Source organism: Vibrio sp. Vb1729 (assembly GCF_033338655.1).
GTDB lineage: Bacteria > Pseudomonadota > Gammaproteobacteria > Enterobacterales > Vibrionaceae > Vibrio > Vibrio alginolyticus.
Genome location: NZ_JAWOTB010000002.1, coordinates 57,672 through 115,342 on the forward strand (window position 1 = coordinate 57,672; position 57,671 = coordinate 115,342).

Annotated in this window: 50 protein-coding genes and 2 pseudogenes (2 of these 52 cut by a window edge); 9 read left to right on the forward strand and 43 right to left on the reverse strand. The window is 45.0% G+C overall.

Going from position 1 to position 57,671, the window contains the following annotated elements:
* Positions 1-1,289, forward strand: the 3' portion of a protein-coding gene (locus tag R7E29_RS00985; protein WP_005381681.1) for an alanine/glycine:cation symporter family protein. The gene continues 259 nt to the left of window position 1, outside the view; the window shows 1,289 of its 1,548 coding nt (coding positions 260-1,548); its start codon lies off the left edge, out of view; its stop codon occupies positions 1,287-1,289.
* Positions 1,290-1,389: 100 nt separating this feature from the next.
* On the opposite strand, the gene R7E29_RS00990 is transcribed toward R7E29_RS00985, so the two are convergent.
* The 5 genes from R7E29_RS00990 to guaB all read right to left on the reverse strand — a co-directional run bounded on the left by R7E29_RS00990 (position 1,390) and on the right by guaB (position 8,887).
* Complete coding sequence (locus tag R7E29_RS00990) at positions 1,390-1,980, reverse strand: acetate uptake transporter (RefSeq protein WP_005381682.1); 591 nt, start codon at positions 1,978-1,980, stop codon at positions 1,390-1,392.
* A 182-nt stretch (positions 1,981-2,162) separates the two neighbouring features.
* A complete protein-coding gene (locus R7E29_RS00995) occupies positions 2,163-3,866 on the reverse strand; it encodes a chitinase (RefSeq protein ID WP_042521182.1) in 1,704 nt (567 codons plus the stop codon).
* Between the two features lie 212 nt (positions 3,867-4,078).
* Positions 4,079-5,602, reverse strand: coding sequence for a Na+/H+ antiporter NhaC family protein (locus R7E29_RS01000; RefSeq protein WP_017635710.1), 1,524 nt, complete (start codon positions 5,600-5,602; stop codon positions 4,079-4,081).
* A 165-nt stretch (positions 5,603-5,767) separates the two neighbouring features.
* Positions 5,768-7,321: a glutamine-hydrolyzing GMP synthase gene (gene guaA / locus R7E29_RS01005; protein WP_005383721.1), complete on the reverse strand. Its 1,554-nt coding sequence runs from the start codon at positions 7,319-7,321 to the stop codon at positions 5,768-5,770.
* Between the two features lie 99 nt (positions 7,322-7,420).
* Positions 7,421-8,887, reverse strand: a complete 1,467-nt coding sequence (guaB, locus tag R7E29_RS01010; protein WP_054576942.1) for an IMP dehydrogenase — start codon at positions 8,885-8,887, stop codon at positions 7,421-7,423.
* A 231-nt stretch (positions 8,888-9,118) separates the two neighbouring features.
* Between guaB and xseA the strand changes: the two genes are divergently transcribed.
* Positions 9,119-10,450, forward strand: coding sequence for an exodeoxyribonuclease VII large subunit (gene xseA / locus R7E29_RS01015; protein ID WP_017633909.1), 1,332 nt, complete (start codon positions 9,119-9,121; stop codon positions 10,448-10,450).
* Positions 10,451-10,463: 13 nt separating this feature from the next.
* On the opposite strand, the gene R7E29_RS01020 is transcribed toward xseA, so the two are convergent.
* The 20 genes from R7E29_RS01020 to trmJ all read right to left on the reverse strand — a co-directional run bounded on the left by R7E29_RS01020 (position 10,464) and on the right by trmJ (position 29,246).
* Entirely contained in the window at positions 10,464-10,688 is a 225-nt protein-coding gene (locus tag R7E29_RS01020; RefSeq protein WP_005381691.1) for a zinc ribbon domain-containing protein, read from the reverse strand.
* Positions 10,689-10,997: 309 nt separating this feature from the next.
* Entirely contained in the window at positions 10,998-11,873 is an 876-nt protein-coding gene (locus tag R7E29_RS01025; protein ID WP_318082377.1) for an alanyl-tRNA editing protein, read from the reverse strand.
* A gap of 59 nt (positions 11,874-11,932) precedes the next feature.
* The gene (gene der, locus R7E29_RS01030; RefSeq protein WP_017820569.1) at positions 11,933-13,429 is read right to left on the reverse strand and encodes a ribosome biogenesis GTPase Der; all 1,497 of its coding nucleotides are present in this window, start codon (positions 13,427-13,429) and stop codon (positions 11,933-11,935) included.
* A 167-nt stretch (positions 13,430-13,596) separates the two neighbouring features.
* Complete coding sequence (bamB, locus tag R7E29_RS01035) at positions 13,597-14,757, reverse strand: outer membrane protein assembly factor BamB (RefSeq protein WP_054576943.1); 1,161 nt, start codon at positions 14,755-14,757, stop codon at positions 13,597-13,599.
* Positions 14,758-14,769: 12 nt separating this feature from the next.
* Positions 14,770-15,384 (reverse strand): YfgM family protein, encoded by a 615-nt coding sequence (locus tag R7E29_RS01040; protein WP_005381697.1) that lies wholly within the window; start codon positions 15,382-15,384, stop codon positions 14,770-14,772.
* 126 nt (positions 15,385-15,510) lie between these two features.
* Entirely contained in the window at positions 15,511-16,779 is a 1,269-nt protein-coding gene (gene hisS, locus R7E29_RS01045) for a histidine--tRNA ligase (RefSeq protein ID WP_017633912.1), read from the reverse strand.
* Positions 16,780-16,805: 26 nt separating this feature from the next.
* Entirely contained in the window at positions 16,806-17,924 is a 1,119-nt protein-coding gene (gene ispG / locus R7E29_RS01050; RefSeq protein ID WP_005381699.1) for a flavodoxin-dependent (E)-4-hydroxy-3-methylbut-2-enyl-diphosphate synthase, read from the reverse strand.
* Positions 17,925-17,930: 6 nt separating this feature from the next.
* Positions 17,931-18,881, reverse strand: coding sequence for a cytoskeleton protein RodZ (rodZ, locus tag R7E29_RS01055; RefSeq protein WP_005383707.1), 951 nt, complete (start codon positions 18,879-18,881; stop codon positions 17,931-17,933).
* A gap of 435 nt (positions 18,882-19,316) precedes the next feature.
* Positions 19,317-20,444 (reverse strand): bifunctional tRNA (adenosine(37)-C2)-methyltransferase TrmG/ribosomal RNA large subunit methyltransferase RlmN, encoded by a 1,128-nt coding sequence (locus R7E29_RS01060; protein ID WP_213906724.1) that lies wholly within the window; start codon positions 20,442-20,444, stop codon positions 19,317-19,319.
* Positions 20,445-20,817: 373 nt separating this feature from the next.
* Positions 20,818-21,243, reverse strand: a complete 426-nt coding sequence (gene ndk / locus R7E29_RS01065) for a nucleoside-diphosphate kinase (RefSeq protein WP_017633914.1) — start codon at positions 21,241-21,243, stop codon at positions 20,818-20,820.
* A gap of 95 nt (positions 21,244-21,338) precedes the next feature.
* A complete protein-coding gene (gene pepB / locus R7E29_RS01070; RefSeq protein WP_017633915.1) occupies positions 21,339-22,637 on the reverse strand; it encodes an aminopeptidase PepB in 1,299 nt (432 codons plus the stop codon).
* Positions 22,638-22,798: 161 nt separating this feature from the next.
* Entirely contained in the window at positions 22,799-22,993 is a 195-nt protein-coding gene (gene iscX, locus R7E29_RS01075; RefSeq protein WP_005381711.1) for a Fe-S cluster assembly protein IscX, read from the reverse strand.
* A gap of 44 nt (positions 22,994-23,037) precedes the next feature.
* Positions 23,038-23,376, reverse strand: coding sequence for an ISC system 2Fe-2S type ferredoxin (gene fdx / locus R7E29_RS01080; protein ID WP_005381713.1), 339 nt, complete (start codon positions 23,374-23,376; stop codon positions 23,038-23,040).
* Positions 23,377-23,389: 13 nt separating this feature from the next.
* Positions 23,390-25,243 carry a Fe-S protein assembly chaperone HscA gene (gene hscA, locus R7E29_RS01085; RefSeq protein WP_054576944.1) on the reverse strand — a complete coding sequence of 618 codons (1,854 nt, stop codon included), beginning with the start codon at positions 25,241-25,243 and terminating at the stop codon, positions 23,390-23,392.
* Between the two features lie 21 nt (positions 25,244-25,264).
* Positions 25,265-25,780, reverse strand: a complete 516-nt coding sequence (hscB, locus tag R7E29_RS01090; RefSeq protein WP_005381716.1) for a co-chaperone HscB — start codon at positions 25,778-25,780, stop codon at positions 25,265-25,267.
* Positions 25,781-25,835: 55 nt separating this feature from the next.
* Positions 25,836-26,159 (reverse strand): iron-sulfur cluster assembly protein IscA, encoded by a 324-nt coding sequence (gene iscA / locus R7E29_RS01095; RefSeq protein ID WP_005381717.1) that lies wholly within the window; start codon positions 26,157-26,159, stop codon positions 25,836-25,838.
* 70 nt (positions 26,160-26,229) lie between these two features.
* Positions 26,230-26,613, reverse strand: a complete 384-nt coding sequence (gene iscU / locus R7E29_RS01100; RefSeq protein WP_005381718.1) for a Fe-S cluster assembly scaffold IscU — start codon at positions 26,611-26,613, stop codon at positions 26,230-26,232.
* Positions 26,614-26,651: 38 nt separating this feature from the next.
* Complete coding sequence (locus R7E29_RS01105; RefSeq protein ID WP_005381719.1) at positions 26,652-27,866, reverse strand: IscS subfamily cysteine desulfurase; 1,215 nt, start codon at positions 27,864-27,866, stop codon at positions 26,652-26,654.
* A 28-nt stretch (positions 27,867-27,894) separates the two neighbouring features.
* Positions 27,895-28,401: a Fe-S cluster assembly transcriptional regulator IscR gene (iscR, locus tag R7E29_RS01110; RefSeq protein WP_005381720.1), complete on the reverse strand. Its 507-nt coding sequence runs from the start codon at positions 28,399-28,401 to the stop codon at positions 27,895-27,897.
* A 125-nt stretch (positions 28,402-28,526) separates the two neighbouring features.
* Positions 28,527-29,246: a tRNA (cytosine(32)/uridine(32)-2'-O)-methyltransferase TrmJ gene (gene trmJ, locus R7E29_RS01115; RefSeq protein ID WP_005383693.1), complete on the reverse strand. Its 720-nt coding sequence runs from the start codon at positions 29,244-29,246 to the stop codon at positions 28,527-28,529.
* Between the two features lie 231 nt (positions 29,247-29,477).
* Between trmJ and suhB the strand changes: the two genes are divergently transcribed.
* Complete coding sequence (suhB, locus tag R7E29_RS01120) at positions 29,478-30,281, forward strand: inositol-1-monophosphatase (RefSeq protein ID WP_005381722.1); 804 nt, start codon at positions 29,478-29,480, stop codon at positions 30,279-30,281.
* Positions 30,282-30,351: 70 nt separating this feature from the next.
* On the opposite strand, the gene R7E29_RS01125 is transcribed toward suhB, so the two are convergent.
* The 8 genes from R7E29_RS01125 to R7E29_RS01160 all read right to left on the reverse strand — a co-directional run bounded on the left by R7E29_RS01125 (position 30,352) and on the right by R7E29_RS01160 (position 38,504).
* A complete protein-coding gene (locus R7E29_RS01125) occupies positions 30,352-30,663 on the reverse strand; it encodes a hypothetical protein (protein ID WP_017633920.1) in 312 nt (103 codons plus the stop codon).
* A gap of 141 nt (positions 30,664-30,804) precedes the next feature.
* Complete coding sequence (locus tag R7E29_RS01130) at positions 30,805-31,221, reverse strand: hypothetical protein (protein WP_017633921.1); 417 nt, start codon at positions 31,219-31,221, stop codon at positions 30,805-30,807.
* 164 nt (positions 31,222-31,385) lie between these two features.
* Complete coding sequence (gene secF / locus R7E29_RS01135; RefSeq protein WP_005383689.1) at positions 31,386-32,333, reverse strand: protein translocase subunit SecF; 948 nt, start codon at positions 32,331-32,333, stop codon at positions 31,386-31,388.
* 14 nt (positions 32,334-32,347) lie between these two features.
* Positions 32,348-34,204 (reverse strand): protein translocase subunit SecD, encoded by a 1,857-nt coding sequence (secD, locus tag R7E29_RS01140; protein WP_005381724.1) that lies wholly within the window; start codon positions 34,202-34,204, stop codon positions 32,348-32,350.
* A 21-nt stretch (positions 34,205-34,225) separates the two neighbouring features.
* On the reverse strand, positions 34,226-34,555 hold the full coding sequence (yajC, locus tag R7E29_RS01145) for a preprotein translocase subunit YajC (RefSeq protein WP_005381725.1): 330 nt from the start codon (positions 34,553-34,555) through the stop codon (positions 34,226-34,228).
* Positions 34,556-34,732: 177 nt separating this feature from the next.
* Positions 34,733-35,869, reverse strand: coding sequence for a tRNA guanosine(34) transglycosylase Tgt (tgt, locus tag R7E29_RS01150; RefSeq protein WP_005381727.1), 1,137 nt, complete (start codon positions 35,867-35,869; stop codon positions 34,733-34,735).
* Between the two features lie 147 nt (positions 35,870-36,016).
* The gene (gene queA / locus R7E29_RS01155; RefSeq protein WP_213906723.1) at positions 36,017-37,069 is read right to left on the reverse strand and encodes a tRNA preQ1(34) S-adenosylmethionine ribosyltransferase-isomerase QueA; all 1,053 of its coding nucleotides are present in this window, start codon (positions 37,067-37,069) and stop codon (positions 36,017-36,019) included.
* Positions 37,070-37,337: 268 nt separating this feature from the next.
* Positions 37,338-38,504 (reverse strand): trypsin-like serine protease, encoded by a 1,167-nt coding sequence (locus R7E29_RS01160; protein WP_054576945.1) that lies wholly within the window; start codon positions 38,502-38,504, stop codon positions 37,338-37,340.
* A 312-nt stretch (positions 38,505-38,816) separates the two neighbouring features.
* Here R7E29_RS01160 and R7E29_RS01165 point away from each other — a divergent pair, with 312 nt between their 5' ends.
* Positions 38,817-39,266: a CBS domain-containing protein gene (locus R7E29_RS01165; RefSeq protein WP_017820562.1), complete on the forward strand. Its 450-nt coding sequence runs from the start codon at positions 38,817-38,819 to the stop codon at positions 39,264-39,266.
* A 123-nt stretch (positions 39,267-39,389) separates the two neighbouring features.
* Here R7E29_RS01165 and aceA read toward each other — a convergent pair whose 3' ends face one another.
* The 3 genes from aceA to R7E29_RS01180 all read right to left on the reverse strand — a co-directional run bounded on the left by aceA (position 39,390) and on the right by R7E29_RS01180 (position 43,964).
* Positions 39,390-40,703, reverse strand: a complete 1,314-nt coding sequence (aceA, locus tag R7E29_RS01170) for an isocitrate lyase (RefSeq protein WP_005381733.1) — start codon at positions 40,701-40,703, stop codon at positions 39,390-39,392.
* Positions 40,704-40,823: 120 nt separating this feature from the next.
* The gene (aceB, locus tag R7E29_RS01175; protein WP_017820561.1) at positions 40,824-42,452 is read right to left on the reverse strand and encodes a malate synthase A; all 1,629 of its coding nucleotides are present in this window, start codon (positions 42,450-42,452) and stop codon (positions 40,824-40,826) included.
* 606 nt (positions 42,453-43,058) lie between these two features.
* Positions 43,059-43,964: a hydrogen peroxide-inducible genes activator gene (locus R7E29_RS01180; RefSeq protein WP_005383681.1), complete on the reverse strand. Its 906-nt coding sequence runs from the start codon at positions 43,962-43,964 to the stop codon at positions 43,059-43,061.
* Between the two features lie 199 nt (positions 43,965-44,163).
* Here R7E29_RS01180 and R7E29_RS01185 point away from each other — a divergent pair, with 199 nt between their 5' ends.
* The 3 genes from R7E29_RS01185 (at position 44,164) to ppk2 (ending at position 46,649) form a co-directional block, all read left to right on the forward strand.
* Complete coding sequence (locus R7E29_RS01185; RefSeq protein WP_005381738.1) at positions 44,164-44,775, forward strand: peroxiredoxin C; 612 nt, start codon at positions 44,164-44,166, stop codon at positions 44,773-44,775.
* 283 nt (positions 44,776-45,058) lie between these two features.
* The gene (locus R7E29_RS01190) at positions 45,059-45,802 is read left to right on the forward strand and encodes a copper homeostasis protein CutC (protein ID WP_155489448.1); all 744 of its coding nucleotides are present in this window, start codon (positions 45,059-45,061) and stop codon (positions 45,800-45,802) included.
* Positions 45,803-45,872: 70 nt separating this feature from the next.
* Positions 45,873-46,649: a polyphosphate kinase 2 gene (ppk2, locus tag R7E29_RS01195; protein ID WP_086046544.1), complete on the forward strand. Its 777-nt coding sequence runs from the start codon at positions 45,873-45,875 to the stop codon at positions 46,647-46,649.
* 62 nt (positions 46,650-46,711) lie between these two features.
* On the opposite strand, the gene phoU is transcribed toward ppk2, so the two are convergent.
* The 5 genes and pseudogenes from phoU to R7E29_RS01215 form a co-directional block, all read right to left on the reverse strand.
* Positions 46,712-47,410, reverse strand: coding sequence for a phosphate signaling complex protein PhoU (gene phoU / locus R7E29_RS01200; protein ID WP_054729189.1), 699 nt, complete (start codon positions 47,408-47,410; stop codon positions 46,712-46,714).
* Between the two features lie 30 nt (positions 47,411-47,440).
* Positions 47,441-48,259 (reverse strand): phosphate ABC transporter ATP-binding protein PstB, encoded by an 819-nt coding sequence (gene pstB / locus R7E29_RS01205; RefSeq protein ID WP_005381745.1) that lies wholly within the window; start codon positions 48,257-48,259, stop codon positions 47,441-47,443.
* A 2-nt stretch (positions 48,260-48,261) separates the two neighbouring features.
* Positions 48,262-49,638 (reverse strand): annotated as a pseudogene (pstA, locus tag R7E29_RS01210) (phosphate ABC transporter permease PstA); the annotation flags it as partial.
* Between the two features lie 65 nt (positions 49,639-49,703).
* Positions 49,704-49,935 (reverse strand): annotated as a pseudogene (locus tag R7E29_RS23045) (phosphate ABC transporter, permease protein PstA); the annotation flags it as partial.
* A 30-nt stretch (positions 49,936-49,965) separates the two neighbouring features.
* A complete protein-coding gene (locus R7E29_RS01215; protein WP_054576949.1) occupies positions 49,966-52,170 on the reverse strand; it encodes an ABC transporter permease subunit in 2,205 nt (734 codons plus the stop codon).
* A gap of 207 nt (positions 52,171-52,377) precedes the next feature.
* Here R7E29_RS01215 and ppk1 point away from each other — a divergent pair, with 207 nt between their 5' ends.
* The gene (gene ppk1, locus R7E29_RS01220; protein WP_005381748.1) at positions 52,378-54,468 is read left to right on the forward strand and encodes a polyphosphate kinase 1; all 2,091 of its coding nucleotides are present in this window, start codon (positions 52,378-52,380) and stop codon (positions 54,466-54,468) included.
* Complete coding sequence (ppx, locus tag R7E29_RS01225) at positions 54,452-55,957, forward strand: exopolyphosphatase (RefSeq protein WP_054576950.1); 1,506 nt, start codon at positions 54,452-54,454, stop codon at positions 55,955-55,957. Before ppk1 ends, ppx begins: the two co-directional genes overlap by 17 nt.
* A gap of 34 nt (positions 55,958-55,991) precedes the next feature.
* Here the strand turns inward: ppx and R7E29_RS01230 are convergent, their stop codons facing one another.
* Both R7E29_RS01230 and phoR read right to left on the reverse strand, forming a co-directional pair.
* Positions 55,992-56,951, reverse strand: coding sequence for a PstS family phosphate ABC transporter substrate-binding protein (locus R7E29_RS01230; RefSeq protein WP_005381750.1), 960 nt, complete (start codon positions 56,949-56,951; stop codon positions 55,992-55,994).
* A protein-coding gene (gene phoR, locus R7E29_RS01235; RefSeq protein ID WP_005383667.1) for a phosphate regulon sensor histidine kinase PhoR crosses the window boundary here: on the reverse strand, positions 56,951-57,671 show its 3' portion. The gene runs 578 nt beyond the window's last position; the window shows 721 of its 1,299 coding nt (coding positions 579-1,299); its start codon lies off the right edge, out of view; the stop codon is at positions 56,951-56,953. The genes R7E29_RS01230 and phoR overlap by 1 nt, the downstream gene beginning before the upstream one ends.

The following is a 57,671-nucleotide window of genomic DNA, read 5'->3' on the forward strand; positions in this document are numbered from 1 at the left end:
GCCCAGGCGCCGTATTCTGGATGTGGGTCGTAGCCTTCTTTGGCGCTGCAACCGCATACGCAGAATCAACACTTGCACAAATTTATAAAGAAGAAGACGAAGGCGAGTTCCGTGGTGGCCCTGCTTACTATATTGAGAAAGCAATGGGACAAAAATGGTACGCTTGGATCTTTGCTATCGCGACCATCTTTGCTTGTGGTGTTCTACTTCCTGGCGTTCAATCGAACAGTATCGGTAACGCAGTAGAAGCCGCATTTGGCTCAGGTGACATGATTGAAACCGCTATTGGTACCTTCAGTTTTGCTAAAATTTTCACTGGTACGGTTGTTTGTGTCATTTTGGCTTTCATCATTTTTGGTGGCGTAAAGCGTATCGCGAACTTTACCCAAGTCGTTGTGCCATTTATGGCGTTAGCTTACATCATTACTGCGTTTGTCATCATCCTTCTAAACATTGGTGAGGTTCCACGCATTTTCGGCATGATCATTGGTGACGCGTTCACACCAATGGCAGGCGTTGGTGCGGCAATCGGCTGGGGTGTAAAACGTGGTGTCTACTCCAACGAAGCAGGTCAAGGTACTGGTCCTCACGCAGCAGCAGCAGCGAGTGTTGATCACCCAGCTCAGCAAGGTCTTGTTCAATCTTTCTCTATTTACATCGATACACTACTTGTGTGTTCAGCAACCGCGTTCATGATTCTTATCACTGGCGCGTACAACGTAAATGGTGCGATTGAAGGTACATTCCTGGTTCAAAACCTACCAGCGGATATTGGTGCAAATGGTCCTGTGTTTACACAGATGGCGATCGAAAGCGCACTACCTGGCGTGGGTAAACCATTCATCGCAATCGCTCTATTCTTCTTCGCGTTTACGACCATTCTGGCTTACTACTACATTGCAGAAACGAACATTGCTTACATTCGTCGTACGTTCAAAGTAAATGGACTGATGTTTATTCTGAAAGTCATCATTATTTCATCCGTGTTCTACGGAACCGTGAAAACCGCCAACTTAGCATGGGCGATGGGTGATGTAGGCGTAGGACTGATGGCGTGGCTAAACATCATCGGTATTTTGATCATCTTCTTTATGTCGAAGCCTGCACTCAAAGCACTGAACGACTACGAAGAGCAACAAAAACGTGGTGTGACCGATTTTACATTTAACCCTGTTGCACTGGGCATTAAAGGCGCAGATTACTGGGAAGATAAGTACCGACGTAAAACGGGTAAAGCACCAACGGCAGACAGCAATAGCGCAGAAACTGTTGAGCAACCATCAACATAGCGTTATCACATAAATAAGAAAAAGCAGTGGTCCGATTGAGGACATAAAAAAGGGGGATTAACCAATGGTTAATCCCCCTTTCTTCATTATGAGTAGCAGCTTAGGCGATAACCGCTTCAACTTTACGAGCGATTTTTGCTTTACCTACAGGTAACACTTCACGACCAAATTCGTTGTTCAGTACTTGTGCCATTGCGAAGTAAATTGCACTTGCGCCACAGAAGATACCCTCGAAGCCAGCGATAGCACCGATCACTTCGCTACCAGTGAAATCACGAGCAGCAAGCAAGAAGAACAGGATAGTTAGAGAACCAAATACCACTTGCTTCGCTGTTGGGTAACATAGAGAACCAATGAACATGAAACCAGTGAAGATGCCCCAAAGCGCTAGGTACCAACCCATAAAGCTTGCAGGGCTTGCAGGAAGCCCCATGTGAGGCATTACGATTAGACCAACCAATGTTAGCCAAAATAGACCGTAAGAAGTAAACGCAGTTGTGCCGAACGTATCACCGCGTTTAAAACACATGATGCCAACGATTACTTGGCTAAGGCCACCGTAAAAGATGCCCATCGCTAGAATCATAGAGTCAATTGGGAAAAATCCTGCATTATGAATATTGAGCAGAATAGTGGTCATACCGAAACCCATTAGACCTAGCGGTGCTGGGTTAGCCAGTTTTGTCGACATGTACAAATACCTTTTTTCAAAAATGTTGATAAAAAATGCGCGCGAATTTTAATGGGCTCCAGAACAAAAGAGAAAAGCTGTTATTGAAAACTTAGATTCCATAAATAAACCACTACATATATAAAAAAAGACCCTGCAAAAAAGCAGAGTCTTTATAGATGGTTAGGTTGTTTTTTACTCGATCACTGACAAGAAATCTCGTCCCAGAACCAGTTGCTTTGCGTTGGGCTTTCCCACACTCCTGGGCCATTTTTCGCAACAAAACATTTGTTTTGGTACGTCACTTTATCGCCGTTAGCGACTTGCGTTACACCCGGCTCCCACTGAATAAAATTGCCTGTCACTGGTGGTTCTGGCTCGGTTACTGGCGGCTCAGGTTCTGTGACGGGCGGCTCTGGCTCAGTCACCGGTGGTTCAGGTTCCGTTGTAGGCGGCTCCGTAGGAGTGCCTGAAACCAGCTTCCACGGGTCTCCTTTCGTTGGCTCATTACCTTGTGACCACCATTTCGCTTCGTAAACAGCACCTTGGTAAGAAACTTGATCACCCGTGTTATATACTTTGCCAGAATCCCAAGCTGCCACACCACCTACAGGCGGATCGACCGGATCCACTGGGTCTAACTTGTCAACTACACGAACTTCTGGCCAACCCGCATGAGATTGGTAGAAGTTAGTTACACATTTCTCATAGTCACCCGCAACTAGCGCAGAGTAAGCCGTTTGGAAACCAACAAGTTCACATTCAAAAGAGTGGCCTCCCGGACGATCTGAGTAGTATTTCCAGTTCCCATCCCAGTTGGTGTACAACACGTCTGTCGCACCATTCAGATTTAAGCTGCCGTAAGGCGTCTGCTGCCAACAGGTATTGGTCTCATCGGCTTCAATTGGAATTTGATAATGAGCGGCAAGTCCTTCCCAATAGCGAATACGGTTAACAGGTTGACCTTTATCTTTGTTTTGCTCTCCACACTCAATACCACCATTGATCACGTTGATGGTGGTACCAAAGCCGTAACCAATGCCAGCATCAAGCTCACGCTGTGAAGGCACCCAAGTACGGTCAATCACATGTAGCATTGCAGGTTTCGGTGCTTGTGGGGTTAGGAAGAACCAGATAGCCGATGCTAAGTTCAGCCACGAATCCGCAACCAAGCCTGGATTTTTCAGCAATACAGATGCATCGCCATCAAACATCACTTCAGAGAACGCGCCATAGTTAAAATGGTAAGAAAGCTGCTTTGCACCACGTCCAAAGTAACCTTGTCCAGACTCACATGGCCAGCGTTTGTTTTGCCAGTCATTTTGACCACAACCTGTTGTGTAACCTTCTTGCCCTTCAGACCATCCCATTTCTCGCACATGAACCAAAGCTTGCTGCCACTCTTCCAACCCTAGCGGATTATCCGATACGTTATCAATCGAAATATGGCCACCGGTTTCTTGTGCAAAGTGAGCAAACGCTGTCACGATCGATTTTTTACAAATTGCATCCGAATCACGACCGTCTGTGTACTCTCCACAGAATGCAGGGAACTTACCAATTGCACGTAGGAAACGCGTGTAAGTGTATTCAGGTGCCGCCATTTGAGTCAGGAAGTCCCACTCACTTTCGGGGAATACACGCTCTACACGCTTCACGTTTTCTGGGTTGGTTGTCGCCCCTGGAACAATCGCTTCAACCACTGAGTTCGGGCGTGTCTCTAATGCTTGTGACCAAATGGCATACATAGGATCAGAAGTTTTGCTTTGCTCTACGGCTTGAACGTCACCACGAGCAATAACATAACCATTCGGATTTTGCGGATCGGGCTGAATATTCATACTCGCATTCACTTGTGCTGCTAAGACACAACTCAATGCAAGAGGAAGATGTTTGAGTGCAAACATGTCTAGTCTCCGGATTTCAACAATACAATATACGAGGAATAACTAGACATATAGTGGATCATATATACGAAACACCGAGCCAAGTACGTTGATTCTGCGAGACAAAATGAATAAATAGGTCCTCACACACATTTTGTCACAAGAAAAATGTTACCTTGACTCAAAAGAAAAGCGGAGACCCTGTGAGCCTCCGCTTTGTGATGTTTCTCTCTTTATTGTTCTGCCGAAACCACCTCTAGCTTCGCGGTTGACTTTTGTTTAGACAGCACAAAATAAACCACACACTGAGAAATAATTGCGGCAAGCACAATCACTGGTGAGGCGTTGATTCCAGCTAAAAGAAAACACCCCAATGCGATCATTCCATTGAGTAATGCGTAAGGCAATTGTGTACGGAAGTGCTCATACTGTTCACACCCCGCTCCTGTCGACGACAAAATCGTAGTTTCAGAGATGGGAGAACAGTGATCACCAAACAAGCCACCAGATAATACCGCACCAATACAAACCAACAGTGGCGCATCAATCGCGACGGCAGTTGGGATCACTAATGGCATCATGATGGCAAACGTCCCCCAAGATGATCCCGTAGCGAATGAGATAACACCAGCAAGCAAAAAGGCGACTGCTGGCAATAACCAGTAAGGGAAACCGGCTTGAGCTTGTTCAGCGATGTATGCAGCTGCACCTAATTCTTTCCCAACCGAGCTAAGCGTCCAAGCCAATACCAGAATCACCGCCACTGACATCATGTTTGACATCCCTTTCAGATAAACCTGAATACCATCCGAAAGCTTTCTTACGCCATAAAACGCCATCAGCGCAATTAAAGTGAAGGCCGCGAAGAAATATGCAGAAGAAAGTGCAGCCCTAAACGTTGATCCTGCCACTTTTTGAAATGGAAAACCGTGTGGCACGAGGATGGTACATAGAACCACCAGCATAACGAGCAAAGGCGCCCATACAAAACTGGATTTTGCATTTTTATGCATAAACACATTCATAGACTCCTGTACTTTCCCAAAGTCGGAGCCCTGTTCTGCTAACTGCTCAGCCTTCGCCATCGGTCCGAAATCTAATTTGAAGAAAGAGACAATCGGCACAATCGCGATCGCAAGAAAGGCGTAAAACTGATACGGGATCGCGCCAATGAAAGCATCCCAATCACTCATACTGACATTCAGGGCAGTAAACTCTTTTTGAATCAATCCCATGATGTAAACGCCCCATCCGATAAAAGGGATCAAGATTGCGACGGGAGAGGAAGTAGAGTCGATAATAAAAGCTAATTTTTGGCGTGATACTTTTAACTTATCAAATAAAGGGCGAAAAACAGGACCAACAATCAACGGTGTACCAAGGTCAGAGAAGAAAATAACCACACCACCGAACCATGCGGACAGTTGAGCTTGGCACTTACTCGCCACCCATTGAGTGACCTTTTTAGCAAACGCCACACCACCGCCAGATTTCTCCATCAAGGCAACAAAGCCACCAATAAAGACCAAGAGCAAAATGACGCCCGCATTGTAGCTGTCAGTTAATTGCGGCAGTAGATAGCTTTTCATCAATGCACTAAACGAGTCTAGTGGCCCTTTTTCGACAAATGTCCCTTCGAGCATAGCGACACCACTCACCACACCCGCGAATAAACCAACAACGACATTTCTTGTGGTCAGCGCGAGGAAAAGAGTAATAAGGATGGGAATGAGAGAGGTAACGTCAGCCTGTTCCATAGCAATACCATTTATGATAATCAAACAATTAAAGTGAATATATATTTAATTTAACCGCATGTATATATCTCTCACGAAAAAGTTGAGCCACCTCTTCACAAACTTGAAGTACAAAAAAACCAGCCCGAAGGCTGGTTCTTATAAACTCAACTGTCTAGAGGAAAATTATTCCCACTCGATAGTCGCTGGTGGCTTACCTGAAATGTCGTAAACAACACGAGAAATGCCATCAACTTCGTTGATAATACGGTTAGAAACCTTACCTAGGAAGTCGTATGGTAGGTGTGCCCAATGAGCAGTCATGAAGTCGATAGTTTCTACCGCACGTAGAGACACAACCCAATCGTACTTACGGCCATCGCCCATTACACCAACAGAACGAACTGGTAGGAATACCGTGAACGCTTGAGATACTTTGTCATATAGGTCTGCAGCGTGAAGCTCTTCAATAAAGATAGCATCAGCACGGCGTAGCAAGTCGCAGTACTCTTTCTTGATTTCACCAAGAACACGAACACCTAGACCAGGACCTGGGAATGGGTGGCGGTAAAGCATGTTATAAGGCAGGCCTAGCTCTAGACCAATCTTACGTACTTCATCTTTGAACAACTCACGTAGTGGCTCAACAAGACCCATTTCCATGTCATCTGGAAGACCGCCCACGTTGTGGTGCGATTTGATCACGTGCGCTTTACCAGTCTTAGATGCAGCTGACTCGATTACATCAGGGTAAATCGTACCTTGAGCTAGCCATTTCGCGTTTTTCAGCTTCTTAGACTCTTCATCGAATACATCTACGAATACGTGACCGATAGTCTTACGCTTCTCTTCTGGGTCAGACTTGCCTTCAAGTGCTTTTAGGAAGCGTTCTTCAGCGTCAACTTTGATGATGTTCAAACCAAATTGGTCGCCGAACATATCCATTACTTGTTGACCTTCGTTTAGACGCAGTAGACCGTTATCAACAAATACACACGTTAGCTTGTCGCCGATTGCACGGTGAACCAGCATCGCAACTACCGATGAATCAACACCACCAGATAGACCTAGGATAACTTCGTCGTCACCCACTTGCTCTTTAATGCGAGCAACCGCGTCTTCGATGATAGATTCCGAAGTCCATAGACGCTCACAGCCACATACGCCAAGAACAAAGTTCTCAAGCATTTGTAGGCCACCTTTTGTGTGTGTCACTTCTGGGTGGAACTGAACACCGTAGTATTTCTTCTCTTCGTTCGCCATCGCAGCGTAAGGACAAGTGTCTGTCTCACCAACTTTTACGAAATCGGCTGGGATCTCTACTACTTTGTCGCCATGGCTCATCCAAACGTCTTGAGTTGCTTCAAGGTCTTTAAATAGAGCACATTCACCAGAAACTTTAACCTGAGCGTAGCCAAACTCACGTTCGTTAGAGCCCGCTACTTTGCCTCCTAACTGTTCCGCCATGGTTTGCATGCCGTAACATACGCCAAGCAAAGGAACACCAGAATCAAACACATATTGAGGCGCGCGTGGAGAGTTCTCTTCCGTTACGCTTTCTGGACCGCCAGATAGGATAATGCCATCTGGGTTGAATTCGCGAATATCCGCTTCTTCTACATCCCAGCTCCATAGTTCACAGTAAACGCCGATTTCACGTACGCGGCGTGCTACTAATTGAGTGTACTGAGAACCGAAGTCCAAGATCAGAATACGTTGGTCATGGATATTTTTAGTCATTTTGAGCAGTCTTTTTAAGGCTAAGTGATTAAAACCGAGGCGAGTGTACTCGCCTCTTCTTAATGCTTCAAGGAAAAAGCAAACGTTTCCGTTAGGTAATTAGTTCCCTAGACGGTAGTTCGGCGCTTCCTTAGTAATTTGAACATCGTGTACATGAGACTCTTGCATACCTGCACCAGAGATACGTACAAATTCAGCTTTCGTACGCATATCTTCGATAGTTGCAGAACCAGTTAGACCCATGCTTGAACGTAGACCACCCATTTGTTGGTGTACGATCTCTTTTAGACGGCCTTTGTATGCGATACGACCTTCAATGCCTTCTGGTACTAGCTTGTCCGCTGCGTTGTCAGACTGGAAGTAACGGTCAGAAGAACCTTGAGACATAGCACCAAGAGAACCCATGCCGCGGTAAGACTTGTAAGAACGGCCATTGTATAGAATCACTTCACCCGGCGCTTCTTCAGTACCAGCAAACATAGAACCAACCATCACACATGATGCGCCAGCTACGATTGCTTTACAGATATCACCTGAGAAACGGATACCACCGTCAGCAATAACCGGAATACCATAATCATTAGCCACTTCTGCCGCATCTGCGATTGCAGTGATTTGTGGAACTCCCACACCCGTTACAATACGAGTTGTACAGATAGAACCAGGGCCGATACCAACTTTCACTGCGCTTACGCCAGCTTCGATTAGTGCTTTAGCACCAGCACCTGTTGCTACGTTACCACCGATGATGTCTAGATCTGGGTAAGCAGCGCGAGTTTCGCGGATGCGGTTTAGTACACCTTCAGAATGTCCGTGTGAAGAGTCGATAAGTAGAATGTCAACGCCTGCTTCAACTAGAGCAGCAACACGCTCTTCGTTACCAGCGCCAGCACCAACGGCTGCGCCAACACGTAGGCGACCACGCTCATCTTTACATGCGTTTGGTTTACGTTCTGCTTTGTGGAAGTCTTTCGCAGTAATCATACCGGTTAGTTGGAACTCATCATTCACAACCAATACTTTCTCTACACGAGCTTCATGCATTTTCTCTTGCACTTCTTCTCGTGTTGCACCTTCTTTAACTGCTGCCAACTTCTCTTTTGGCGTCATTACTGAAGATACTTTCTTAGAAAGGTCCGTCACAAAACGAACGTCACGACCAGTGATAATACCAACAAGCTCATTGCTCTCAGTGACAACAGGGAAACCTGCAAAACCATGCTTTTCAGTGAGTACAACAACATCAGCGATGGTCGCGTCAGGGTTTACAGTAACCGCGTCAGTTACCATACCAGCTTCGAACTTCTTAACTTTACGAACTTCGGCTGCCTGCTGCTCAATAGACATGTTCTTGTGGATAAAGCCAATGCCACCCTCTTGCGCTAGCGCAATTGCTAGACGAGCTTCAGTAACAGTGTCCATAGACGCTGAAATCATTGGGATGTTTAGGGTGATGTTCTTAGTTAGCTGAGTGCGAAGATCAGCTGTGTTTGGGAGAACGGTGGAGTGTGCTGGCACAAGTAGTACGTCATCGAATGTCAGCGCTTCTTTGGCAATTCTTAGCATTTGCAATATCTCACAATTAGAGGAGTAAAAAGAACAATCCAATCTCATCGTTTCGCATAATGAGGGTAACCTGCGTTAGCAACAAGCTACATTTGGATTAGATATTGCGGAGGGATTATACGGTTAACGCAATCGCTTGACCACAAATTTTTTAATTTTTTTCTTGCAATTACCCCCTTGCTATGTATTATATTGCCGCTAATTTCCATACTCACGTCTAAGAGATTAGCTGTGCTCTCCAAGACCAATCAAAACATCTTTACTGTTTCTCGTCTCAACGCGGAAGTTCGTTTACTCCTTGAAAACGAAATGGGGATCGTTTGGCTCGTCGGAGAGATATCCAACTTTTCAGCTCCTGTCTCTGGTCACTGGTACCTCACTCTTAAAGACTCTCGCGCTCAAGTTAAATGTGCCATGTTTCGTGGTAACAATCGCCGCGTTACTTTCAAACCCGCTAACGGTAATCAAGTCCTAGTAAAAGCTCGTCTGTCTCTTTATGAGCCTCGCGGTGACTACCAATTGATCATCGAAAGCATGCAACCGGAAGGTGATGGCCGTCTTCAACAAGAGTTTGAAGAGCTGAAAATGAAGCTTGCAGCAGAAGGGTTGTTCGCGCAAATCAATAAGCAATCTTTGCCTGAGCACCCTAAACGTGTTGGCGTCATCACATCGAAAACTGGTGCCGCGCTTTACGATATCTTAGACGTATTGAAACGTCGTGATCCTTCCCTACCTGTTGTGATTTATCCGACAGTGGTACAAGGTGAGGACGCAGCCATTCAAATTGCACAAGCCATTGGTCGCGCTAACAGCCGTGATGAATGTGATGTACTAATTGTGGGCCGAGGTGGTGGTTCATTAGAAGACTTATGGTGCTTTAACAACGAGATATTAGCTCGCACGATTGCAGCAAGCCAAATTCCTATTATTAGCGCCGTTGGACATGAAGTTGACGTGACAATAGCTGATTTTGTCGCCGACGTACGCGCGCCTACTCCATCAGCAGCCGCTGAGCTAGTAAGCCGTGATAACAGCCACAAAGATCAAGCTTTAGTTACCCGCCAGCATAAGTTAGCGAGCGCGATGCGTTACTACCTAGCACAACAAAAGCAGCAATCTGCTCAATTAGTGCACCGTCTAGAGAGACAGCACCCAAGCTATCGCTTGCAACGTCAGACGCAACAGTTAGATGAGTTGGACATGCGCTTACAGCGAGCGATGAGTCGTTTTATTGCCTTGCGTCAACAGCGAATCGAGCGTCAACATTATCGGCTGCAATTAAATTCTCCTGTAACACGCCTTGCCGAGCAGAAGTCGAAGCTAGAACGTGTTGAGCAAAAGCTCATGGATGCAATGGATCGCAAATTACTGACTATGCGCCATCAACTCGCGATTGCCGCAGAAAAGTTGGACACCGTCAGCCCACTAGCGACATTGAAACGAGGTTACTCAATTACTCAAACTGAGCAAGGTAAAGTAATTACGCAATCTTCAGATGTAAAGTCGGGAGATGTATTGATTACCCGGTTAGCCGAAGGCGACGTTCGTTCTACCGTTAACTGAATACAAACTCTGGTTAACTGACTTTCTGGAACTCAAATCGGACACGTGATTTTGATTTGAGTTCATTACACACATTACAAAAGTAACTCGCAGCACCGCATGCTTGCAGCTTCTCCAGCTCCGCCTCACAATCAGGGCAAAAACCTACTTTTTTAAAATCCGATTCACACTGTGCACAATGGTATTGTCCTGTCCATTCCAGTTCGACATTGCAAGTCGGGCAAATGTTCTGCTGCATATCCCGTTCCTCTCTCTAAACTAAGCAATTTCGAGTAACGCATGCTACTCAAAATAACGAACAAGTATGTTGATCTTCATCACCGCCCCAACAAGTTTCACGAGGCGTTAACCATACTTGATACGTAGGATCTTATACTGATCGTCTGATATTTACTCCTTGATCAGCGATCACCCCTTAAAAGAATATTTATATAACCACACACCGAAAGCATAAGTTACATATTCTGCATTCCAATTTAAAAGAGAATAAAAAACCTTAAAGAGATTTAATTAAACGAAAAATCAGAATTTAATAAAAAGATCTTATTCAAAAAGCAGTGTTTACATTGGTGTGCATTTCGATAGTTTGAGCGTCGAGCTTAACGAGTTTAACTTGGATAAAAGCAAACTCATTTAAATGGCTCGCATGCGTTCCACCACAAGGGATTACCGCTAATTGACCTTCCCCTAAATCGCACTTCCAATAGCGAGAATCCGTTAATCTGTCACCGTGGCATTCCATGGTGATCATCGCATCTCGTCGAAGCCATTCCACAAGTTGGCTATTCACTTTTTTTGCAATCGCCTGGAGGTCATTCAGCATATCTGCACTGTTTAATCCTCTTTTACGGAGTGTTTTGCCTAAACGGTACGTATCGAGGCACTTGTCTGGAGTAACATAACTCGTAACTTGTGCATATCTATTAAAGTCATAATAACCATGTGGGTCTTTGCGGTCTGCGTCTTTTCGCCAATAGTCTTCCGCTAGTACTTTATTCAACGCCAAATACGCTAAGTGTCCTGCAGTGTGGCCTCGACTCAAAGCGCGTTGGTAATCCTTATCTACCGCCAATGTCACCAAATCATCAGTAACAAGTGATTCCGTACGTGATAAAACATGCACGACGACAAACACCCAACCTTCAGCATCACGCTTTACAGGGATGTCACTACCCACGTACAGAGCACCACTTTCCTGCTCCACTGCCCCAACTTGGCAATCTACCACATCATGCTCAGCCCCATTCACCTTCAACGTTCCTTTGTCTGCAGGGTGATCCGGCCATATGTGACTAACGGGATGGAACGGCGTGACATCTGTAATAACGTAAGTCACTTCTTCCGTAGATTGAACGAGCTGTATTTGTGCTTCTAATTGCCATGTTTGATGACAAAAAAGAGTCTTTGTTGCTGTGATAGTCATTTTTACGATTACTTTTGATAAAAAAATACCCAAGTAAAAACTTGGGTATTCGAATTTCATTATTTATTGCGGTTTTTCACCATCGACATCATACGCTTACGTTTACGCTCTTGTGATAGCGTAAGCTTATTCGTACGGTTCTCGTATGGATTATCACTGTTGTGGAAGTTAATGCGAATCGGTGTTCCCATAATTTCCAGAGACTTACGGAAGTAGTTCATCAGATAACGTTTATACGAATCTGGCAATTCACGAACCATGTTACCGTGGATAACAACGATCGGTGGGTTGTAACCACCTGCGTGTGCGTATTTGAGTTTGATACGACGACCACGAACCATTGGCGGTTGGTGATCATCCACAGCCATCTTCATGATACGCGTCAGTACTGACGTACCCACACGCGTTGTCGCCGAGTTATATGCTTCTTGGATAGATTCAAACAAGTGACCAACGCCAGTACCGTGCAGCGCAGAGATAAAGTGGATACGCGCGAAGTCGACGAATCCTAGACGGCGGTCCAGTTCTTTCTTCACGCTTTCTTTCACGTCACTGTCTAGACCATCCCACTTGTTAACGGCGATGACAATTGAGCGGCCAGCATTCAGTGCAAAACCAAGCAAGCTTAGGTCTTGGTCTGAAATATTTTCACGAGCATCAATCACCAGTAGAACGACGTTTGCATCTTCTACCGCTTTCAGCGTCTTAACAACAGAGAACTTTTCAACCGTTTCATTGATACGACCACGACGACGAACACCTGCGGTGTCAATTAGTACGTATTCGCGTCCATCACGCTCCATCGGGATGTAGATAGAATCGCGCGTTGTACCAGGCATATCGTATACAACCACACGTTCTTCACCCAGAATACGGTTAGTCAGTGTCGATTTGCCTACGTTAGGACGACCGATGATCGCCAACTTAATCGGCTGCTCTTGAAGGCGTTTGAATTCAGCTTCTGCGTCTTCTTCAGTGTAATCTTCAACAAGAGGCTCTTCGTCTTCGAATCCAGTCAGGTCTTCAATCTCACCTTCTTCAGATTCACTTGTTAGTAGATCATCAAAGAATGGAGATAAAGCACGCTCAAGCAAAGCGGTCACACCACGGCCATGAGCAGCCGCAATCTGGTACATATCATCCACGCCGAGCTGCCAAAAGTCAGCACACGCCGCATCGGCATCAATACCATCGATTTTGTTTACTACCAGCATCGCTGGCTTTTCAATTTTACGCAGATGCGCAGCAATTGCTTCATCTGAAGGTGTCAGACCAGCACGACCGTCAACAAGGAACAATACAACATCAGCCTCATCAATCGCGGCTAATGACTGTTCTGCCATCTTTGTTTCCACGCCTTCTTCTGTGCCATCGATACCACCAGTATCAATCACAATGAATTCGTGCTCTTCACCAAGTCTCGCCTGGCCATATTTACGGTCTCGCGTTAGGCCTGGAAAGTCCGCAACCAACGCGTCACGAGTGCGAGTCAATCGGTTAAATAGTGTAGATTTACCTACGTTCGGACGCCCTACTAGAGCTACAACAGGTACCATAACAACCTCTACAATAATCTTTCTTCTGTAGTTATAGGTAACGACTTGCTCGATGCCAAATCAAACCAGCTTTTTACCTATAACCACGTCAGGGTTAATAAATTCAAACAACAAAACGGCTCCTAGCTGTCACCAGCCAGGAGCCGAATGTGAATTATATCACGATATTATTCGTTAATGGTTAGTTTCTTTACATCGCCGTTGCGAGTTGTAATCACATAACCATCCGACAATAACGTCGGGCCAACTGCCAAGCCACTATCATCGACAAACTGCTGCGCAACAAATTCGCCCGTTGAACGATCCATCCAGTGAAGGTAACCAAGCGTGTCACCGACAACGAGATAATTGCCAACAATAACTGGCGCTGTAAGTTGTCGGTGCTCAAGCAAGCTGTTTTCCCACAACTCAGTCCCGCTTCGTGAATCAACGGCAACAACATGATCTTTTTCCGTTATCACAAAGATGCGACTACCATCTGTAGAAATGTCTGTCGCAGATGAGTAATTACGCTTCCAAATCGGGTTCGCTGAACGCAAGTCAATGGCGATAAGTTGGCCATTGTATCCAATGGTGAAAAGAGTACCGCCTAGCACAATTGGCGATGAATCAACGTCAACCAAACGATCAATTTCTGTCGCGCCTTTTGGCGTACCAACAGGCTGTTGCCAAATCAACTGACCACGCTCAACGATAGCAGCTGCGAGTCGGCCATTTGCCGTTCCCCAAAACACACCGCCGCCAATTGCAGTCGGAGTACTGTCGCCACGTAAAGTTAAGTTCGGCACTTCTGTACTCAATGCCCAGCGTTGCTCACCTGTACTCTCATTAAGGGCAATCAACATGCCTCGGCTAGTATTGATGATAATAAGGCCTGAATCTGCAACTGGCTTCGCCAGTACCTCACCACCAACTTTTACACGCCAAACAATTTCACCTGTTTCTTGGGCAAGAGAGATGACTTCACCATTCTCAGAGCCAATGTAAAGGTTTCCGTATGCCGCTGTGATACCACCAGAGAGACGAGCAATGACATCTTCTTCTAGGTCCGTTTGCCAACGTTGTTTACCATTCTCAGGATCCAGCGCTTTTACTAAGCCATCACGACTTGCCACGAACAATGTATCATTCGCAAATACAGGGGATAGTTTTGAAAAGTAATGACCAACACCATCGCCAACCGATGTGCTCCACTCACTACTGGTTGTAAACTGACTGTCTACCTGAGGTAGTGGCGCCATTACAATGGTGTCTTTCTCACCTGCACAACCGGCAAGTACTCCCATTGTTAACGCCCCTAGCAAGGCTTTCTTAAAGACTCTTTTCATCCAATGCGGTCCTTATTTCGCCAGATCGTCCAATTTCATTTGTAGTGTCGGGCTTGCATCTGCCGCTTGCTGAGCTTCAGTATACGCAGCGTACGCAGCATCTTTGTCACCTTGGCGAATCGCAATATCGCCACGAAGTTCAGCAATACGACCTGTCCATGCTGTATCAGTGACGTTACTTAGCTCTGCCGTTGCAGCGTCGAAGTTACCCATTTCCGTCTCAATACGCGCAATGCGGTAACTAATCAATGGTAACAACGCAGCATCTTGAGTGTTGCTTTGCGCCCACTTCAGTTGCTCCAATGCAGCAGAAAGGTCTTGAGCTTCAACTTGTGCTTTAGCAAGTTGTAGTGCAGCCAATACTGAATATTCTTTTACTTCATTTGACTCAATGAAAGCTTTCACGTCAGCTTGAGCATCAGTGCCTTTGTCTTGCAAAGCATTCATTGCTGTCGTGTAGCTTTGAGAAGCTGCTTCACTCGCCTGAATCACAGAATCCTGGTAGTAACGCCAGCCAAATAGACCACCTAAACCAACAACCGCACCGATGATGACGGCTTTGCCGTTTTCCTTCCACCAGTCTTTAATGGCTTCAACTTGTTGTTCTTCAGTATCGTAAAGTTCCACTTCCTGTCCTCTTAAAACATGTAAATGGCAGCTTAGCTGCCATTGTTCCTATTTCGTTTAAAGGCTCCACATTTGGGAGCCTTAGCTTACGAACTAGGATGTAATTTTGTTAGATTACTAAAAGACTTAAATCAGTGCTGCGATCTTTTCTGCAACCTCTGCTTGGTTGTAAGTCTCTTGCTCACCACCAGCTAAGTCTTTCAGTACTACGGTATTATCCGCAACTTCGTTTTCGCCCAGAACCAATGCTACAACAGCACCAACTTTGTCTGCGCGTTTAAACTGTTTCTTGAAGTTACCGCCACCGAAGTGATTCATCACACGAACGCCTGGAACAGACTCGCGAAGCTGTTCTGCTAGCTTCATTCCTGCCATCATGGTGCCTTCACCCGCTGTGACTACGTACACGTCAACACTGCGACGAACGTCTGTCAGTTCCAACGTTTCTAGCATCAGTACTAGACGCTCTAGGCCCATTGCAAAGCCAACCGCTGGTGTTGGTTTACCACCTAATTGCTCTACAAGGCCATCGTAACGACCACCACCACATACAGTGCCTTGAGCACCTAGGCTCTCAGTGATCCACTCAAATACAGTGCGATTGTAGTAATCCAGACCACGAACTAGACGTTCGTTAACTGTGTATTTGATACCTGCGGCGTCTAAAAGTTCACATAGACCTGCGAAGTGTGCTTTAGATTCTTCACCCAAGTAATCTGAAAGGCGAGGCGCATCACCTAAAATAGCTTGAACGTCTGGGTTCTTCGTATCCAGAACACGCAGTGGGTTCGTGTGCATGCGACGCTTACAATCTTCATCTAGCACATCAATATGTTGCTCAAGGAATGCAACCAGTGCATTACGGTAGTCTGCGCGGTCTTCTTGAGAACCGATAGAGTTCAGCTCAAGACGGACATGTTCATTGATACCTAGCTCACGCCATAAACGCGCCGTCATCATGATAAGCTCTGCATCAACATCTGGACCATTTAGACCAAACACCTCAACACCACACTGGTGGAATTGACGGTAACGACCTTTCTGCGGACGTTCATGGCGGAACATAGGTCCCATGTACCACAGACGCTGTTCATCACGGTTGATCAGGCTGTTTTGGATACATGAACGTACACAACCCGCCGTACCTTCAGGGCGAAGTGTTAGGCTGTCGCCGTTACGGTCATCAAAGGTGTACATTTCTTTTGAAACGACGTCTGTTTCTTCACCAACAGCGCGGCTGAATAGGTTTGTTTCTTCAACGATTGGCATGCGCACTTCGTTATAACCGTATGCGCTAATTACATTTTTCACTGTGTTTTCTAATTTTTGCCACAGTGGCGACTGAGTTGGGAGGCAATCGTTCATGCCTCGAATTGCTTGAATTGTTTTTGCCACAATACTTACCGTAATTCTCGTTGAGATTAATCTTGTACTTTAACTTCGATGCGGTTTTCGCCATTCATCATAGCTGCTTTCGCACGGATCTTAGCTTCTAGCTTATTCACAAGGTCATCGTTATCAAAGCGCTCTTTCTGGCGTTTACCATCTTCGTAGAATGCGCTCTTCTTGTTACTACCTGCTAGACCTAAGTGAGAAACTTCTGCTTCACCAGGGCCGTTTACCACACAACCGATGATAGACACATCCATTGGCGTGATGATGTCTTCTAAACGTTGCTCTAGTGCATTCACCGTACCAATCACATCGAATTCTTGGCGTGAGCAGCTTGGGCACGCAATAAAGTTGATGCCTCGAGAGCGAATGCGCAGAGATTTAAGGATGTCGAAACCGACTTTGATTTCTTCAACTGGATCGGCAGCCAAAGAGATACGCAGCGTATCGCCTATCCCTTCAGATAACAGCATACCTAAGCCAACAGATGACTTAACAGCGCCAGCTCGAGCACCACCCGCCTCTGTGATACCTAAATGAAGAGGCTGATCGATTTTCTTCGCCAGCAGACGATATGAATCCACCGCAAGAAAAACGTCTGAAGCTTTCACGCTAACTTTAAATTGGTCAAAGTTAAGACGATCGAGATGGTCTACGTGACGCATCGCCGATTCAACCAAGGCTTCTGGCGTAGGCTCACCGTATTTCATCTGTAGATCTTTTTCCAAAGATCCACCATTGACACCAATACGGATCGGGATGTTTTTATCGCGAGCGCAATCAACAACAGCGCGAATGCGCTCTTCATTGCCGATGTTACCTGGGTTGATACGTAAACAGTCAACTCCGTACTCCGCAACTTTCAGCGCGATACGATAGTCGAAATGAATATCAGCCACTAATGGTACAGAAACTTGCTGTTTAATCAGTTTGAAAGCTTCTGCTGCGTCCATCGTAGGTACAGAAACTCGAACGATATCTGCGCCGACTTTTTCTAGTGCTCGGATTTGAGCGACTGTCGCTTCTACGTCAGTCGTGCGAGTGTTAGTCATTGACTGTACTGCAATTGGCGCACCATCACCAATTGGCACATCACCCACATAAATACGCGTCGATTTACGACGAATAATTGGAGATTCGTGTTGCATAATTTTTTATAACGGTAGAGTGAATCTAGCTACTTTGCCTGAAGTATACCCAGAAAGGTCGACAGGTTCACTTGCAAATGTCATTGTAACCCCTTCCGGTGCGCCCAATATCACTTTAAATGGCGCTTTTCCGGTAAGTTCTACATCTTGTCCTGGCTTATGAGTACCACTTACCAGCGTTTTACCATTGGTGTCTTTTACTTGAATCCAACAGTCCGCTTTAAACTTCATAGTAAGAAGTGTCATGCCTTCAGGTACTACTGGCGCAGGCTGTTCCTCTTCCGCCGCTTCAATCACGGCAACAGGTTCTTCAGAATCTACGCTTGTTGTATTTTCAGTTTCAGTCAGCAAAGGATCCGCCCCTTGCTCAACGGGTGCTTCAGTCAATTCAGCAACACCTTCATTAGTTGAAGCAACTTCTTCAGGAGTGCTTGCGATTAACTCTTCAGCCGTCATCAAATCGATATCAGCTAATTCTTGAGCAGTGGGCTGCGGCGCTTCAACACTTGAATCCGTTACTTCCTTAGTTAGGCTATTCTCTTGTTGGTTTTGCCACCACCATGCAGCTGAAATGCCAATAATGACTAGCCCGATAACCCAAGTAAGGAGCATAATACGGCTATTGTGCTTCTCGTCTTTTGTTTTACGAGAGAAGCTTTGCATTTCAATTTCTTGCTCTTGAGGCTGAGCATCGGCAGTCTGCTCTAACGCCGTCAAAACCACCTTCTCATCAAGACCTACGAATTTAGCGTAAGAGCGTAAGTAACCACGCGTAAATGTCGCGACTTGTTGAGATTCAAATCGGTTATTTTCAATATCTTCAATCACAGAAATGCGAAGCCTCAGGCGGTCGGCAACTTGCTTTTGGCTCATTCCCAAGGATTCACGTTTGTTTTTCAGTAATGTGCCAGCTTCAATAGAGAGTGGCACTTCATTCGTATTTTCGTGTTCTGTCATAATGGCGGTATTTAATCTGTTTTAGTGGCTAACGTGGTCATGTATTTTCGTTATTGTTCTTAAGCCTCTTTAAAGATAGCTAGCCAAAACGCGTTAACCAAAAATAATAATTTTAAGAAACTCTCAGCGATCTGAGTGCGAATACCCGTTTTGCAAAAATCAGCAAAACGTATGTGAGAAAGTGCTGAGAATTATCGGTGTCATCGTTAGTGTTACATATCATGATAAGCGAATGCGCAACGAAGACAAAAACTCTTTACACTCAAACTAACAGATAGCTCAAGCTTTTGTCCAAACTTTGACAAAGGAATTCGAAATTATACCCAAATAACCTTAGGTTGAAGAGTGATAGTCCCAAATCTTGGCGAAAATGTCCTAAACAATAAACAAAATAGCCAGAGCGAATGGCTCTGGCTATTTTTGAATTCCGGTCGTTTATACAGCTTTCACTTCAATGGTATCGGCACCGCGTGACGCTTTCAGCATTGCCGTACGTTTAGTTCGGTCAATTACATCACCGACCAACTGACCACATGCGGCATCAATGTCATCACCACGTGTTTTACGAACCGTAACTGTGTGCCCGTATTGCATCAATGTTTTTTGGAAGCGATCAATACGTGAGTTACTTGGTTTCTTGTAAGGTGAACCTGGGTACGGGTTAAACGGAATCAAGTTAATCTTACATGGTGTGTCTTTCATCAATTCAGCCAGTTCACGAGCATGGTCCATGTCATCGTTCACATGATCAAGCAACACGTACTCGACTGTTACCTTGCCACGGTTTGCATTCGATGAAGCAATGTAACGACGAACGGATGCTAGGAAATCTTGAATATCCCAACGATCGTTAATTGGCATGATTTCACTACGCAGCTTATCGTTTGGCGCATGAAGAGAGATCGCTAACGCAACGTCGATTTTGCCCGTCATCTGATCAAGACCAGAAACGACACCTGATGTTGATACGGTTACGCGACGCTTCGACAAACCAAAGCCAAGGTCATCCAGCATTAACTCCAATGCAGGAATCAAGTTCTTCATATTAAGAAGCGGCTCACCCATGCCCATCATCACGACGTTCGTAATTGGGCGACGGCCTGTTTCTTTCTCAAGACCAATTTCACGTGCAGCACGCCACACCTGACCGATGATCTCTGAAACTTTCAAGTTACGGTTAAAGCCCTGCTGTGCTGTTGAGCAGAACTTACATTCCAATGCACAACCTACTTGAGAAGATACACAAAGCGTTGCGCGATCATCTTCTGGAATGTAAACCGTTTCTACATCCTGATCACCAACCTTCATTGCCCACTTGATCGTGCCGTCTGAAGAATGCTGAGCTTCTGCTACAGTTGGTGCTTTAATTTCACACTTGTGTAAAAGCTTTTCGCGCAGCTTCTTGTTGATGTTTGTCATTTTTTCGAAGTCATCTACACCGAAATGGTAGATCCACTTCATAACCTGATCGGCACGAAACGCTTTCTCGCCAAGTTCTTCCGCGAAAAACTGACGCATGCCTTTGCGATCAAAGTCGAGTAGATTGATTTTTTCAGTGGTCATGTTGCCTCTCAATGACTGAAACAAGAATAAGGGCGCGAATTGTACAGCCTTTATGCAGCTACAACAAGGGGTGTAAGACCCTGAGTTTGCTAAGGCATTAAAATAAAAACGATTAAATTTTAATCAGACTTTACGGTGAGAATAATGATTAGACAACCGACAACAAAAGCGTAGAAGTGGTACAGAGAAAACAGTGAGAACAAACACACGTAACTAAGCTTTCACCCCTGTAAGATGCTCAGATTAGCCAACATCTTCGCGAATAATTACGAATGAACTCGCAGGTGAAATGGAGAACGCGGAATAAAAAACCTCGGACAATTCCGAGGTTATTACGAACTAGATCATCACGCAAAAGTGATGCATGAACGAGTTAGCGAGTGAAAACTTCTGATTCAGGGAAGAAAAACTCAATTTCACGAGCGGCAGACTCAGGGCTATCTGAACCATGAACTGAATTGTGACGCATGCTGAGTGCGTAATCAGCACGCAAAGTGCCACATGCCGCGTCCTCTGGGTTGGTTTTACCCATTAGCTCGCGGTAACGTGCAATCGCATTTTCGCCTTCCAATACCTGAACCATAATAGGACCAGATGTCATGAACTCTTTTAGAGGAGGGAAAAACTCTTTACCTTCATGCTCTGCATAAAAGCCGCTTGCCTGATCTTCTGTCAGGTGAACCATTTTGGCAGCGATGATACGTAGGCCAGCCTTTTCAATACGATTGTAGATTTCACCAATTAGGTTTCGCTCTACAGCATCAGGCTTAATGATTGAAAATGTTCTTTCTAGAGCCATAAAATTTCCTTTCTGTACTTGTAATAATAGTTGTGCTTTTAAAGTGACTTACTGGGTAAGAGCAGCACTCAAACAAGAGAGTGCTGCAATCAATCTTATTTTCCAGCTTGCTCATTGAGGAAACGAGCAAGTGTACGAACACCCATACCCGTTGCTCCCGCAGCCCATTTATCAGAAGCGGCTTTACGATACGTACCCGCACAGTCGAAATGTAACCAGCCTTTTTTGTAGTCCTCAACGAAGTAAGACAAGAATGCAGCTGCAGTACTTGCACCCGGAGAATAATCACCAGAGCTGATATTCGATAAATCGGCAAAATTAGATGGCAGCATTTCTCGATGGAAATCAGCAAGTGGTAGCGGCCACAAGCCTTCTTTTTCCTGGTTTGCCGCCGTAAGCGCTTGATGCGATAGCTCATCATCAAAGCTCATTAGCGCATGGTAATCGTTACCTAACGCATTCTTCGCTGCGCCTGTTAGCGTCGCGCAGTCAATGATTAACTCAGGCTTTTGCTCACTGGCGTAGATAAGACCGTCTGCAAGCACCAAGCGACCTTCCGCGTCGGTATTCATAATCTCAACGGTTTTGCCGTTTTTGTAAGTGATGATGTCGCCAAGCTTAAGGGCACGGCCAGAAACCATGTTCTCAGCACAACACAAGATCAGTTTTACGCGCTTGTTTAAACCGCGCAAGATAGCTAATCCTAGGCCACCAGTTATAGTACCCGAGCCACCCATATCTGCTTTCATTGCACTCATGAAGGTAGAAGGCTTCAAGCTGTAACCACCGGAATCAAAGGTGATGCCTTTACCCACAAGACATGCGAATACAGGTGCGTTTTCGTCACCAGTTGGGTTGTAGTCTAACTGAAGCATCGCAGAAGTACGCTCAGAACCACGGCCTACTGCGTAAATACCTTCCCAACCTTCTGCCAACAAGTCTTTGTCTTTGACGATACGAGCTGTCACCGTGCCTTTCGGCGCAACAGATTTGATGAATTCAGCAGCCATTGTCGCTAGCTGACGAGGAGCAACTTCTTCTGCCGTTTTGTTGATAATATCGCGGGTAAAATCAGTCGAAGTAATACGAGCTTGAAGCTCTGCTTGCTCTTCATCAGACAATGCTGCCCACTCAACTGAGCCATGTTTTTTAGGGTTACGGAACCCTTGGTGGAAAGCCCATACGCTCTCTAGATCCCAGTTATCACCAGAAAGAAAAATAGAACGAATTCCTTGGCCATCTAGCTGACGAGCTGCACGTTGAATTGCGCCGAGATCATGACCTTCACCTAAGTGAATAGTTGCGCCGTTTTCAGCGAATGAAAGCAGTGCTTTTTCACCCCAATGTGGTGCTGCCGACTCTTGACTTAAAAATACAGACATCTGTGTAGACATGGTTTCTCCTTGTCTTATAGCAGCGTTGCCTACGCTGCTTCTTTTTAATAACTCACGGATGTTAGCATTATGTAGGGCAAAAATGTCAATTGGATAAAAAAACGGACCTAAAGGTCCGCTTTTTTTAGTAAGAATTGTTAACTAGGCTGTGTTTTACAGACTTAGTCTGCTTCGTCCATCCAGCACATGATAACGGCTTCTAGAATCTTTTCATTAGAACGGTTTGGCTCATCGTCAAACTCATCTAACTCCATGATCCATTGATGAAGATCGGTAAAACGCACTGTTTTTGGATCGACATCTGGAAACTTGTCACAAAGTTCAATCGCGATATCGCGAGAATCTGTCCATTTCATTGCTCATCTTCCTTTTGCTTCTTCCCTATATTGGGAAGATAGTTTTAGTGATCTTCTGAAGCGTGGTTTAGTGTGTATTTAGGAATTTCTACCACCAAGTCTTCATCAGCAATTCTCGCCTGACACCCTAGGCGTGACTCAGGCTCTAGACCCCACGCTTTATCTAGCATGTCGTCTTCTAGTTCTTCACTTTCTTCGAGTGAATCAAAACCTTCACGGATGATTACGTGGCAGGTAGTACACGCACATGACTTCTCACACGCATGTTCAATACCGATACCGTTTTTTAGCGCTACGTCTAGAACGGTGTCACCAGAGTTTGCTTCCAACACTGCACCTTCTGGGCACAAATCGTCGTGTGGTAATACAATAATCTTAGGCATAACTACTTATCTCTTATATATCGTCTACTGATTGACCTGACAACGCAGCTCGAATCGATTTATCCATACGGCGTGATGCGAAATCTTGGCTCGCTTTATCGGTATCTTTAATGCCCTGCTCTATCGCATCTGCATCATCACCATTACGCAGCTCAATCAAGGCTTCGATGGCTTTAATCAAGTTTTGTTTCTCTTGTTCTGATAGTAAGTCATCACCATCAGCTTGCATCGCTGCAATCAAACCTTCTATCACTCGGTCGGCTTCAACACGCTGCTCAGCTAAGGCACGAGCTTGCATGTCTTCTTTTGCGTGCGTCATTGAATCACGCAACATATCCGCCACTTCATTGTCACTTAAGCCGTAAGAAGGTTTTACTTGAATCTCTGATTGAACACCAGTGCTCTTCTCCATTGCCGTAACAGAAAGAAGGCCATCAGCGTCAACTTGGTAAGTCACGCGAATATGTGCCGCACCCGCTGCCATCGGAGGAATACCTTTTAACGAGAAGCGAGCAAGTGAACGACAGTCATCAACCATTTCACGTTCACCTTGTACCACATGAACACTCATCGCCGTTTGGCCATCTTTGAATGTGGTAAATTCTTGCGCACGCGCAACGGGAATCGTAGTGTTGCGGGGGATGATCTTCTCGACCAAACCACCCATGGTTTCAATACCGAGCGACAGTGGAATCACATCAAGAAGCAACATTTCAGAGTCAGGTTTGTTACCCGCTAGGATATCAGCTTGAATACCCGCACCGATTGCAACAACTTCATCTGGGTTAATGCTTGTCAGAGGTGTGCGACCAAAAAACTCGCCTACCATTTCACGAACCAACAATGTACGGGTTGAGCCGCCAACCATGACGACCTCGAGTACTTTATCTGCGTCGACATCCGCATCTTTTAATGCGCGACGACAAGACATCAGTGTTTTCTTCACTAGCGGACGAATCAGATCTTCGAACTGCTCGCGAGTCACGGTGCCTTTCCAGCCAAAAACGTCAACGTCAACACTGTCTTGCTCAGAGAAAGCAATCTTAGCTTCAGTAGCAATGTTCAACAGTATACGGCTCTTTTCTGCAGAAAGCGGCGCTTCTAGACCCGCTTGCTCCATTAAATAATCGGCAAATAGATGGTCGAAGTCGTCACCGCCTAATGCAGAATCGCCACCTGTTGCTAATACTTCAAATACGCCTTTCGATAAACGTAGGATAGAGATATCAAAAGTACCGCCACCTAGATCGTAAACCGCAATCACACCTTCTTGACCAGAGTCTAGGCCATAAGCAATTGCCGCAGCGGTTGGTTCGTTAAGTAGACGGAGAACATGAAGACCAGCTAATTTCGCCGCATCTTTTGTACCTGCACGTTGCGCGTCATCAAAGTAAGCAGGAACGGTAATAACTACACCAGCTAACTCACCACCTAACGTATCTTCAGCTCGCTTACCCAATACTTTTAGGATGTCCGCAGATACTTCAATCGGGTTTTTGTCACCTTGAGGTGTTTGCAGAATTGGCAGGCCGTTTTCACTCTCTTTAAAACGATAAGGAAGTGAAGAGTAACGGGACTGAATGTCCTTTAATGAACGACCGATCAAACGTTTTACAGAGATAATCGTGTTCTCTGGTTCAAACTCTGCTTTGGCTTTGGCTTCGTGGCCGACCGTTAACGTTTCCTCAGCGTAATTAACGACTGAAGGTAAAATAGTACGGCCCTGCTCGTCCGCAAGTGGAGTTGCATCGCCGCTACGTACAGAAGCAACCAAAGAGTTGGTAGTACCTAAGTCGATACCCGCTGCTAACTTATGCTCATGAGGTGCCGAGCTTTGGCCCGGTTCTGCGATTTGAAGTAGTGCCATGATAGGTCCTTGTCACGCTTACTAGCCGAGGAGTTTGTCTTCGACTAGCTCAATTTCGTTCTTTAGTTTGGCAATGAATTTTAGCTTACGAACTCGGTCTGCGGCTTCAGTCCATAGACCATCATCAAGCTCTTGCTCGACGCTTGCCAGATGCTGTTTGTACATTTTGCTGACCTTAGAGTCGAAGTCAAAAAGCGCCGATTCAGGATCGGACTTGTCAGCAATCTCTTCCAGTTCTTCGCGCAGTTCCATTTGCTCCATTAAGAACATCGGATCTTGCATTGTTTGCTGTTCACCTCGGATCTCAACACCTTGCTCTGCGAGGATATACTCGGCGCGAGAAATAGGATTTTTCAGAACTTGATAGGCATCGTTGATTTGCGCCGCCTTTTGCACCGCCATCAAACGGTCACGTTCTGAGCCCGTTGCAAAGTTATCCGGGTGGAAGCGTTTTTGTAGTTCTCGGAACTGAGAAGAAAGAAGGCTACCATCCAGCTTAAACTGACTTGGTAGCCCAAATAATTCAAAGTGATTCATTAAGTTCGGGTCCTAGTAAAGCCTTCCGGACTCGTTTGCCCAGAAGGACAATCAATTAGACGTTGAAGCTTTCACCACAACCACATTCACTTTTCGCGTTAGGGTTGTTGAATTCAAAACCTTCATTCAACCCTTCTTTCACGTAATCCAATTCAGTACCATCTAGGTACACTAAGCTCTTTTGATCGATGATAATTTTCACTCCAGAGAGTTCAAATACTTCGTCTTCTTCATTGAGCTCATCAACAAACTCAAGTACGTATGCCATGCCGGAACAGCCAGTCGTCTTCACTCCAAGACGTAAACCGATACCTTTGCCTCGGTTATCTAGGAATGCTCTTACGCGACTTGCCGCTGATTCTGTCATTGTGATGGCCATACTGCACCTTAGTCTGTCTAAATTTCGATTGGAATGGGAGCGTCAAAGCTCCCATTATATTACGGAATAATTATTCTTGGTGTTTTTTCTTGTAGTCAGCAACCGCTGCTTTGATTGCATCTTCAGCAAGAATAGAACAGTGAACTTTCACTGGTGGAAGCTCTAGCTCTTCAGCAATCTCAGAGTTTTTAATTGCTGCCGCTTCATCAACTGACTTACCTTTTACCCACTCAGTTACTAGTGAGCTTGATGCGATTGCACTACCACAACCGTATGTTTTGAACTTCGCATCTTCGATGATACCTTCAGGTGTCACTTTGATTTGAAGCTTCATTACGTCACCACACGCAGGAGCGCCAACCATGCCGCTACCTACTGATGGATCTTCTTTATCGAATGAACCAACGTTACGTGGGTTCTCGTAGTGATCAATTACTTTTTCGCTGTATGCCATGATAAATTACCTCGAATCCTCTATTTCAATCCCTGAGATTAATGGTGAGCCCATTCAACAGTGCTCAAATCAATCCCTTCTTTGTACATATCCCATAGAGGAGACATGTCGCGTAGCTTAGTCACTGCAACGCGGATTTGTTCAATTGCGTAATCAATTTCTTCTTCAGTCGTGAAACGACCAAACGAGAAACGAACCGAGCTGTGAGCCAATTCGTCATCCATGCCTAGGGCACGAAGAACGTAAGAAGGCTCAAGGCTTGCAGACGTACAAGCACTACCAGAAGATACCGCTAGATCTTTAAGCGACATTAGTAGTGATTCACCTTCTACGAATGCGAAACTGATGTTTAGGTTGTGTGGTACACGCTGCTCAAAGTCACCGTTTACCGTCACTGCTTCTAAGTCTTTCACGCCATCAAAAAGACGGTTACGAAGCGCTAAAGCATGATCGTAATCTTTTTGCATGTCTTCTTTTGCAATGCGGAATGCTTCACCCATGCCTACGATTTGGTGAGTAGGTAGTGTACCAGAGCGGAAACCACGCTCATGACCGCCACCGTGCATTTGCGCTTCAAGACGAATACGAGGCTTACGACGTACGTAAAGTGCACCGATACCTTTAGGACCGTAAACTTTGTGAGCAGAAAGTGAAATTAGATCAACTTTCATCTCTTGAACGTCGATTGGTAATTTACCTGCAGATTGCGCAGCGTCCACGTGGAAAACAATTTTACGCTCACGGCACAGTTCGCCGATCGCTGTAATGTCTTGAACCACACCAATCTCGTTGTTTACATGCATAATAGACACAAGCACGGTGTCATCACGCATGGCTGCTCTAAGCTTCTCTAGATCGATCAAGCCATTTGATTCTGGCTCAAGGTAAGTCACTTCAAAGCCTTCACGCTCAAGTTGACGACATGGGTCAAGAACGGCTTTGTGCTCTGTTTTACAAGTGATTACGTGCTTGCCTTTCTTCGAGTAAAAGTGCGCTGCACCTTTAATCGCAAGGTTGTCTGATTCTGTCGCACCAGATGTAAATACGATTTCGCGAGGATCTGCATTTAGAAGGTCAGCAATTTGCTCACGAGCAGTATCGACCGCTTCTTCTGCCTGCCAGCCGTAACGGTGCGAACGTGACGCTGGGTTGCCAAATGTGCCATCCATTGTCATGTACTGAACCATTTTTTCAGCAACACGTGGATCAACTGGACATGTAGCGGAATAATCAAGATAAATCGGCAGTTTCATTCTCTACTCCAATGTAAAAAGCTGACCGCTAAGAGCGGACGTTTACACCGATGGGCGCGGCGGTTGTATTTTTGTTTGATAGCCCATGGGTTACCGCCAGATCAATGTCCTGACGATCAGAAATTTCGAGTACTTCATTGTCTGTCATCAACTCACCAAGAGTGATGTTATTCAAAAAGTCACTAATGCGAGAGCTTAGGTCACGCCACAGCGTGTGAGTAAGGCAACGTGTTCCACCTTGGCAATCTCCTTTACCTTGGCATTTGGTTGCATCTACTGACTCATCAACGGCAGCAATCACGGTACCAATAGCGATACTGTGAGCGTCGGCACCAAGTCGGTAACCACCACCAGGACCACGAACGCTGGCAACGAGACCTGCTTTACGCAATTTTGAAAATAGCTGCTCTAAGTAAGAGAGCGAGATCCCTTGACGCTCTGAAATATCAGCCAGAGGTACAGGGTTTTGTTGCGAATGCAGTGCCACATCCAGCATGGCTGTCACCGCATATCTTCCTTTAGATGTAAGTTTCATACCACACCGTATCCACATGGTTTGTAATGGTTAAGATTCTTCCATACCTGAGTAATTTGGTCAAGTATTTATTTGACCATTTTACTCAGGTATTCATCCTCACATCTAAAGTGGTTATTATTCACTCAGAACTTCTTTTCTATCGAAGTCAAAACGCCTCGTAGAATATTAAGTTCTTGGGTTTCTGGTCGAGCACGAGAGAACAAACGGCGCAACTTATTCATCACCTGTCCAGGTTGCTCTTTGTTAATAAACTGGGTCTCAACCATCACCTTTTCAAGATGCTCGAAGAACATTTCGAGTTCTCGATGACGCGGGTATTCTTCCGATTCATTTGGGGAAAACTGGCTTTGCTCTAAGTTCAAGTGTGCAACTCGCACTTCGTAACTGAGAGTTTGTACAGCCATCGCTAGGTTAAGCGAGCTGTACTCAGGATTAGCGGGAATACAAACATGGTAGTGGCACTTTTGTAGCTCTTCGTTTGTCAAACCAGTTCTTTCTCGGCCAAACACGAGCGCAACCGGATGCTTTCGGCCTTCAACTGCAAATTTCTCACCGCATTCACGTGGCTCGAGCATTGGCCATTCTAATGTACGAGAGCGGGCGCTAGAACCCACAACAAGGCCACAATCTTCAACCGCTTCTTCTAATGTGCCGACAATCTTTGCATTTTGAGCAATATCACCAGCACCCGCAGCTAAAGCAAGAGTTTGTTCATCCACTTCACATTGTGGATCGACTAATACTAGTTGGTTTAAACCCATCACTTTCATTGCTCGAGCTGCTGAGCCAATATTGCCTGAATGAGAGGTACCTACGAGTACAATTTTTACTTGATCCAACATCTGTGTTTGCTACCTAAATTAAAACCGCAGAATGTTATCATAGTTTTTTAAGACACCCTAGAGGCAAGCAGACCTCTCTTCTCATTCTTGGTTATTGTTCTCGTCCGCAGTATGATCTGTACACTCAGTCGGCCGCAATTAGAGTAAAAAATAACCACTTCCCTTTTTGATTATCTCTGGTATACTCGCCGCCGCTTTCATTTGTTCTTTAACATCCGTTGGGAAATTCGTATGCATCCAATGCTAAACATTGCTATTCGCGCTGCGCGAAAGGCAGGCAATCATATTGCTAAATCATTAGAAAACACTGATAAAGTAGAATCTACTCTTAAAGGCACTAATGACTTTGTCACTAACGTAGACAAAGAAGCAGAATACATCATCATCGATACTATCAAGCAGTCTTACCCTGAGCACTGTATCGTTGCTGAAGAACAAGGTCTTATCGAAGGTAAAGATAAAGACGTACAATGGATCATCGACCCACTGGATGGCACCACTAACTTTGTAAAAGGTTACCCAACTTTCGCGGTTTCTATCGCTGTTCGTATTAAGGGCAAAACTGAAGTTGCTTGTGTTTACGATCCAATGCAAAACGAGCTATTCACTGCACAACGCGGTGCCGGCGCTCAACTAAACAGTGCACGTATTCGTGTTGCTCAACTAAAAGACCTTCAAGGTACTGTTCTAGCAACAGGCTTCCCATTCAAGCAGAAACAACACGCTGAGTCTTACATCAAGATCGTTGGTGCGCTATTCACTGAATGTGCTGATTTCCGTCGTAGCGGCTCTGCTGCTCTTGACCTTTGTTACGTGGCTGCTGGCCGTGTTGATGGTTACTTCGAGCTAGGCCTAAAACCTTGGGATATGGCAGCAGGTGAGCTTATTGCTCGTGAAGCTGGCGCAATCCTAACAGACTTTGCTGGCGGCACTGACTACATGAAGTCTGGTAACATCGTTGCTTCAAGCGCTCGTGGCGTAAAATCTATCCTTAAGCACATCCGCGAAAACGGTAACAGCGCGATCCTTAAGTAAGATTTGAAAGTCATATATAGCCCGTCACGCTGATGACTTTAGAAAGCCCCGCTCATTGAGCGGGGCTTTTTTATTTCGAACAATCAGCCTGTTTGTAGAAACGGTCGTAGTCAGATAAGTGGTCTATTTTTACGTGCTTAACCTTCCATATTTGTTCCTTCATTAAAAACTGCAGCGAAACCGTGACTGGCTGGTATACATCACCAAAGCCGTTTACAGAAAGACATCCAACTCCTCCATCCTCACTGTACTCTTCAAAGTAAGACAGCTCTGTAACCAAACTTGATGGGATAGATGATAAAAATGGAAATTGATGACCAAATTTTATTGGGTGAGACTTAATACTGTTCAGCTCTTCAATCGATAGATTTGGTCCTGCCATAGCTTCTACCACCTCTATATACTGCATCTTGTATAAATTATTACGTATATCAAGGTAAGTATCGTGGAGTGGACTTGCGATGCAGGGCGTTGAAACACTTAGTAAAACCGGAATAGGTAGAATTCTATTTAGCATAACCAACTAAACCCCAGCTTCACGGAGCGCTTGATCAATTTTACTCGGCTTAAATCTGTACTTACAAAGCCCCCACTCGCACTGCTCTAAAAGCTCACGGACATTTACCTGCCCAGTAACTCCAAAGGAAACAACACCAAAAAGAGAAACACTCCCACTGTATGTCAAAACACCATCACGAGTAGTTTTAAAAGTAACAGAAACGGCTTTTAATTTTATGCCCAGCTCTTCAACCATTTCTTTTGAAACTTCAAACTTAGTAAATCCAAGCTCACCAGATAAAGTTACTTTACCTGACTCATCAACTGCTAACTTGAACCTTTTCCCTCCAGTAACTAGCTTGGTGGTAACACCTTTATTGTGCTTGTAAGAAATCTCTACAAACTTCAGTAACTGTACTTTTATTTCAGCTTGCCTTGACATTATTTCCTCCCGAAATTGTTGAACATACTTCCGATATTCAACTCAATCAAAAAACTACAATTCAAGCTGGAAGTACCTCAAAAAAAAATGAAACTTTCAAATCTATCAGGCATAAAAAAACCGCTGATTGTTCAGCGGTTTTTGTTTTCGGTTCTCAATCTGCCTTATGGCATTTCGTCGAACTCTGCACCCTCTTTTTCTACTTGAGGTGGCATCAAGTGCTCTTTCTGGATACCCAGTTTTAGAGCCAGTGCTGATGCTACGTAGATAGAAGAGTAAGTACCTACAGTGATACCGAGTAAAAGTGCGGTTGCAAAGCCGTGAATCATAGCACCACCCTGCATGAACAGTGCAATTACCACGAACAACGTCGTACCAGATGTAATCAATGTACGGCTCAACGTTTGAGTGATTGAGGCGTCCATAATGTCTGAAGGTTCACCCTTACGCATCTTACGGAAGTTTTCACGAATCCGGTCAAATACAACGATGGTATCGTTGAGTGAGTAGCCCACAACCGTCAGTAGCGCAGCTACGATAGTCAGGTCAACTTCAATTTGTAGAAACGAGAAGACACCTAGCGTGATAATTATATCGTGAGCCAATGCCATTACCGCACCAGCCGCTAGACGCCATTCAAATCGCATCGATACATAAAGCAGAATACAGATCAGCGATACCAAGATCGCTAGACCACCAGCTTCTGTTAGCTCATCACCAACGTTGGGACCTACGAACTCAATACGACGCATTTCTACGCTTTCGCCAGTACCATCTTTGATAGCACCAATGATTTGGTTACCTAGCGTTTCACCAGAAACGTCATCACGTGGACGAAGACGAACCATGACTTCACGAGCACTACCGAAGTTTTGTACTGTCGCATCGCCAAACCCTTTTGAATCTAGTGCTGCACGAATCTCTTCAAGGTTTGCTGGCTGTTCAAAACCGACCTCGATAAGAGTACCGCCAGTGAAATCTAGACCCCAATTAAGCCACTTGGTTGACAAAGTGAAGATAGAAGCAGCAATCATTATAATTGAAAAAACGAATGCTACTTTCGACCAACGCATAAAGCCGATCGTCTTCTCTGCTTTTAGAATTTGAAACATATTAATTCCCAGCCTTAGATCGACAATTTATCAACGCGTTTGCCACCGTAGATCAGGTTCACGATACAACGTGTACCAATAATGGCGGTGAACATTGAAGTTAAGATACCGATAGATAGAGTAACTGCGAAACCTTTCACCGCACCTGTACCGACCGCAAATAGAATGATTGCAGTAATTAGTGTTGTGATGTTCGCATCAGCAATCGTGCTGAATGCATTCGCGTAACCTTGGTGAATCGCTTGTTGTGGACTACGTCCATCACGAATTTCTTCACGGATACGCTCGAAGATCAGTACGTTCGCATCAACTGCCATACCGACTGTTAACACGATACCGGCTATCCCCGGAAGCGTCATGGTAGCGCCTGGAATCATCGACATAACACCAATGATAAGCACTAAGTTTGCCATTAGAGCAATGTTTGCAATCAAACCAAAGCCGCGGTAGTAAAGCAGCGTAAATAGCATTACGGCAACCATACCCCAGATACATGCTTGGATACCCATATCGATGTTTTGCTGGCCCATTGATGGACCAATGGTACGTTCTTCAACGATAGAGATAGGTGCAATCAGTGCACCAGCACGTAGTAAAAGTGCTAGGTTGTGTGCTTCTGCAGCAGAGTCGATACCTGTGATACGGAAGTTACGACCAAGAGCCGATTGAATCGTTGCTTGGTTGATGACTTCTTCATGCTTATCCAGAATAACTTTGCCTTCAGGCGTACGACGGCCACTGTCTTTGTATTCTGCAAACACGGTAGCCATTAGCTTACCAATGTTCTTCTTAGAGAACGCAGACATCTTATTACCACCTTCGCTGTCTAGCGAGATGTTAACTTGTGGACGACCATATTCATCAACACTTGAGCTTGCATCTGTGATGCTTTGACCGCCAAGAATAACGCGCTTCTTAAGCACAACTGGGCGACCATCACGGTCCATCTTGATTTCACTACCTGCTGGCGCACGACCATTTGCCGCTGCCGATAGGTCAGCTTTATCATCAACTTCACGGAATTCAAGCGTTGCCGTAGCTCCGAGAATTTCTTTTGCACGAGCAGTGTCTTGAACACCAGGCAGTTCAACTACAATGCGACTAGCACCTTGACGTTGAACCAATGGTTCCGCAACACCTAGTTCGTTGACACGATTACGTAAAATCGTAATGTTTTGCTCAACAGCATAGTTACGGATCTCTTGTAAACGTTGCTCAGTAAAGGTTGCAGTAAGAGCGTAACGGCCATTTGAATCAGAATCGACAAAAATCATGTCCGGGTGATTCTTTTCTAGCGTTGCTTTCGCTTCTGCTAATTGCTCTTCGTTACGCAACAACACTTCTACCGCTTCTTTTCCAGAAGGGCGGATTGCACGGTAACGAATCTTGGCGTCACGAAGTTCGCTACGGAAAGCTTCTTCTTGTTGACCAACAAGCTTTTCCATCGCTGCATCCATATCCACTTCCATTAAGAAGTGAACACCACCGCGAAGGTCAAGACCTAGCTTCAATGGTGACGCGCCAATCGCTTCTAGCCAATCGGGTGTAGAAGGTGCAAGGTTAAGTGCAACAATTGTGTCTTTGCCTAGCGCTTCGCTGATGACATCACGAGCACTGATTTGTGTGTCAGTGTCGTTAAAACGAACAAGAATTGATCCATCTTCGAGAGCAATGGATTTATGAGAAAGTTGCTCTTTGTTAAGAGCAGTAGTGACAGCATCCAGCGTTGACATATCTACAGAGGCGCCACGCGCCCCTGTAACTTGAATAGCCGGATCTTCACCGTAGATATTTGGAAGTGCGTATAACGCAGCGGTGATGATGGCAAAAAGCACCATCAAGTACTTCCATAATGGATAACGGTTTAGCACAGCGAGGATCCTTTAGCTGTTTTATAGAGACTTAAGCGTACCTTTTGGTAGCACTGCAGTGATGAAGTCTTTCTTGATTACTACTTCATTGTTCGCGTTAAGCTCAATTGAAATGTAGTCATTGTCTTCAGCAATCTTAGTGATTTTACCCACTAGGCCACCGCTAGTTAAAACTTCGTCGCCTTTGCCCATAGAAGCCATTAGGTTTTTGTGTTCTTTTACGCGTTTCGCTTGTGGGCGGTAAATCATGAAGTAAAAGATCACTGCGAACATGCCAAGCATGATTAGCATTTCAAAACCACCGCCTGCTGGCGCGCCTTCTGCTGCTGCGTGAGCCTGAGAAATAAACATTAAAACATCCTCATTATATTTTATTGATAATCAAACAAATTGGGCTTTCGCATTTTAGATTCAAGTCTGAGAGTAACTAATAGAGATCGCTCTCTCAAAAATAACGTGCGTTAGCCTACTTTATTAGCAAAAGCCTCTGGCGACATGCCAAAGGCTTTAATTCTTTTAGTTTTTCAATTACTGCTCTTTTGCTAGTGGTGGCACTTCACGGCCACGACGCTCATAGAACTCAGTAACAAATTCATCGAAGCGATCTTCATCAATTGCTTTACGAATGCTTTCCATCAGACGCTGGTAGTAACGCAGGTTATGGATTGTATTCAAGCGAGCGCCTAAGATTTCATTACAACGCTCTAAATGGTGAAGGTACGACTTGCTGTAGTTTTGACAAGTGTAACAGTCACAATGCGGATCCAATGGTGTTGTATCCGTTTTATGTTTCGCATTACGGATCTTGATCACACCACCAGTCACAAATAAGTGACCATTACGTGCGTTACGCGTTGGCATTACACAGTCAAACATGTCGATACCACGACGAACACCTTCAACCAAGTCTTCTGGCTTACCTACGCCCATCAAGTAGCGAGGTTTGTCTTCAGGAAGTTGAGGACAAGTATGCTCAAGAATACGGTGCATGTCTTCTTTAGGCTCACCTACTGCCAAACCACCAACCGCGTAACCGTCAAAACCGATTTCCGTTAGACCTTTTACCGACACATCACGTAAATCTTCGTAAACACCACCTTGGACAATACCAAATAGGTTGTTCGGGTTTTCTAGCTTCTCGAAGTGGTCACGTGAACGCTGTGCCCAGCGTAATGACATTTCCATCGATTTCTTCGCTTCATCGTGTGTCGCTGGGTAAGGCGTACACTCGTCAAAAATCATAACGATGTCAGAGCCCAGGTCTTTTTGAATTTCCATCGACTTTTCTGCGTCCATGAAAATCTTGTCACCGTTTACTGGGTTACGAAAGTGAACACCCTCTTCAGTGATCGTACGCATCTTACCAAGGCTGAATACTTGGAAGCCGCCTGAATCAGTAAGAATAGGACCGTGCCAGTTCATAAAATCGTGCAGGTCACCGTGCATTTTCATCACTTCTTGACCAGGACGTAGCCACAGGTGGAACGTATTACCTAGCAGAATTTCTGCACCAGTACCTTTTACTTCTTCTGGTGTCATACCTTTAACGGTACCGTAAGTACCTACTGGCATGAACGCAGGAGTTTGAACAGTGCCGCGTTCGAAAGTCAGTTGACCACGACGTGCATTGCCGTTTTTCTTCTTAAGATCGAATTTTAATTTCACGATGCCTCCGGGTGTCAGAGAAACAGTCTGACTGAGTGTTTAGGGCTCTACCCTACTTTAAGGAGCGGTCGCTTTTCCTTGCGAGAGACAAAGCAATGGATGCTTTATTTCCTAGCTTACTGCTAGCACTCGTAAATCTATTTTTAACTACGCCGTTTTCTTCTTGATGAACATTGAATCGCCATACGAGAAGAAACGGTATTTGTTTTCCACCGCATGTTTGTAAGCATTCATGGTGTTCTCGTATCCAGCAAATGCACTCACCAACATGATCAGTGTTGATTCAGGCAAGTGGAAGTTTGTGATCAAGCAATCCACTAGCTGATATTCGTAACCAGGGAAAATAAAGATTTCAGTATCGCCAAAGAATGGGGCCAGCTCAGTCCCTTTTTGCAATGCGTCTTGCGCTGCACTTTCAAGTGAACGCACAGATGTGGTACCAACAGCAATAATTCGTCCGCCACGCGCTTTCGTCGCTTTAATTGCGTCGACGACTTCTTGTGGTACTTCTACGTACTCGGCATGCATGTGGTGATCGTTGATATTTTCCACTTTTACTGGCTGGAATGTACCCGCCCCAACGTGCAAAGTAACGTAAGCAAACTCTGCACCTTTCGCTTTGATTTTCTCCAAGAGAACATCATCAAAGTGAAGGCCCGCCGTCGGTGCCGCAACCGCACCTGGCTTTTGATTATATACCGTTTGGTAACGCTCTTTATCTGCATCTTCGTCTGGACGGTCGATGTAAGGAGGAAGCGGCATATGGCCGATTTCTTCCAGAATTTCTAGTACCGTCTTATCAGAACTAAATTTCAGTTCAAATAAAGCATCATGGCGTGCAATCATTTCTGCTGAATATTCATCATTCTCGCCAACAATAATGGTTGTACCTGGTTTTGGTGATTTAGAGCAACGAACGTGCGCGAGGATGCTTTTCTCATCCAACATGCGCTCCACTAGCACTTCTAATTTACCGCCCGATTCCTTGCGGCCAAAAAGACGAGCAGGAATAACACGTGTATTATTAAACACCACTAAGTCACCGGGTTGAACTTGGCCCAATACATCAGTAAATGTGCCATCAATGAGCTCTCCGGTATTGCCGTCCATTTGCAGCAGTCGGCTAGCGGTACGCTCTGGTTGAGGGTAGCGAGCGATGAGTTCATCTGGAAGGTCGAAATGGAAATCTGATACTTGCATGTTACTTGTCTTATCTATTGGTCAAATCACGTCTAGGCGACGATAAAATTGCGACGAGTTTTTCGCAGCAGACTAGTATATGTTTACATGCTGCAATAGCAAGCAAATCACCAGAATATAGCAGTAAAAGCCATGGTGAAGAGTGTAATAAAACGTGAAAAGCCTCGATTACTTGGCACTATTTTTAATTTGAGCCCAAAAGAGAGAACATGAAAAAAGCAAAGCAGCGTATACCGCTGCTTATTAGTTTGGCATTCCAATCGCCCTATCAAACCTCACGCTTTCGCCACAAGAATAACGGCACGAATAAACCCAATAACCAAAACCCTAGACTGCCACCTTCATCATCTGAGCCTTTGAAATCACAGTTATTGGTCGCAATGCCATCGTGACACTCTTTATTGTCACCACTTTCATTGTTAGCACTTTTGATAAAATTCGGCGCAATGATGTAACGACTTGGTGGCGCATCGGCAGTGATGTAAGACTGTACCCAGTCGTAATAGTGGCTCACCTTGGTGTAGAAACTTGGGATCGTCAAAGAGCCACACGTTGGTAGAATAAGGGGGCCGCCACTAACAATACCAATTTGTTTGCCGGTCGCCACATCGACCAACGGGCCACCACTGTCACCTTTACATGCAGAGTTGCCATATTGAGTATGGCTATCTGGCTCCAATACATGGTTTTGTGTTGGTAGCGTACAAATTTTGGTTTGGTTGTCTCTTGAATCAATGATCCCCGGAAAACTGCTGCCAATTTCTAAACGCTCATAACATTTGTCGATGGGTAAAAATGTGCTAATGGTGGTTTTGAGCGTATTAGAAGGTTCAGAAGCATCCGGCTGAGTAGTCCCCCATCCAAACACTTGCACATTTTCGACACGTTGATTGGTCAGGTAATTATCATTCCAATCCGCCACCAAACGTGCTTCGATACTCTCCATGTCAACTTTACTCGCTAGGTCAGCAAAGCTCGCGTTTGCCACTGGGCGCGTGAGATACAGCAACGCGATGTCTGAATCTAAACCGGTTTGGATAGGTTTCACGTTGCCATTACTGTCGGTCTCAGCTTTTGAAATCCGAGTGTAATCCGGATGAACCACAACGTGAGACACCTGATAGAAGTTATCAAGCCCTGCAGAATTAAGTTCATACACATTCGCATTCACCGACAGCTCACCCGGCGGGGTCACATAGTAGGTTGCTTCATTGGTTCCTTGTCCCATCACCACACAGTGCGCCGCAGTCAGTACCCATTGCTCTGTCAGCATCGTTCCACCACACAGCGGAAACTCTGCCATATTACTTGCTCGCAAAGTAACGCGGTCAACAGGATCGGTTTGTTCATCTCCTAACACAATCGCCTGTGTTGATGGCACACTGAATGCCGCCACTGCCAGCGCAATAAGTTTGTTACACGTTGTTCGTTTCATCTAGGTTGCTGTCTTCAATTTGGTAAGCCTGGACGTATCTTCTTCGAGAGAAGAATCTTGGAAAATCCAGCGAATAAAAATGTGCGATTCAATTCATTGGATTACCTTGGGAACACATTCAATATCAACTAAAAATGCCAACTGACTCGCACACAAACCGACTTATTCAAATTAATAAAAACACCAATAAAACACAGATTACGCAGCCCATCAGCATTGTGCTATTTAATTGATGAAAAACGAGTTAGCTCCCAGATATACAGAAAAATATTCTCTATATTTAAGAGAAGGACAATGCCGCTGGAGGTCTCTATGATCAAGGTTGAAGACATGATGACTCGTAATCCTCATACCTTACTGCGCACGCACACCTTGCGTGATGCAAAAAGCATGATGGATGCGCTTGATATTCGACACATTCCGGTTGTTGATGCCAATAACCACTTACAAGGCTTGGTGACTCAACGCGACATTCTTGCTGCTCAAGAATCGAGCTTGCACCCAGATGAGGCTGAACAATCTTTTACTTTAGACACACCGCTCTACGAAATGATGCACACCAACATCATGACGGCAGAGCCTATCGCGGGGCTCAAAGAGAGCGCTATCTATATGCAAAAGCATAAAGTTGGCTGTCTACCTGTTGTCACCAAAGGTCGATTGGTCGGCATTATTACTGATAGTGACTTCGTGACGATTGCGATTAACTTATTGGAACTACAAGAAGAAGTGGAACCTGAAGAAATCGAGCAGGAAGAGTAGTACGCAAGCGTATTCTCTTTGTTGTAAGTTTCGTTTTTACACCGGTTAAACGAAAAAAGAGCGGCAGGGTTGCCGCTCAAAATGCCATTACTGACGCTGATTAAGGAAGTGTTTCTCTGCCAATTAGAATTGGTCTTCTTCGGTCGAACCTGTCAATGCTGTCACTGAAGAGTTACCACCTTGGATAGTATTGGTCATTCTATCGAAGTAACCTGTACCTACTTCTTGTTGGTGCGCAACAAACGTATAGCCTTTTTCAGCTGCTTGGAATTCAGGACGCTGAACTTTCTCAACATAATGACGCATACCTTCACCTTGAGCGTAAGCGTGTGCCAGTTCAAACATGTTGAACCACATGTTGTGAATGCCTGCTAGCGTGATGAATTGGTACTTGTAGCCCATGTCTGCAAGCTCTTGTTGGAACTTAGCAATGGTTTCTGCATCTAGGTTTTTCTCCCAGTTGAATGAAGGCGAGCAGTTGTACGCCAACAATTGATCTGGGTATTCAGCGTGAATTGCTTCTGCAAACTTACGTGCTTCTTCCAAACATGGCGTAGCCGTTTCACACCAAATCAAGTCTGCATATGGTGCGTAAGCCAGACCGCGAGAGATAGCTTGGTCGATACCCGCGCGAACGCGGTAGAAACCTTCTTGAGTACGCTCACCTTCAATAAAGTCTTTATCATATGGGTCGCAATCTGAAGTAATGAGATCCGCCGCATTCGCATCAGTACGAGCAATAACTAATGTTGTTGTTCCCGCTACGTCAGCAGCCAAACGAGCTGCAACGAGCTTTTGTACCGCTTCTTGCGTAGGAACTAATACCTTACCCCCCATATGACCACACTTTTTCACCGATGCTAACTGGTCTTCAAAGTGAACGCCCGCGGCACCGGCTTCGATCATCGATTTCATTAGTTCGTAAGCGTTAAGCACACCACCAAAGCCCGCTTCAGCATCCGCTACGATAGGTAGGAAGTAATCAATACCACCTTCATCTTCAGGCGTCTTACCAGCAGCCCACTGAATTTGGTCTGCACGACGGAATGAGTTGTTGATACGCTTTACTACTGACGGTACAGAATCTACTGGGTAAAGAGATTGGTCTGGATACATCGTCGAAGCGGTGTTGTTATCCGCCGCTACCTGCCAGCCTGACAGATAGATCGCTTCAATACCTGCCTTAGCTTGTTGAACGGCTTGACCACCCGTTAGCGCACCAAGACAGTTTACGTAACCTTTTTTCGCACTACCGTTGACCAGTGACCAAAGTTTGTCTGCACCACGTTGTGCAATTGTGTTTGCAGGCACCATAGAGCCACGCAGTTCCACCACTTCCTCGGCAGTGTAAGTACGCTTCACATTTTTCCAGCGTGGGTTAGTTGCCCAGTCTTTTTCCAGAGCTTCAATTTGTTGGCGGCGAGTTAAGTTAGTCATTGGTCTATCCCTCTTTATAATTTGCACTTTATGCGTGTGCGTTGAGTTTCCGTTCTCAGGCAGTACTTCCCTATCTGCCTTGAAAATCCTTCACGTTATTGGTGTTACAGTTATTCTTTATTAATCCAGGTAGTCATAACCAGGAACTGTCAAAAAGTTGGTCAGTTCATCGCTCGTCGTGAGCCTTGCCATTAAGTCTGCTGCTTCTTCAAATCGACCCGCATGGTAGCGCTGCTCGCCAATTTCTTGCTTCACGACTTCAATCTCCTCTTTGAGATAGAGCTCGAACAGCTCTTTAGTGACCTTTAATCCGTTGTCTAGCGACTTGCCGTGTTGAATCCATTGCCAGATAGAGGCGCGTGAGATTTCTGCCGTTGCTGCGTCTTCCATCAGTCCGTAAATCGGCACACAACCATTGCCAGAAATCCAAGCTTCGATGTATTGCAGCGCAACGCGAATATTGTGGCGCATTCCGCCTTCAGTGCGCTCGCCTTCACAAGGCTCAAGCAGTTCAGCTGCTGTAATAGGCGCATCCTCTGCACGGCTCACATCCAACTGGTTGGTGCGTTCACCCAGCACAGCACTAAAGACTTCCATAGCAGTGTCAGCCAAACCTGGATGAGCCACCCAAGTACCGTCGTGGCCGTTGTTAGCTTCTAACGATTTGTCAGTCTGGATCTTGTCTAATACTTTTTGATTCTCTTTCGGGTCTTTAGCTGGGATAAATGCGGCCATTCCTCCCATCGCGAAAGCACCTCGTTTATGGCAAGTACGTACCAATAATCGCGAGTAAGCGTTTAAGAATGGCTTGTCCATCGTTACCACTTGGCGATCTGGCAGTACTCGGTCTGAGTGTTTTTTCAATGTTTTGATGTAGCTAAAGATGTAATCCCAGCGACCACAGTTCAAACCAACGATGTGTTCTTTAAGCGAGAACAGAATCTCGTCCATTTCAAATACCGCTGGTAAGGTTTCAATCAGCACAGTCGCTTTGATCGTGCCTGTATCCAAACCGAAATAGTCTTCCGTGAAATGGAACACTTCGCTCCACCACTTCGCTTCGTGATGCGATTGCAGTTTTGGAAGGTAGAAATAAGGGCCGCTGCCTTTTTGAAGTAACGCTTTGTAGTTGTTATAGAAATACAGAGCGAAATCGAATAGCGCACCTGGAATGATCTGACCGTGCCACGTAACGTGTTTTTCTTTTAAATGAAGGCCGCGAACACGGCAGATCAACACCGCTGGGTCATCTTCCAGCTGATAATGTTTGCCATTGCCAGGATTGGTGTAACTGATGGTGCCATTAACAGCATCGCGCAAGTTAATTTGACCATCTAGCACTTTACTCCATGCAGGAGACATTGAATCTTCGAAGTCTGCCATGAACACTTTTACATTCGCATTCAGTGCGTTAATCACCATCTTGCGGTCAGTTGGTCCGGTAATCTCCACACGGCGATCTTGCAGATCTTGTGGGATTCCTAGGATCTTCCAACTTCCTTCACGGATGTCTTGTGTCTCTGGTAGAAAATCTGGTAGCTCACCAGCATCAATACGTGCTTGCTTCTCTTCTCTTGCTTCCAGCAACTGTTCAACACGTCCGGCAAATTTTTCACACAGTAGAGATAAAAAGGTTTGGGCTTCAACAGGGAAAATTGCTTGATGTTCTGGAGCAACGACTCCATTCACCTCAAGCATGCCTTGGGTTTGCTTTAGTTGTTGTGTTTTTTGTTCTGTCTGAGCAAGCATAATCATTCATCCTTAACGTGCTTTATCAATCTTGGGCAGTCAGCGTAAAGCTACATTTGTAAGTTATGAACAACAAATTACATCCTTTAACTTTGTGTTCAACTCGTCTAGCCATGCCGATAGATTGCGTAATGCTACGTGTATTTTCAATCTAGACATAAGTCGTATCGGCCTTTAAATAAGCTATATCAACAAGGGGTTTAGTGAAACCCCCAATATAAACAAAACAGAAAATTCAAAGTTTTATTCCGCAAGGTAAAAACCATCTATCAAGCGCCTTATTTCGTAAGTTATTACGTAATAAAATTACATTAAATTTAAAGTCGTTTTATCATTTCAAACAAGCGTATGAATATAGACTGGTAAACAAACACCTTGTATTCACAAGGGCTGAAGAGATGTATTTAAACAGGGGTCAAACAAGGTATGCAGGGCTTTGTGTAAAATTAACATTGTGAAATTTCACTATTTTATGAAAGCTTCATCAAAGAAGAGCTGTAAAATTTTACAAGTCAAAGTTTACCAACAGAATAAAATACTAGAAAGCGCACTGTTTCCAGTGCGCTTTTAGATAAATAATGGAGAAGTAAGGGCTAATACTAATAGCTAAAGCAGCTCTGAAACGACTTCTGCAAGTTGATTAAATGTTTTCGTTCTTGACGAGCTCGGACGCCAAACTAAGCCGATTTCGCGATAAGCTTGTTTACCAGGAGGATCGATCACGACTAAATTCTGGTTATGCAGCAAGCCATGGTCGATAGCCATTTGAGGAATGAACGTTGTTCCCAAACCATTCGCAACCATTTGCACCAGTGTATGGAGGCTGGTTGCCGTAAACGGATTGATTTTTTCTTTGTCTGTTAATTTACACGCTGATACCGCATGTTCCGTTAAGCAATGTTCTTTCTCTAGTAGAAAGACGGATTCGTCAGGTAAATCCGCGTAACGAATCGGCACAGGGACCGATTGGGCTTGATTAGCGCTTATAACCATTCGAAACGGATCCTTACCCACTACTCGGCTTTCCATCCCATCAATTTCGACTGGTAACGCTAAAATAAGCACATCCAGCTCACCATGTCTGAGCGCTTGAAGTAAGTTTGTCGTCGTGTCTTCTCTTAATAAAAGATTCAGTTGTGGAAAACGGTAGTTCACCTCTTGTACCAAATCACACAGTAAAAACGGAGCAATTGTTGGTATACATCCTACTTTTAGCTGGCCTTGCATATCGTCGCCTTGGCACATACGTCCAAGCTCGACCAAATCTTGCCCTTTTGCTAACAGCTCTCGCCCCTGCTTTACTACCATTTCTCCTGTTTGGGTAAAAACCAGTGGACTTTTCTTATCTTTCTTTTCATATAAGGGACAACCTATCAATTCCTCTAAGTTTTGAATACCCTTACTTAAAGTCGACTGACTGACAAAACAACGCTCTGCAGCGTCACTAAAATGTCTTGTTTCATGCAGTGTGACTAAATAGTGTAACTGCTTCAAACTGGGCCATTTATTCATAATTGTATTTGTATCTACCGCCGTTCCAGTGATCGAGTTAAGAGTTTTGTTATTATCGTTTTTTTCGATTAACTCAATCTATTTATTTCGCTTTTTTCAATACTACAATCTGTACTATAGTTTGTCTCGTACAAACACGAACCAAACCGACACAACTGAATTCGGTTTGGAGCTAACCATACTTTTTAGGAGCAAAAAAATGGTACTAGTAGGTCGTCAAGCCCCTGATTTTACTGCAGCAGCTGTTCTAGGTAACGGTGAAATCGTTGAAAACTTCAACTTTGCAGAGTTCACTAAAGGTAAGAAAGCAGTAGTATTCTTCTACCCACTAGATTTCACTTTCGTTTGCCCATCTGAGCTAATCGCATTCGACAACCGTCTAGCTGACTTCCAAGCTAAAGGTGTTGAAGTAATCGGTGTTTCTATCGATTCTCAGTTCTCTCACAACGCATGGCGTAACACTGCTATCGAAGATGGCGGTATCGGTCAAGTTAAGTACCCACTAGTTGCTGACGTTAAGCACGAAATCTGTAAAGCTTACGACGTTGAGCACCCAGAAGCAGGCGTTGCTTTCCGTGGTTCTTTCCTAATCGACGAAGAAGGCGTTGTACGTCACCAAGTAGTTAACGACCTACCACTAGGCCGTAACATCGACGAAATGCTACGCATGGTTGACGCTCTTAACTTCCACCAGAAGCACGGCGAAGTATGTCCTGCACAATGGGAAGAAGGTAAAGCAGGTATGGACGCATCTCCAAAAGGTGTTGCAGCGTTCCTATCTGAGCACGCAGCTGACCTAGGCAAAAAATAATAGACCTTCACCCTAGCTCAACGGGTGTGATGGTTGGATGTATATAAAGCAATAAGCTAATGCGGAAAACCGCAAACGCCAATCAGTCTAAGTAAAGTCCTATCAAAGCCCAGAGCCTCTGCTCTGGGCTTTCTTTTTCCTTCAGATAAACCGCCAAAATGAGGTAACGCTTTAGCGTAAACTTTACCTCTATTTATCATCTCCTCCATACAGATTCTGCTTACTGGCCCTGTTAATATCTTAGCCACAACACTTATTTGTAACGTTAGCAGGATGAATGAACGTGGTTACTCACCTAGAAGTCTGTATTGATAATATTGAATCTCTGCACTACGCCATTGCTGGCGGCGCCACTCGGATTGAACTTTGCTCCTCTTTGGCTTTAGGCGGACTAACACCCAGTTATGGTTTTATGCAGCAAGCGGCTAAGCTTTCGAGTGTTCCAGTTTATGCCATGATCCGCCCACGCCAAGGTGACTTCTTCTACAATGAAGAAGAGATCGAAATGATGCGTTGGGATATTGAAGCAGCTCACCAATCAGGCTTGAGCGGTGTCGTGTTCGGCGTGCTCACTCAAGACGGTGATATTCATATGCCTTACGCGGCTGTGCTGTGTGAATTTGCTCAAGCGCTTGGCTTAGGCGTGACCTTCCATCGTTCCTTTGACCAGTGTCGTGACGCTGAAAAAGGTTTGGAAGAAGTGATCAGCTTAGGTTGTGAACGTATTTTAACCTCCGGTCTTGCGCCTTCAGCACCACAAGGGATCGATGTGCTTAGAGCTTTGGTTAAGCAAGCCCAAGGACGCATAGCAATCATGGCGGGTGCTGGCGTTAATGCGAGTAACGTACGTGCGTTAGTAGAAGACACTCAAGTTCCTGAAATCCATCTGTCAGGCAAAACCACACGCCCTAGCCAAATGACCTTTGTTGCTGAACAAAGCAAAATGGGCGCATCCGATGTCGATGATTTTTTAATCCCCATCACAAGTACACAAGCCATTACCGATGTCGTAGCAGCTCTCAAATAGACGACCGTAACCTCACGCGCATAGCTTTTGAGTGCTAACATATTGTTTATCAAGGAGTGAGGAAAGGTGTATGTCTAAATTGAAGAAAAAGGAATACGAAAAGGAGCTCAAAAACCTTCAAGTTGAGCTCGTAAAACTTCAAGAGTGGGTCAAACACAAAGGGTTAAAAGTGGTGGTTCTGTTTGAAGGACGTGATGCTGCGGGCAAAGGCGGAGTGATAAAGCGAATTACAGAAAAGCTAAACCCGCGTGTTTGTCGCGTAGTGGCTCTGCCTGCACCGACAGAAAAAGAAAAAACGCAATGGTACTTCCAACGTTACGTCGCTCATTTACCATCTGCTAGTGAAATCGTTTTATTTGACCGAAGTTGGTATAACCGAGCAGGTGTCGAAAAAGTCATGGGGTTCTGTACTCCAGACGAATACGAGGAGTTTTTGCGCTCTTGCCCTGAATTCGAGAGAATGTTGCAACGATCTGGGATTATTCTGATTAAGTATTGGTTTTCGGTTTCAGACGAAGAGCAGGAAAAACGTTTTCTAGGTCGAATTAATACGCCGATCAAACGTTGGAAATTCAGCCCAATGGATTTAGAGTCACGTCATCGCTGGGCGGAGTATTCGGAAGCAAAAGATAAGATGTTTGCCTATACAGACACGAAAAACTGCCCTTGGTGGGTCGTCCCTTCTGATGACAAAAAGAAAGCGCGCTTGAACTGTATCAGTCATTTACTAAGCCAGATTGACTACAAAGCACTTGAGTACTCCCCCATCGAATTACCTGAACTCAATAAAGAAGGTTACGTCAGAGCGCCCATTGATGATCAGACCTTCGTTCCTGATAAATATTAACGTGCTTTCCTTCTCTCTAATAAATAGGCCAGCCTAAAAGCTGGTCTATTTGCTGAAGTCAGTTACTTCAGTACGTCATCAATACTTTGATCACCTAGGTGGCGTACATCTTTCCCTTTCACAAAGTAAATAATGTATTCACAGATGTTCTGGCAGCGGTCCCCCACGCGTTCAATCGCGCGTGCCGACCACATCACTTGCAGAATATTAGGGATATTTTTTGGATCTTCCATCATGTATGTCATCAACTGACGAATCACCGCTTCATACTCGGCGTCTAGTTTGTCATCTTGTTTGTGCACCTCTGCTGCTGCTTCTACATCCATGCGGGCAAACGCATCTAAAACCTGATGCAGCATATTAATTGCCTGACGGCAGAGAGGCTCTAACGACACTTGGAATTGTCGTTCTTTTGATGATGGGCTTTCGATGGCAACGTAAGCAATGCGTGTCGCCACGTCACCGATACGTTCTAAATCAGTGATCGTTTTGATGATAGCCATGATTAAGCGCAAGTCTTTTGCCGTTGGCTGACGCTTAGCAATAATGCGTGTGCAGGCGTCATCGATCGAGACTTCCATCGCATTCACTTTATGATCGTCACGCACAACCATACGCGCCAGTTCGATGTCTTCTTTATGCAAGGCTTGAATAGCATACGAAAGCTGCTGTTCTACCAAGCCACCCATGGTTAATACATGAGTACGAATCGATTCTAGCTCTACGTTAAATTGTCCTGAAATATGACGTCCAAAGTGCATGATGTTCCTTATTCCGTATAGAGTCGCGACTTAACCGTAGCGACCCGTAATGTAATCTTCGGTCTGTTTCTTCATTGGCGAAGTGAAGATCGAGTCCGCGTCAGAGTATTCAATTAACTTACCCATATGAATGAATGCAGTATGATCGCTCACTCTCGCCGCTTGTTGCATGTTATGGGTAACGATAACGACAGTATATTGAGTCTTCAGCTCATTGATAAGCTCTTCAATAGTTAAAGTTGAGATTGGATCCAACGCTGATGTTGGCTCGTCCAATAACAGGACTTCCGGCTCAATCGCCACCGCGCGCGCAATGACCAAGCGCTGTTGCTGACCACCAGATAAGCCAAATGCGTTCTCATGCAAGCGGTCTTTTACCTCATCCCACAACGCCGCCGAGCGCAAGGATCGCTCCACTGCGTCATCTAAACTGCGGCTGTTTTTTACACCTTGTAAGCGTAAGCCATAAACTACATTTTCATAAATAGACTTAGGAAATGGATTGGGTCTTTGAAACACCATCCCCACTCGGCGTCGAAGTGTCGCAACATCGACATTAGGATGATAAACATTCTTGCCATGGAGACGCACTTTGCCTGTGACTCGACACCCTTCCACTAAGTCGTTCATGCGATTGATGCAACGTAATAACGTCGACTTTCCACACCCTGAAGGACCGATAAAAGCGGTGACTCGCCCTTTGGGAATTCGCATCGAAATATCATGCAGCGCCTGAGTTTGACCATAGAACAGATTAAGGTTCTCGATTGAGATGGCTGTTTGTTCATCCGTTAAATTATGAACATCCAATGGTGGCTCATAACCTAATGTACTATCAAAATTAAACATACTTAATCTTGTCCTAACGTTCTGTATTTTTCTCGTAAATTATTGCGAATACTGATTGCTGTTAAGTTTAGCCCGACAATCACTGTCACGAGTAAGAAAGAGGTAGCATAAACTAATGGTCGCGCCGCTTCGATGTTGGAGGTTTGAAAGCCAACATCGTAAATGTGAAAACCTAAATGCATGAACTTTCTATCCAAATGCACATAAGGGAATTGTCCGTCAACCGGTAAACTGGATGCCAATTTCACGACCCCCACCAGCATCAGTGGCGCTACTTCGCCAGCTGCACGTGCAATCGCAAGGATCAAACCTGTGATAATAGCTGGCGTCGCCATAGGTAAAACCACACGCCATAGTGTTTCGAACTGAGTTGCACCAAGCGCCAGAGAGCCATGTCGTACGGAGCTCGGAATTCGAGTTAAACCTTCTTCTGTCGTCACAATCACAACTGGAAGCGTCAGCACGGCAAGAGTTAGTGCTGACCATAACAAACCCGGCGTACCAAAGGTTGGTGCCGGTAGCTTCTCCGCATAGAATACGTTGTCGATAGAGGCACCAATCGTATAAACGAAGAAACCTAAACCAAACACGCCATAAACAATCGATGGAACACCCGCTAGGTTTATAACCGCAATACGAATAACTCTGGTTAGAGCGTTATTCTTAGCATATTCATGTAGATAGATAGCGGCGATCACCCCAAGTGGCATCACAATGATCGACATAATGAGTACTAAGAAAACCGTACCAAATATCGCAGGGAACACGCCTCCTTCGGAGTTAGACTCTCTTGGATCTTCAGATAAAAACTTCCAAACCTGTTTTCCCCAATGCATGACTTTATCAGGCAGTGACATTTGGTTTGGATACCAGTAGTCCAAAATGTCTTCGAGCGGAATCGATACTTGTGACCCCGTCATATCCTCGACAATCAAGGCATAGTCAGAGAGCTGAAGTCGTAAACCATCAAGTTGCAAATCTAACGTCGCAAGCGCTTTTTCTATCTGCTCTTTTTTCGTCTGGTTTTCGTTTAAGAAGCTTTCTGTCAGCGTGTCATTCAATTCATGCTTGCGCTTTTCTAATCGCAACTGCTCTAGCTTCCAACCAAGCTCTTTAAGCTGATCGACCACCAAAGAATCAATCTCATGGCGCAGAGTTTCTGCATCATCAAGCTTTTTATTTAGTACCGATTGAATATCACTGGTGTATATATTATCACCATCTTGAAACGCCACCAGCTTACCAAAGAAATAACCACCGCTACTGCGCTCTATCACCGCCCACTCTTTTGGCATCGTGGGCTCATCCAACTGCATTTGCAATACGGAGATAAAATCGGCGGGATACAACTCTCGGTTAGCGATTTTGATACTGAGTCGCGTGGCAAAATCTTCATCGTCTTCTAACTGTTGTGCTGCGCTTTCAGGCAAATAACTCTTCGGTACAAAGCTGCGCTCATACACTTGACCAATCAGAATAGTATTTTCATGTAGCACTTCGCCTTGTACAGGAGTCAGCGCTGCAACATTCCACTGATACAAAGGCGCTGGCCAAAAGTAAGTCAGGCCTTTCCAGCCGATAAGGAGTAACAACCCTAATACCGACAACAAACTGATGCTGACTGCACCGCCTGTTAGCCATATCCACGGTGCGCCAGAACGAATCCAATTTAACACGTTATTACTCGCTCTTTATTCAAACCATTATTACAACGCACGGTACTTATCTCTCAGTCTCTGACGAACCCACTCCGCAAGCGCGTTTACTGCAAACGTAAACACAAACAAAATCAATGCAGCTAGGAACAGCAGGCGATAATGCGAACTTCCAACTTCCGACTCTGGCAACTCAACGGCGATGGTCGCCGACAGGCTGCGCAATCCTTCCAAAATATTCCAATCCATTAATGGCGTATTGCCCGTTGCCATTAACACAATCATGGTTTCGCCAACAGCGCGTCCCAGGCCCATCATAATGGCAGAAAAAATACCTGGGCTTGCAGTAAGCAAGACAACATAGATTAAAGTTTGCCAAGGCGTGGCCCCTAATGCCAAAGAGCCATCCGATAAATGCTTCGGTACAGAGAAAATAGCATCTTCGGCAATGGTAAAAATCGTCGGGATAACAGCAAACCCCATCGCTAGCCCCACCACCAATGCATTGCGTTGATCGTAACCAATACCATGCTCGGTTAAGAATAAGCGCATATCGCCACCAAAGAACGTCTGCTCAATCGTAGGCGAAATCCACACTCCAAGCCCAATCAGTACCAATATGACAGGCATGAGCACTAAAGCATGCCAACCATTAGGCAGACGATTCCGCAAAGGTTGCGGTATTAATGCCCATAGCCCGCCCATAATCATGGTGCTCAAGGGCAAAACAAACAGCATAACGACGATCGTAATCAAATGATCTTCGACAATAGGCGCGAACCACAATCCCGCGAGGAAACCAATGATCACCGTCGGCAGTGCTTCCATTAGCTCAATCGACGGTTTTACGACACGACGCATGCGTGGCGACATAAAGTAAGCCGTATAAATAGCACCTAGCACTGCGAGCGGTACTGAAAACAGCATCGCAAACATCGCCGCTTTTATCGTTCCAAACGCAATAGGTACTAGGCTGAACTTAGCCTCAAAGTTATCGCTCGCCGAAGTCGATTGCCACACAAATTCAGGCTCAGGATACCCTTCGTACCACACTTCTTGCCATAATGAAGACAATGAAATTTCCGGATAGGCATTGTCCACTTCCGCAACATTTAACGCATTATTTTGCCAAGTGATTAAGTAGCGCTCATTGTTAGACATTGCTGCGATTGCGGGCGCTTGATTGTACGCACGCTTAAACAACACCAGTTTTTCACTGGTTGTATAATGGCTTTGCAACGTGCCGTTGGTGTAAAAGCTATAAAATCCTTTTCGATGAGAATCCGGCAACAAATACTTAAGCTCTGATGCCAATTTAAAATCACGAATATGTGTTAACGTGCGTTTTTCTTCTTGCAGCGTATCAAACCATTGCGACACCCGACCATCGTTGTGCGTCACCAAAAGCGAGTAAGCACCAGCCAATAAGTCTATCGTACGAACGGAATGCTTCTTATCACCTTGAGTGAGATCGACCACCTCTCGCACAGCAAATTTACGTGCGGTTTTCTTTAACACGATCAACTCAGAGCCATCGCGCAAATAAAGCGTTTCACCGTCAGGTGTCAACAACATTTGCTGAGGCGTATTAAAGCCTGAAGAGAACGTAAAATCGATCGTTGTAGGAGACGTACCCAAAGACGAAGCCACTTGCCAGCGAGCTTTCACTTCACCACTTTGCATCTGCCAAACAACCGTTGGTAAGGGCGTCGAAGCTGCAAATACAAACTGAGTCACAGGATCTTGAGGCGTACTTAGTGTCAGATCCATGCTGGTGTCTAGCTCAATCACTTCCGGAGGACGTGTATTTTCTCTCAACGTGGCATTAAATTCTGGCTTGAAAAGGTTCGCTTTACCCTGCCCATCAACAAATCCATACCAACCTAGCCCAGGAGCAGATTGAGAGAAAGCGACGGGTTTCTGGGCGATTTGCTGTGTATACACCGCAGGTTTCGTAGGATCGTCCATCGACAAATATTGAATCTCACCACTTTGGGTTAGAACGAACGCGAGCTGAGCGTAATCATCCACTGAAATCGCAAGTGGTGTTTCAATATGAGTGGCTCGAATGGCTTGGTTGGTTTTGATCTCCGCATCAGAAAAAAGCGGAATGATCACCATGGCGAGGTAGACAAAGATCAAAATAAGCGCCGCGAGTACGCCGACACCACCGGATGTCACTGCAAGTCGAACTAAACGATCTTTTATCAGTCGTTTCTTATCTTTTTCCTGCAATGAAAACTCGGCTTGTGCCATTTAAATCTCTACCTTTTTTGACTTAGTACTAGAATATGTCGTTAAGATGACAATTATATTACAGATCACATTAAACACCTGAAAAGAATACAACTCTTATGCAATGCGTGGTATGAAATAAATCTGTAATGAAAATCTCATAATGTTCTCACTCATCCATTTTTCCAAGATGAGTACGTAATACTTCACTTTTGGCTAGGTAAGGTTATGAGCGCAGAAAAACTATATATAGAAAAAGAACTGAGTTGGTTGTCTTTCAACGAACGAGTATTACAAGAAGCTGCCGATAAAACCGTCCCTTTGATCGAACGTATTCGCTTTCTTGGGATCTTTTCCAACAATTTAGATGAATTTTACAAAGTACGCTTTGCGGACGTGAAGCGCAGAATCCTAATCAGCCAAGAGCGCGGTGGCAGTGATAGCCCTAAACGACTGTTAACCAAAATGCAGTCGAAAGCACTAAAGCTTAACGAACAATTTGATGAGCTTTACAGCGAGTTGATTCGAGAAATGGCGCGACGTCGCATTTTCTTGGTCAACGAACAACAACTGGATGAATCGCAACAAAAGTGGATCGCGAAATACTTCCGTAGAGAGGTAATGCCGCATATCACTCCCCTCCTAATGAAAGACGAGATCGATGTTCTGCAATTTCTCAAAGACGAGTACGCTTACATCGCCGTGGAACTGCGTAAAGAAGAACATTACCAGTACGCTCTGATCGAAATTCCGACCGATCACCTTCCCCGCTTTGTGATGGTACCAGAACAGAAAGGAAAGCGTCGAAAAACCATCATCTTACTTGATAATATTATCCGCCACTGTTTGGACGAGCTGTTCAAAGGCTTTTTTGATTATGATGAGCTTAGCGGCTATGCGATGAAAATGACGCGTGACGCTGAATACGATTTACGCAATGAAATCGAGTACAGCTTGCTTGAACAAATGTCAGAGGGTGTCAATCAGCGACTGACAGCAAAGCCCGTTCGCTTCGTCTACGAACGCGATATGCCGCCTCAAATGTTAGAGTTTCTGTGTAACAAACTTAATATCTCTAACTACGATAACCTTATCCCCGGCGGACGCTATCACAACTTTAAAGACTTCATCGGCTTTCCAAATGTTGGACGAGAGTATCTTGAAAATAAACCTCTCCCGCCAATGAAATGTGCCGATTTCGAAGGTTATGCCAACAGCTTTGACGCGATTAAAGCGAAAGATATTCTGCTCTATTATCCCTACCACACTTTTGACCACATTAGTGAGTTAGTGCGCCAAGCCTCCTTCGATCCCAAAGTACTTAGTATCAAGATTAACATTTATCGCGTCGCGAAAGATTCTCGCTTGATGAACTCTTTAATTGATGCAGTGCACAACGGCAAAAATGTCACTGTGGTCGTCGAACTGCAAGCTCGCTTTGATGAAGAAGCCAATATCGAATGGTCAAAAGTATTAACCGAAGCGGGTGTGCACGTCATCTTTGGTGCGCCTGGTCTTAAGATTCACTCAAAGCTACTGATGATTAGCCGCCGCGAAGGTGAAGAAATTATTCGCTACGCACACATCGGCACAGGCAACTTCCATGAGAAGACGGCACGAATTTATACCGACTTCTCCCTGCTTACGGCAGATCAAGAAATCACTAATGAAGTCCGTAATGTCTTCGGTTACATTGAGAATCCATACCGACCAGTGAAGTTCAATCACCTTATGGTATCTCCTCGTAATTCTCGAACCCAAATCTACCGCTTAATCGATAATGAAATTGCGAATGCCAAGCTAGGGAAAAAAGCCGCTCTTACGATCAAGGTCAATAACCTAGTCGATAAAGGCATCGTCAATAAGCTTTATGGAGCAAGTACTTCCGGTGTAAAAATAAACATGATCATTCGAGGCATGTGCTCATTAGTACCGGGCATTGAGGGGATCAGCGACAATATTCGCATCATCAGTATTGTTGACCGCTTTCTTGAGCACCCTCGCGTGGTGATCACCCACAATGATGGCGATCCGCAAGTTTATATCTCCTCCGCAGACTGGATGACAAGAAATATTGATCACCGTATCGAGGTAGCAGTACCAGTCCGTGATCCACGTTTGAAACAGAGAATTATTGATATAACGAATATCCATTTTACCGATACAGTAAAGGCTCGTTTAATAGATAAAGAAATGAGTAACGCTTACGTACCACGAGGTAATCGCAAAAAAGTTCGCTCTCAAATCGCTATCTATGACTATCTTAAAAATATAGAAAAGCAAACTAGAAAACAAAATTCAGATGCCTCAAATACTTGAACAAGATACTCGCTACATTGCCGCGATAGACCTCGGCTCAAACAGTTTCCATATGGTGGTGGCCAAAGTTGTCGGCAGTGACCTACAACTGGTTAGTCGTCATAAACAACGTGTTCGCTTAGCATCAGGACTCGACAGTGAATTGAACTTAAGTCACGCCGCAATGGAGCGTGCGCTAGAATGCTTAGCCATGTTCGCTGAAAGGTTGCAAGGGCTTGATGAGTCAAATGTACGTATCGCCGCCACACACACACTAAGACGCGCTAAAAATGCCCACCTTTTCATCGAGCGTGCGAAAGAAGTGATGCCTTTCCCAATAGAAATTATCCCTGGAGAAGAAGAAGCCCGCCTGATTTACTTAGGCGTCGCGCACACTCAAGTAGAATCCAACTCCAAACTAGTCATCGATATCGGAGGCGGCAGTACCGAGATGATTATTGGACAAGAATTTGAGCCTGAGCTTCTCAACAGTAAACAGATGGGATGCGTCAGTTTTACAGAGCAATACTTTAAAAACGGCAAACTGTCAGGAAAAAACTTCAGCAAGGCGATGTTAGCTGCCGAACAAAAACTCGAGTCCATCGCTTCAACATATCGTAAAAAGGGCTGGGATATTGCTCTCGGCTCATCAGGAACCATCAAAGCGATTCAAGAAGTGCTAGTAGGATTAGGTTTTGAAGATGGCCTGATCACAGCGAGTCGACTGGATACACTTATCGGAACTCTGTGTAAATTTGATTCCATTGAAGATATTGAGCTGGCGGGTCTAACAGAAGAACGTAAACCCGTATTCGCAGCAGGCGTAGCGATTTTGTCCGCGATTTTCAAAGCGCTTCGCATTGAGCAAATGTTTTTCTCCGATGGTGCTCTACGCGAAGGCCTGTTGTACGAAATGGAAGAGCGTTTTGCACGCTCCGATATTCGCATGCGCACCACAGAAAATTTAGCCAACAAGCACCGAGTCGACTTAGAACATGCCGCTCGTGTTAAGGGGCATGCACGTGAGATGTTATGTCAGGTACGCTCTGAACTAGGCATTAAGAAAAAGAGTGAATTATTTGACTTACTAGAGTGGGCAGCGTTGCTTCATGAAGTCGGATTAAGTATCAACTTGCGTAGTTTCCATCGCCACTCTTTTTATATTCTGTTGCACTCCACCCTACAAGGCTTCAACCGTGAGCAGCAATTAGTGCTTGCAACATTGGCTCGCTTCCAGCGTAAAGCGCTCAAATTGCAAGAACTACCAGATTTCAACCTCTATAAACAGAGTGACGTTATAAGCCTCATCAAAATATTACGACTTTCTATCGTATTAAATGGGCAGCGTAATGAAGATCCATTGCCTGATATCACCTTATCTATCAAAAATGACGAATGGATTCTCACATGCACAGATGAAGCATGGCTAGAAAACAATAAATTACTTCACGCGGATTTACAGGAAGAACAAGAACGTTGGGACAGCGCGAAGTGGACACTCACTTTCTGATCTCGTACAGTCCATACCTAAATAAAAAGTCGGCTTACAGGCCGACTTTTTTTAACTCTTCTTCTGCAAAATCTGCCGTAATGGGCACATAACCATCTTTCTCAACCAACGCTTGTCCCTGAGCAGAAAAGATAAAGCGAATAAATTCAGCTTCAATTGGTGTTAATGGGTAATCAGGGTGCTTATTCACGTAAACATATAAGTAACGTGATAGTGGGTACTTACCACTAACAATATGTTCTCGCGTTGGAGTCACGTAGTCATTTCCCATTTTAGCCACAGGGACTAAGCGCACACCTGCCACTCGATAACCGACACCGGAATAACCAATTCCACTGATGGTTGACGCTACAGCTTGCACAACTGACGCGGAGCCTGGCTGCTCGTTAACTCGGGTCTTGAAATCGCCGCCACACAAGGCATTACTTTTGAAGTAACCATAAGTTCCAGAAACGGAGTTACGACCAAACAACTGGACGTTTCGCTTTGCCCACTGTGATTCAAGACCGAGTTGCTGCCAGTTTGTTACAAATTGACTTTCGCCACAGCGTAGCGTGGCAGAAAACAAAGCATCTAATTGACTAAAGTTAAGACCTTGAATTGGGTTATCTTGATGAACAAAAATACCGATTGCATCGATGGCTACCCTGAGCGCCGTTGGCTTGTAGCCATGTTCACGTTCAAACGCTTCAACCTCTCTTAAACGCATAGGGCGGCTCATGGGACCAAACTGAGCTGTTTGTTCGGTCAATGCTGGGGGGGCAGTAGAAGAGCCAGACGCTTGGACTTGCGCATTAATATTCGGGTAAATGGATTTAAACTCTTCAACCCAAAGCGTTGTCATACCCGCAAGTGTATCGGAGCCAACAGAGAGCAAGTTCCCGACAATCCCCGTCGTTTTATGATAAGTCGGCAATGGTTTATCTTGAGCAGCAGCCATACAAGAACAAACAAGCGCGAATAAACTGAATGTTTTTGCCAATCGTAAAGCCATTATTTCACCACCAAACGCTCAGGCAATACGAAAGAAAACTTACTACCCACGCCTACTTCACTGTGAATTTCTAAATGAGAGTCATGGTGACTCAGCGCGTGTTTTACAATGGCAAGCCCTAAACCACTTCCACCAGTATCACGTGATCTTGCTTTATCCACTCGATAAAAACGCTCGGTAAGTCGGTGTAGGTGCTGAGGTTCAATACCATCACCACTATCTTCCACCTCTAAGCATGCGCCTTGAGAGGTCTGGAACCAGCGAACATTAATGTTTGCACCAGGCGGCGTGTATTTGACGGCATTATAAACGAGGTTAGAGATAGCACTACGTAACTGGTCATCATCGCCCAGCACGCGTAGGCTAGCATCAACATCAAATTTCAATTTATGTTGATTGTCCCCACTAAGGCTAACTGCCTCTTTCTCTAACACTTCAAGCATCGCAGGCACATTCACGACTTCCTCAAGTTCATGCATAGGTGCCGCTTCAATTTTAGATAGTGTCAGTAGTTGGTTCACCAAACTGTTCATGCGGTTGAGCTGCTCCGTCATGACACCATGAGCTTTGCTCCACATTGGACCCACGACCATATCAGGGTCTTCTGTCATCTCAAGATAACCTTGTAGCACCGTCATTGGTGTACGCAGTTCATGAGATACGTTGGCAAAGAAGTTGCGACGCATTCCCTCAAGTTGTTTTAACTGGCTAACATCACGC

Excerpts from the sequence above, each read along its gene's own strand:
- R7E29_RS00990 (WP_005381682.1), bottom strand. The coding sequence starts at position 1,980 with ATGTCGACAAAACTGGCTAACCCAGCACCGCTAGGTCTAATGGGTTTC.
- R7E29_RS00995 (WP_042521182.1), bottom strand. The coding sequence starts at position 3,866 with ATGTTTGCACTCAAACATCTTCCTCTTGCATTGAGTTGTGTCTTAGCA.
- R7E29_RS01000 (WP_017635710.1), bottom strand. The coding sequence starts at position 5,602 with ATGGAACAGGCTGACGTTACCTCTCTCATTCCCATCCTTATTACTCTT.
- guaA (WP_005383721.1), bottom strand. The coding sequence starts at position 7,321 with ATGACTAAAAATATCCATGACCAACGTATTCTGATCTTGGACTTCGGT.
- guaB (WP_054576942.1), bottom strand. The coding sequence starts at position 8,887 with ATGCTAAGAATTGCCAAAGAAGCGCTGACATTCGATGACGTACTACTT.
- R7E29_RS01020 (WP_005381691.1), bottom strand. The coding sequence starts at position 10,688 with ATGCAGCAGAACATTTGCCCGACTTGCAATGTCGAACTGGAATGGACA.
- R7E29_RS01025 (WP_318082377.1), bottom strand. The coding sequence starts at position 11,873 with ATGACTATCACAGCAACAAAGACTCTTTTTTGTCATCAAACATGGCAA.
- der (WP_017820569.1), bottom strand. The coding sequence starts at position 13,429 with ATGGTACCTGTTGTAGCTCTAGTAGGGCGTCCGAACGTAGGTAAATCT.
- bamB (WP_054576943.1), bottom strand. The coding sequence starts at position 14,757 with ATGAAAAGAGTCTTTAAGAAAGCCTTGCTAGGGGCGTTAACAATGGGA.
- ispG (WP_005381699.1), bottom strand. The coding sequence starts at position 17,924 with ATGCAACACGAATCTCCAATTATTCGTCGTAAATCGACGCGTATTTAT.
- rodZ (WP_005383707.1), bottom strand. The coding sequence starts at position 18,881 with ATGACAGAACACGAAAATACGAATGAAGTGCCACTCTCTATTGAAGCT.
- R7E29_RS01060 (WP_213906724.1), bottom strand. The coding sequence starts at position 20,444 with ATGACCACTGAAAAAATCAATCTACTCGACTTTGATCGCAAAGGCATG.
- ndk (WP_017633914.1), bottom strand. The coding sequence starts at position 21,243 with ATGGCTCTAGAAAGAACATTTTCAATCATTAAGCCTGATGCTGTAGAG.
- pepB (WP_017633915.1), bottom strand. The coding sequence starts at position 22,637 with ATGTCTACACAGATGTCTGTATTTTTAAGTCAAGAGTCGGCAGCACCA.
- iscX (WP_005381711.1), bottom strand. The coding sequence starts at position 22,993 with ATGAAATGGACAGATTCTCGCGATATCGCGATTGAACTTTGTGACAAG.
- fdx (WP_005381713.1), bottom strand. The coding sequence starts at position 23,376 with ATGCCTAAGATTATTGTATTACCACACGACGATTTGTGCCCAGAAGGT.
- hscA (WP_054576944.1), bottom strand. The coding sequence starts at position 25,243 with ATGGCACTACTTCAAATCGCAGAACCGGGCCAAAGCTCGGCACCTCAT.
- hscB (WP_005381716.1), bottom strand. The coding sequence starts at position 25,780 with ATGAATCACTTTGAATTATTTGGGCTACCAAGTCAGTTTAAGCTGGAT.
- iscA (WP_005381717.1), bottom strand. The coding sequence starts at position 26,159 with ATGGCCATCACAATGACAGAATCAGCGGCAAGTCGCGTAAGAGCATTC.
- iscU (WP_005381718.1), bottom strand. The coding sequence starts at position 26,613 with ATGGCATACAGCGAAAAAGTAATTGATCACTACGAGAACCCACGTAAC.
- R7E29_RS01105 (WP_005381719.1), bottom strand. The coding sequence starts at position 27,866 with ATGAAACTGCCGATTTATCTTGATTATTCCGCTACATGTCCAGTTGAT.
- iscR (WP_005381720.1), bottom strand. The coding sequence starts at position 28,401 with ATGAAACTTACATCTAAAGGAAGATATGCGGTGACAGCCATGCTGGAT.
- trmJ (WP_005383693.1), bottom strand. The coding sequence starts at position 29,246 with ATGTTGGATCAAGTAAAAATTGTACTCGTAGGTACCTCTCATTCAGGC.
- suhB (WP_005381722.1), top strand. The coding sequence starts at position 29,478 with ATGCATCCAATGCTAAACATTGCTATTCGCGCTGCGCGAAAGGCAGGC.
- R7E29_RS01125 (WP_017633920.1), bottom strand. The coding sequence starts at position 30,663 with ATGGCAGGACCAAATCTATCGATTGAAGAGCTGAACAGTATTAAGTCT.
- R7E29_RS01130 (WP_017633921.1), bottom strand. The coding sequence starts at position 31,221 with ATGTCAAGGCAAGCTGAAATAAAAGTACAGTTACTGAAGTTTGTAGAG.
- secF (WP_005383689.1), bottom strand. The coding sequence starts at position 32,333 with ATGTTTCAAATTCTAAAAGCAGAGAAGACGATCGGCTTTATGCGTTGG.
- yajC (WP_005381725.1), bottom strand. The coding sequence starts at position 34,555 with ATGTTTATTTCTCAGGCTCACGCAGCAGCAGAAGGCGCGCCAGCAGGC.
- queA (WP_213906723.1), bottom strand. The coding sequence starts at position 37,069 with ATGCAAGTATCAGATTTCCATTTCGACCTTCCAGATGAACTCATCGCT.
- R7E29_RS01160 (WP_054576945.1), bottom strand. The coding sequence starts at position 38,504 with ATGAAACGAACAACGTGTAACAAACTTATTGCGCTGGCAGTGGCGGCA.
- R7E29_RS01165 (WP_017820562.1), top strand. The coding sequence starts at position 38,817 with ATGATCAAGGTTGAAGACATGATGACTCGTAATCCTCATACCTTACTG.
- aceA (WP_005381733.1), bottom strand. The coding sequence starts at position 40,703 with ATGACTAACTTAACTCGCCGCCAACAAATTGAAGCTCTGGAAAAAGAC.
- aceB (WP_017820561.1), bottom strand. The coding sequence starts at position 42,452 with ATGCTTGCTCAGACAGAACAAAAAACACAACAACTAAAGCAAACCCAA.
- R7E29_RS01180 (WP_005383681.1), bottom strand. The coding sequence starts at position 43,964 with ATGAATAAATGGCCCAGTTTGAAGCAGTTACACTATTTAGTCACACTG.
- R7E29_RS01185 (WP_005381738.1), top strand. The coding sequence starts at position 44,164 with ATGGTACTAGTAGGTCGTCAAGCCCCTGATTTTACTGCAGCAGCTGTT.
- ppk2 (WP_086046544.1), top strand. The coding sequence starts at position 45,873 with ATGTCTAAATTGAAGAAAAAGGAATACGAAAAGGAGCTCAAAAACCTT.
- phoU (WP_054729189.1), bottom strand. The coding sequence starts at position 47,410 with ATGCACTTTGGACGTCATATTTCAGGACAATTTAACGTAGAGCTAGAA.
- pstB (WP_005381745.1), bottom strand. The coding sequence starts at position 48,259 with ATGTTTAATTTTGATAGTACATTAGGTTATGAGCCACCATTGGATGTT.
- R7E29_RS01215 (WP_054576949.1), bottom strand. The coding sequence starts at position 52,170 with ATGGCACAAGCCGAGTTTTCATTGCAGGAAAAAGATAAGAAACGACTG.
- ppk1 (WP_005381748.1), top strand. The coding sequence starts at position 52,378 with ATGAGCGCAGAAAAACTATATATAGAAAAAGAACTGAGTTGGTTGTCT.
- ppx (WP_054576950.1), top strand. The coding sequence starts at position 54,452 with ATGCCTCAAATACTTGAACAAGATACTCGCTACATTGCCGCGATAGAC.
- R7E29_RS01230 (WP_005381750.1), bottom strand. The coding sequence starts at position 56,951 with ATGGCTTTACGATTGGCAAAAACATTCAGTTTATTCGCGCTTGTTTGT.